This is a genomic window from Candidatus Saccharibacteria bacterium oral taxon 488, from assembly GCA_010202645.1.
GTDB lineage: Bacteria > Patescibacteriota > Saccharimonadia > Saccharimonadales > Saccharimonadaceae > Nanosynbacter.
The window spans coordinates 57672-114710 of sequence record CP047920.1 but is presented as its reverse complement, the minus strand read 5'-3'; the positions used below and the strand labels follow the sequence as shown (position 1 = coordinate 114710).

62 protein-coding genes (2 of these 62 running past the window's edge) are annotated in these 57039 nt (G+C 50.8%); 9 read left to right on the top strand and 53 right to left on the bottom strand.

All coding sequences use genetic code 11. The features are described 5' to 3' along the window. On the top strand, window positions 1-450 hold the 3' portion of the coding sequence (locus GWK77_00590) for a tyrosine-type recombinase/integrase (protein QHU92687.1). 471 nt of this gene lie to the left of the window's left edge; the window shows 450 of its 921 coding nt (coding positions 472-921); its start codon lies beyond the left edge, outside the window; the stop codon is at window positions 448-450. Between the two features lie 13 nt (window positions 451-463). Here GWK77_00590 and GWK77_00585 read toward each other — a convergent pair whose 3' ends face one another. The 16 genes from GWK77_00585 to GWK77_00510 form a co-directional block, all read right to left on the bottom strand. Beyond that, complete coding sequence (locus tag GWK77_00585; protein QHU92686.1) at window positions 464-1618, bottom strand: hypothetical protein; 1155 nt, start codon at window positions 1616-1618, stop codon at window positions 464-466. Beyond that, a complete protein-coding gene (locus tag GWK77_00580) occupies window positions 1611-2345 on the bottom strand; it encodes a prepilin-type N-terminal cleavage/methylation domain-containing protein (protein QHU92685.1) in 735 nt (244 codons plus the stop codon). The genes GWK77_00585 and GWK77_00580 overlap by 8 nt, the downstream gene beginning before the upstream one ends. After that, window positions 2329-2889, bottom strand: a complete 561-nt coding sequence (locus tag GWK77_00575) for a hypothetical protein (GenBank protein ID QHU92684.1) — start codon at window positions 2887-2889, stop codon at window positions 2329-2331. The genes GWK77_00580 and GWK77_00575 overlap by 17 nt, the downstream gene beginning before the upstream one ends. Next, window positions 2873-3610 carry a hypothetical protein gene (locus GWK77_00570; GenBank protein ID QHU92683.1) on the bottom strand — a complete coding sequence of 246 codons (738 nt, stop codon included), beginning with the start codon at window positions 3608-3610 and terminating at the stop codon, window positions 2873-2875. The genes GWK77_00575 and GWK77_00570 overlap by 17 nt, the downstream gene beginning before the upstream one ends. Window positions 3611-3637: 27 nt before the next feature. Next, a complete protein-coding gene (locus GWK77_00565) occupies window positions 3638-4504 on the bottom strand; it encodes a hypothetical protein (GenBank protein ID QHU92682.1) in 867 nt (288 codons plus the stop codon). A 78-nt stretch (window positions 4505-4582) separates the two neighbouring features. Continuing rightward, the gene (locus tag GWK77_00560) at window positions 4583-5056 is read right to left on the bottom strand and encodes a prepilin-type N-terminal cleavage/methylation domain-containing protein (protein ID QHU92681.1); all 474 of its coding nucleotides are present in this window, start codon (window positions 5054-5056) and stop codon (window positions 4583-4585) included. Between the two features lie 65 nt (window positions 5057-5121). Beyond that, window positions 5122-6333 (bottom strand): type II secretion system F family protein, encoded by a 1212-nt coding sequence (locus tag GWK77_00555; GenBank protein QHU92680.1) that lies wholly within the window; start codon window positions 6331-6333, stop codon window positions 5122-5124. 3 nt (window positions 6334-6336) lie between these two features. Beyond that, window positions 6337-7407 (bottom strand): PilT/PilU family type 4a pilus ATPase, encoded by a 1071-nt coding sequence (locus GWK77_00550; protein QHU92679.1) that lies wholly within the window; start codon window positions 7405-7407, stop codon window positions 6337-6339. A gap of 18 nt (window positions 7408-7425) precedes the next feature. Further along, window positions 7426-9189, bottom strand: a complete 1764-nt coding sequence (locus GWK77_00545) for a type II/IV secretion system protein (GenBank protein QHU92678.1) — start codon at window positions 9187-9189, stop codon at window positions 7426-7428. Window positions 9190-9201: 12 nt separating this feature from the next. Beyond that, window positions 9202-9432: a hypothetical protein gene (locus tag GWK77_00540; GenBank protein QHU92677.1), complete on the bottom strand. Its 231-nt coding sequence runs from the start codon at window positions 9430-9432 to the stop codon at window positions 9202-9204. Next, entirely contained in the window at window positions 9429-10106 is a 678-nt protein-coding gene (locus GWK77_00535) for a hypothetical protein (protein QHU92676.1), read from the bottom strand. The genes GWK77_00540 and GWK77_00535 overlap by 4 nt, the downstream gene beginning before the upstream one ends. Further along, complete coding sequence (locus tag GWK77_00530; protein QHU92675.1) at window positions 10106-10837, bottom strand: hypothetical protein; 732 nt, start codon at window positions 10835-10837, stop codon at window positions 10106-10108. Before GWK77_00530 ends, GWK77_00535 begins: the two co-directional genes overlap by 1 nt. Then, window positions 10834-11880, bottom strand: a complete 1047-nt coding sequence (gene pilM / locus GWK77_00525; GenBank protein ID QHU92674.1) for a type IV pilus assembly protein PilM — start codon at window positions 11878-11880, stop codon at window positions 10834-10836. Before pilM ends, GWK77_00530 begins: the two co-directional genes overlap by 4 nt. Before the next feature lie 40 nt (window positions 11881-11920). Further along, window positions 11921-13930 (bottom strand): hypothetical protein, encoded by a 2010-nt coding sequence (locus GWK77_00520; GenBank protein ID QHU92673.1) that lies wholly within the window; start codon window positions 13928-13930, stop codon window positions 11921-11923. Beyond that, complete coding sequence (locus GWK77_00515; protein ID QHU92672.1) at window positions 13931-15538, bottom strand: hypothetical protein; 1608 nt, start codon at window positions 15536-15538, stop codon at window positions 13931-13933. Between the two features lie 28 nt (window positions 15539-15566). Then, window positions 15567-16061: a hypothetical protein gene (locus GWK77_00510; GenBank protein ID QHU92671.1), complete on the bottom strand. Its 495-nt coding sequence runs from the start codon at window positions 16059-16061 to the stop codon at window positions 15567-15569. Between the two features lie 64 nt (window positions 16062-16125). Between GWK77_00510 and ychF the strand changes: the two genes are divergently transcribed. Beyond that, window positions 16126-17205, top strand: a complete 1080-nt coding sequence (gene ychF, locus GWK77_00505) for a redox-regulated ATPase YchF (GenBank protein QHU92670.1) — start codon at window positions 16126-16128, stop codon at window positions 17203-17205. 17 nt (window positions 17206-17222) lie between these two features. On the opposite strand, the gene GWK77_00500 is transcribed toward ychF, so the two are convergent. The 5 genes from GWK77_00500 to rpsF all read right to left on the bottom strand — a co-directional run bounded on the left by GWK77_00500 (window position 17223) and on the right by rpsF (window position 20316). Further along, window positions 17223-17993 (bottom strand): TlyA family rRNA (cytidine-2'-O)-methyltransferase, encoded by a 771-nt coding sequence (locus GWK77_00500; GenBank protein ID QHU92669.1) that lies wholly within the window; start codon window positions 17991-17993, stop codon window positions 17223-17225. Window positions 17994-18437: 444 nt separating this feature from the next. Continuing rightward, a complete protein-coding gene (gene efp, locus GWK77_00495) occupies window positions 18438-18998 on the bottom strand; it encodes an elongation factor P (protein QHU92668.1) in 561 nt (186 codons plus the stop codon). A 277-nt stretch (window positions 18999-19275) separates the two neighbouring features. Next, complete coding sequence (rpsR, locus tag GWK77_00490) at window positions 19276-19479, bottom strand: 30S ribosomal protein S18 (GenBank protein QHU92667.1); 204 nt, start codon at window positions 19477-19479, stop codon at window positions 19276-19278. Between the two features lie 11 nt (window positions 19480-19490). Further along, window positions 19491-19919: a single-stranded DNA-binding protein gene (ssb, locus tag GWK77_00485; GenBank protein QHU92666.1), complete on the bottom strand. Its 429-nt coding sequence runs from the start codon at window positions 19917-19919 to the stop codon at window positions 19491-19493. A gap of 37 nt (window positions 19920-19956) precedes the next feature. Continuing rightward, entirely contained in the window at window positions 19957-20316 is a 360-nt protein-coding gene (gene rpsF, locus GWK77_00480; GenBank protein ID QHU92665.1) for a 30S ribosomal protein S6, read from the bottom strand. 136 nt (window positions 20317-20452) lie between these two features. On the opposite strand from rpsF, the gene GWK77_00475 reads away from it, so the two are divergent. Continuing rightward, window positions 20453-21262: a hypothetical protein gene (locus GWK77_00475; GenBank protein ID QHU92664.1), complete on the top strand. Its 810-nt coding sequence runs from the start codon at window positions 20453-20455 to the stop codon at window positions 21260-21262. Window position 21263: 1 nt separating this feature from the next. Here the strand turns inward: GWK77_00475 and GWK77_00470 are convergent, their stop codons facing one another. The 8 genes from GWK77_00470 to GWK77_00435 form a co-directional block, all read right to left on the bottom strand. Then, window positions 21264-22169, bottom strand: a complete 906-nt coding sequence (locus GWK77_00470) for a hypothetical protein (GenBank protein ID QHU92663.1) — start codon at window positions 22167-22169, stop codon at window positions 21264-21266. 76 nt (window positions 22170-22245) lie between these two features. After that, window positions 22246-24465, bottom strand: a complete 2220-nt coding sequence (locus tag GWK77_00465) for a hypothetical protein (GenBank protein ID QHU92662.1) — start codon at window positions 24463-24465, stop codon at window positions 22246-22248. A 70-nt stretch (window positions 24466-24535) separates the two neighbouring features. After that, window positions 24536-26704 carry an RNase J family beta-CASP ribonuclease gene (locus tag GWK77_00460; protein ID QHU92661.1) on the bottom strand — a complete coding sequence of 723 codons (2169 nt, stop codon included), beginning with the start codon at window positions 26702-26704 and terminating at the stop codon, window positions 24536-24538. A 142-nt stretch (window positions 26705-26846) separates the two neighbouring features. After that, window positions 26847-27425, bottom strand: a complete 579-nt coding sequence (locus tag GWK77_00455) for a uracil-DNA glycosylase (protein ID QHU92660.1) — start codon at window positions 27423-27425, stop codon at window positions 26847-26849. A 63-nt stretch (window positions 27426-27488) separates the two neighbouring features. Continuing rightward, entirely contained in the window at window positions 27489-28367 is an 879-nt protein-coding gene (locus GWK77_00450) for a hypothetical protein (protein QHU92659.1), read from the bottom strand. Between the two features lie 58 nt (window positions 28368-28425). After that, window positions 28426-30543, bottom strand: a complete 2118-nt coding sequence (gene pnp / locus GWK77_00445; protein QHU92658.1) for a polyribonucleotide nucleotidyltransferase — start codon at window positions 30541-30543, stop codon at window positions 28426-28428. A 127-nt stretch (window positions 30544-30670) separates the two neighbouring features. Then, on the bottom strand, window positions 30671-31453 hold the full coding sequence (locus GWK77_00440; GenBank protein ID QHU92657.1) for a hypothetical protein: 783 nt from the start codon (window positions 31451-31453) through the stop codon (window positions 30671-30673). Between the two features lie 9 nt (window positions 31454-31462). After that, window positions 31463-32080 (bottom strand): hypothetical protein, encoded by a 618-nt coding sequence (locus GWK77_00435; GenBank protein QHU92656.1) that lies wholly within the window; start codon window positions 32078-32080, stop codon window positions 31463-31465. Between the two features lie 121 nt (window positions 32081-32201). On the opposite strand from GWK77_00435, the gene GWK77_00430 reads away from it, so the two are divergent. Beyond that, window positions 32202-32795, top strand: coding sequence for a sortase (locus tag GWK77_00430; GenBank protein QHU92655.1), 594 nt, complete (start codon window positions 32202-32204; stop codon window positions 32793-32795). A 59-nt stretch (window positions 32796-32854) separates the two neighbouring features. Here the strand turns inward: GWK77_00430 and rpsO are convergent, their stop codons facing one another. The 4 genes from rpsO to GWK77_00410 are packed head-to-tail and all read right to left on the bottom strand — an operon-like array spanning window position 32855 to window position 36118. After that, window positions 32855-33121 carry a 30S ribosomal protein S15 gene (gene rpsO, locus GWK77_00425; GenBank protein QHU92654.1) on the bottom strand — a complete coding sequence of 89 codons (267 nt, stop codon included), beginning with the start codon at window positions 33119-33121 and terminating at the stop codon, window positions 32855-32857. Window positions 33122-33173: 52 nt separating this feature from the next. After that, on the bottom strand, window positions 33174-33668 hold the full coding sequence (locus GWK77_00420; GenBank protein QHU92653.1) for a prepilin-type N-terminal cleavage/methylation domain-containing protein: 495 nt from the start codon (window positions 33666-33668) through the stop codon (window positions 33174-33176). A gap of 17 nt (window positions 33669-33685) precedes the next feature. Continuing rightward, complete coding sequence (truB, locus tag GWK77_00415) at window positions 33686-34342, bottom strand: tRNA pseudouridine(55) synthase TruB (GenBank protein ID QHU92652.1); 657 nt, start codon at window positions 34340-34342, stop codon at window positions 33686-33688. A gap of 3 nt (window positions 34343-34345) precedes the next feature. Continuing rightward, window positions 34346-36118: a hypothetical protein gene (locus tag GWK77_00410; GenBank protein QHU92651.1), complete on the bottom strand. Its 1773-nt coding sequence runs from the start codon at window positions 36116-36118 to the stop codon at window positions 34346-34348. Window positions 36119-36292: 174 nt separating this feature from the next. Here GWK77_00410 and rpsT point away from each other — a divergent pair, with 174 nt between their 5' ends. Further along, window positions 36293-36661, top strand: coding sequence for a 30S ribosomal protein S20 (rpsT, locus tag GWK77_00405; GenBank protein ID QHU92650.1), 369 nt, complete (start codon window positions 36293-36295; stop codon window positions 36659-36661). Window positions 36662-36728: 67 nt separating this feature from the next. Here the strand turns inward: rpsT and GWK77_00400 are convergent, their stop codons facing one another. The 6 genes from GWK77_00400 to GWK77_00375 form a co-directional block, all read right to left on the bottom strand. Continuing rightward, window positions 36729-37589 carry a hypothetical protein gene (locus GWK77_00400; GenBank protein ID QHU92649.1) on the bottom strand — a complete coding sequence of 287 codons (861 nt, stop codon included), beginning with the start codon at window positions 37587-37589 and terminating at the stop codon, window positions 36729-36731. 97 nt (window positions 37590-37686) lie between these two features. Continuing rightward, entirely contained in the window at window positions 37687-38598 is a 912-nt protein-coding gene (locus GWK77_00395; GenBank protein QHU92648.1) for a hypothetical protein, read from the bottom strand. A 51-nt stretch (window positions 38599-38649) separates the two neighbouring features. Continuing rightward, the gene (locus GWK77_00390) at window positions 38650-39528 is read right to left on the bottom strand and encodes a hypothetical protein (GenBank protein QHU92647.1); all 879 of its coding nucleotides are present in this window, start codon (window positions 39526-39528) and stop codon (window positions 38650-38652) included. A 26-nt stretch (window positions 39529-39554) separates the two neighbouring features. Further along, window positions 39555-40532, bottom strand: a complete 978-nt coding sequence (mutM, locus tag GWK77_00385) for a bifunctional DNA-formamidopyrimidine glycosylase/DNA-(apurinic or apyrimidinic site) lyase (GenBank protein ID QHU92646.1) — start codon at window positions 40530-40532, stop codon at window positions 39555-39557. Between the two features lie 6 nt (window positions 40533-40538). Next, entirely contained in the window at window positions 40539-41186 is a 648-nt protein-coding gene (locus tag GWK77_00380; GenBank protein QHU92645.1) for a hypothetical protein, read from the bottom strand. Window positions 41187-41232: 46 nt separating this feature from the next. Beyond that, window positions 41233-43767 (bottom strand): hypothetical protein, encoded by a 2535-nt coding sequence (locus tag GWK77_00375; protein QHU92644.1) that lies wholly within the window; start codon window positions 43765-43767, stop codon window positions 41233-41235. 90 nt (window positions 43768-43857) lie between these two features. On the opposite strand from GWK77_00375, the gene GWK77_00370 reads away from it, so the two are divergent. After that, the gene (locus GWK77_00370; GenBank protein QHU92643.1) at window positions 43858-44136 is read left to right on the top strand and encodes a hypothetical protein; all 279 of its coding nucleotides are present in this window, start codon (window positions 43858-43860) and stop codon (window positions 44134-44136) included. 111 nt (window positions 44137-44247) lie between these two features. Beyond that, a complete protein-coding gene (locus GWK77_00365) occupies window positions 44248-44841 on the top strand; it encodes an AAA family ATPase (protein QHU92642.1) in 594 nt (197 codons plus the stop codon). 323 nt (window positions 44842-45164) lie between these two features. On the opposite strand, the gene rpoD is transcribed toward GWK77_00365, so the two are convergent. After that, window positions 45165-46130: an RNA polymerase sigma factor RpoD gene (gene rpoD / locus GWK77_00360; protein QHU92641.1), complete on the bottom strand. Its 966-nt coding sequence runs from the start codon at window positions 46128-46130 to the stop codon at window positions 45165-45167. Next, window positions 46127-47860, bottom strand: coding sequence for a DNA primase (gene dnaG / locus GWK77_00355; protein QHU92640.1), 1734 nt, complete (start codon window positions 47858-47860; stop codon window positions 46127-46129). Before dnaG ends, rpoD begins: the two co-directional genes overlap by 4 nt. A gap of 54 nt (window positions 47861-47914) precedes the next feature. Between dnaG and GWK77_00350 the strand changes: the two genes are divergently transcribed. Further along, entirely contained in the window at window positions 47915-48535 is a 621-nt protein-coding gene (locus GWK77_00350) for a hypothetical protein (GenBank protein QHU92639.1), read from the top strand. A 72-nt stretch (window positions 48536-48607) separates the two neighbouring features. Here GWK77_00350 and GWK77_00345 read toward each other — a convergent pair whose 3' ends face one another. From GWK77_00345 to GWK77_00335, 3 genes are read right to left on the bottom strand one after another with little or no spacing between them, the layout of a single operon-like run. Further along, window positions 48608-48943 carry an MmcQ/YjbR family DNA-binding protein gene (locus tag GWK77_00345; protein QHU92638.1) on the bottom strand — a complete coding sequence of 112 codons (336 nt, stop codon included), beginning with the start codon at window positions 48941-48943 and terminating at the stop codon, window positions 48608-48610. Between the two features lie 15 nt (window positions 48944-48958). Continuing rightward, window positions 48959-49702: a hypothetical protein gene (locus GWK77_00340; GenBank protein QHU92637.1), complete on the bottom strand. Its 744-nt coding sequence runs from the start codon at window positions 49700-49702 to the stop codon at window positions 48959-48961. 57 nt (window positions 49703-49759) lie between these two features. Further along, window positions 49760-50311, bottom strand: coding sequence for an oligoribonuclease (locus GWK77_00335; protein ID QHU92636.1), 552 nt, complete (start codon window positions 50309-50311; stop codon window positions 49760-49762). A gap of 43 nt (window positions 50312-50354) precedes the next feature. On the opposite strand from GWK77_00335, the gene pyrH reads away from it, so the two are divergent. Continuing rightward, window positions 50355-51059 (top strand): UMP kinase, encoded by a 705-nt coding sequence (gene pyrH / locus GWK77_00330; GenBank protein QHU92635.1) that lies wholly within the window; start codon window positions 50355-50357, stop codon window positions 51057-51059. A gap of 92 nt (window positions 51060-51151) precedes the next feature. On the opposite strand, the gene GWK77_00325 is transcribed toward pyrH, so the two are convergent. From GWK77_00325 to GWK77_00285, 9 genes are all read right to left on the bottom strand, one after another. Then, window positions 51152-51586 carry a hypothetical protein gene (locus GWK77_00325; GenBank protein ID QHU92634.1) on the bottom strand — a complete coding sequence of 145 codons (435 nt, stop codon included), beginning with the start codon at window positions 51584-51586 and terminating at the stop codon, window positions 51152-51154. Window positions 51587-51632: 46 nt separating this feature from the next. Continuing rightward, window positions 51633-52025 carry a hypothetical protein gene (locus GWK77_00320; GenBank protein QHU92633.1) on the bottom strand — a complete coding sequence of 131 codons (393 nt, stop codon included), beginning with the start codon at window positions 52023-52025 and terminating at the stop codon, window positions 51633-51635. 149 nt (window positions 52026-52174) lie between these two features. Next, entirely contained in the window at window positions 52175-52582 is a 408-nt protein-coding gene (locus GWK77_00315) for a hypothetical protein (GenBank protein QHU92632.1), read from the bottom strand. A gap of 151 nt (window positions 52583-52733) precedes the next feature. After that, window positions 52734-54365 (bottom strand): arginine--tRNA ligase, encoded by a 1632-nt coding sequence (gene argS / locus GWK77_00310; protein ID QHU92631.1) that lies wholly within the window; start codon window positions 54363-54365, stop codon window positions 52734-52736. Between the two features lie 30 nt (window positions 54366-54395). Next, complete coding sequence (locus GWK77_00305; GenBank protein QHU92630.1) at window positions 54396-54551, bottom strand: hypothetical protein; 156 nt, start codon at window positions 54549-54551, stop codon at window positions 54396-54398. 53 nt (window positions 54552-54604) lie between these two features. After that, on the bottom strand, window positions 54605-56182 hold the full coding sequence (locus GWK77_00300; protein ID QHU92629.1) for a CTP synthase: 1578 nt from the start codon (window positions 56180-56182) through the stop codon (window positions 54605-54607). A 49-nt stretch (window positions 56183-56231) separates the two neighbouring features. Then, window positions 56232-56405, bottom strand: coding sequence for a hypothetical protein (locus GWK77_00295; protein QHU92628.1), 174 nt, complete (start codon window positions 56403-56405; stop codon window positions 56232-56234). A gap of 58 nt (window positions 56406-56463) precedes the next feature. Next, the gene (locus tag GWK77_00290; protein ID QHU92627.1) at window positions 56464-56862 is read right to left on the bottom strand and encodes a hypothetical protein; all 399 of its coding nucleotides are present in this window, start codon (window positions 56860-56862) and stop codon (window positions 56464-56466) included. A 19-nt stretch (window positions 56863-56881) separates the two neighbouring features. Then, window positions 56882-57039: the 3' portion of a ribonucleotide-diphosphate reductase subunit beta gene (locus tag GWK77_00285; protein QHU92626.1), read on the bottom strand. It continues 820 nt past the right edge of the window; the window shows 158 of its 978 coding nt (coding positions 821-978); its start codon lies beyond the right edge, outside the window; it ends in the stop codon at window positions 56882-56884.

The window sequence follows — 57039 nt, the reverse complement described above, 5'->3', positions numbered from 1 at the left end:
TTGAACCGTGACCACATAAATCTCGCTCGACGCGAGTTTATGGTGCGCGGCAAGGGCCAGAAAGACCGGCCGGTATTCGTTTCAATGTCCGCTGCCAAGCACGTCAAAAACTACCTTGATGCGCGAAGTGACAGCTTGCCGGCTCTATTCATCAGCTATAGCAGGCGCCTAGCAAAGCCTTCAGTTTCTGGCAATTATCGTCGGCTGAGTGCTCGCTCGATCCAGCGGATGGTATCACACTATGCCCGACTTGCTGGCATCACCAAGCACGTTAGCCCGCACACTATGCGTCATAGCTTTGCCACCGACCTTCTGATGAATGGAGCGGACCTACGGGCGGTACAATCGATGCTTGGTCATAGCAATATCGCCACGACCCAGATTTACACACACGTCACCGACCAGCACCTCAAAGACGTCCACGAACGCTTTCACAGTGATACGAGATAGACCCCTAAGACAACTACGGCCGGCAGTTACCTGACGTTACGCTGCCTTCGGTCACCGAAAAGTCTTTACAGAGGCTGTTTTCAAGATCAATAGCATTTTCAGGATACGGGAAATCGTCACCTATCTGGAGGCGCGCTTCAACCCGCCGAAATACATTACTAGCACGACCAGTCGCATCGACCGCCGGCTGAACGCCATCAAACTTGACCGGTTCTGCACCATTATATAGGGCAATTCGTACGTGCGACATACGATATAGCGGCGTCAAACGCAAGAATGAATTAACGCTGGCGGCAGCCGTAACAGGTGATATATCAATTGTGGCTCGGCACGAATAGCCACTATTAGCAAAATCCGGAGAACAGCTCACCGGTGTCGGAGCATTGTTAAATTGCCCACCGCCGCCCGCTCGCGGTAGATTAATTGCCGATACACCTCCGTTCGTCGGCCCGGGAACACTCAGCGTCCGTGGATAAAGGAACATCGTCGCAACACGAGAGCTATCAAGACTAGCAAGGTCGAATGTATCGCCTGGAAAAATCATCTGAGTGCGTAATAGCGCGGGTGCAGGACGAGACGGCGACTCATCCCAGTCACTGTACGCCGGCAGCGAAGTTGACGCCGAAGCAGCATTCTTTACTCGCCCAGCAGCAACGTTACCGTTCGCATCCTCTTTAGTAAACCACTCGAGGACAATTTTATTAAATTCAGATTTGGCTTTTAGTGGTACGAGACGAGATGACCCTTCGGGTATGCTTACCAGGAAATCTTCCGTATCCATCGTAATATTGACACAGGTGTAGGCCTGGTTGAACTCTTTACCATCCCCTGAGCGACGTGACTGAATCAGTGTCTCGTTAGCGGTCACATTACCGGCAACACCCGCACGTGCGACCACTTTGCAGTCATTAGGCAGTCGTAACTGCTCGCAAGCCTTACCGCCGTTATCTCCTTTTTGACAGGCACGCACGACTCGCTTGGCGTCTTCAACACCGGACAGGGCCGCATCGTACGCACTTTGTGACAGCTCATTATTCAGGGCCTGTCGCTGATCAACCATTATGAGCCGCATGAAGCCGAGCATCAAAACCGTTAGTAACAGTGTCGCAAAGATCACTGCAAATAACGACACCGCGCCTAATTGATTATTTCTCGCTATTTTATCCATTTGTCCTCACAATCATCTCAAAGCTATTTATTGCGCAAAAGTCGAGATTCTCACTGTTATCCGCCGGTGGCTTACAGGTACCGTTAGCTGTATTGACCGCCTCAAGCTGACTGGTTCCAAGGACAAATTCCAAACGATACAGACTGTCTGCCCCGCTATCACCTGCCGCTCGCGCTGCTTTCATTTGATGAATTGCCAGCACCACATCATTTGACCCGGCTGGCTTGAGAAGATGTGTCACTTTATCCGTCGCGACCGTTGACATATACGCCCCCGTTGTTTCATTTTTTTGGCACAGCATACCATCTGGGTCAATCACTCGAGCAAAATTAATCGGACGACCAGAATGCGGCCCACCAACCTCGGTAATAATACCCGCACCGGCCTTCACTTCTCCAGAGACAACTTTTGGTACATTCCAGACATATGAATAGTCACCGAGGCAGAGTCGGCCACTCCGATCAGCGCCACCCGCCTGCACCATGACAACGGCCGAACTAGCATTACCACTTATCTTGCCGGCATTAGCCTGCAAAAAGTCGCGCCGCAAGCTATCGCTAATCTCGCGGCCGGACTGATTGATACTTTTGAGCGTGAGGCCTCGATTATATAGCTTACCGGCCTGGATCGCTATCGTAGCAATCGCCAGCAGTAACACCGACACAAATGCCATCGCCAGCATCAGTTCAATCAAGGTAAACCCGTATCGTCTATACCGCTGTGTCATACATCCTCACAATCGTCCCCGTGGTCATTGGCCGGTCAGTCCCCACACTCATCCAGCAGGCCTGAATGTACGCATCATAGGCGCGGCCACCTTCAACACGCACCAGCTGAATTGAAATGCCTAAAGAAATTGGATTTCGGGCAGTTGAAATCTTGGCATATGTCGGCGATAATTCATACTTATTAGTAATCAACTGAAAGGTATTTTTGCTGGGCGCTAGTGCAAATCCCCCACTCGGCATTGCCTCTGGACATCGATTAACATTCAGTAGCGAATTGGCGTGGTCGATAGTCCGACCTTTCATCGCGTCCCAGAGGGTAGCAAATGAGCTGCCAGCCTGAGATGACTTGTCGTGAATGTAGCGCAGCATTTCTGCTTGACTATCAATCTGTTGCCGCACAAGCGTCAACTCTAATGATCGCTGCGCCATAGCAATACCGCTGTTCATGAGTGCCATGATACCGATCGCCAGCATGCTAAACATCGCTACCGCCATCACCACTTCAATGATCGTGTCGCCCCGCGCGCTATGCCGTCGCTTCATTATCGCACCCCTTTGTCGCATGACCAACCGTCACGGCCTCGCTCGAGCCAGCCTTTGCTCCCAAAAAGACTGACAGCCTCTGACCAACTGACCAGCCAGTATCATAGACACAAAACTCTCGCTGCCGCAGCTGTAAATCGGCCGTATACATACTGCCATTCGGCTGCATATTGCGAATAAAATTATTAATATTAGCTGGTGAATACGGCGCGTCATTCGTGCGTACGATAACCTGCCCGCTATCTGGATCGCGGTATATTAATAAAGCCAGTTCTCTACCAATGGTATTGGTTGCCGTGAGTGAGCGTACCTGCGCACCCCAGCCAACCGTATAGGTATTTGCCTCACTCTCACTATAGCTATACGTCCACACTCCCGAGCGTTTCAGAGCGTACAGCGGATAGGCAGTAAATGAACGTGCCTCGGAATTCGTCGACTTGACATAACGACCAACGACAACGCAATTCGACTGACCCCGAGCTCCGTCGTTTGTTGCACCCTTAACAGGACATGTGTCGCGATCGCCCCGATCATTCTCGATACTAATCACTCGGCTATACTGATCACGAATAAAGCCGGCGAACGATTGAACAGCGTCATGATATTGTTGTTGGCGCAGTGCAGCACTCACGCCAGCTAACAAGCCAACGGTCAACAGGCCAGTGATCGCCAAGAACAACACCACTTCAACGATTGTAAACCCGGATTGCCACCGCTTCATATGCTCATTATTATAGCATAAGCACTATCAAATCACGATAAGCCAATCCACGATCCTGGCACCAAAAAACCACGAAATAAGAAAGCCAACGATTAGTAGCGGTCCGAATGGGATTCGTGCTCCACGCTGCACTGTGCCTCGAAGCATCCCCGGCAGTACCAGTAGCGTGCCGAGTAAATTTGCCAGAAACAGCGCGAGAAATGCTAGTCGCCAATCCATTAAAAAGAGGGCGAGGCCGAGTGTCAGCTTGACATCACCGAACCCTATCCAGCAACCACTCGACACGACGTAGAGCAATGCGTACACGCCACTGAGGATAACAACCGCCGCTATCAACCCCAGCACTCCGCCCGGCAGCTGGCCAGTCGCTACGTGAATCCCAGCAAATAGCGCCCCCAACATCACGAACGGCCAATTCGCCACGTCCGGAAGCAAAAACCACCGCTTGTCATACACGAACAGGAACGCTAGATATGATAGCCCCATCAGCATAATCGCGACCTTCGTTATCACTAGTGGCGCCGTAAGCGTCATCATGCTATGCCACGTCACCACTGTAAACAGCCCGGCCATCGCCACTTCGAGCCCCAGTTCCATCCAGCCAATCGGTGCCTGGCAATACCGACAGCGACCTCTAGCAGCCAGCCAGCTCACCACTGGCAGCAAATCATACCAGCGTAGCTCGTGCCCACAGGAAAGACACTGCGATCGATCTTTCTTGAGAGGTTTGAGCAGCAGCTTCAGGCGGCGTAGCTCCAGCGTATCAACCGGTTCGCCGGCCTGCTTGTCTTCAACGAGCTGCCGAGCACGGACTCGCCACACCTGAGCACCGATAAAGCTCCCCATCACTGCGCCAAGAATTGCCACACCCACCAGTATTGTCACTACCATCATACTGTTAATGGTAACAAGAAATCATGAAAAAAGCAGCCCCCTAATAGTAGGAGGCTGCTAATAATTCGTTGTCTCTGGCTAGTTTTGATTGTCTTTACAAAACGCACCGCTTCCTTCTAGCTGCACCTTGACGGCGAACGAGCGCGGCGAACCACTTTTAGCAACAATATTTTCGCCATCACATTGAGCGCTCGTGGCATAGACCATCTTCTCGGTCGTTGCCGAACCCTGCTGAGCGACACCAGTTACCACGCTGTAATTGTTGCCTGTCTGCGGATCCTTGAATTCACCGTTGCCACGCTTCATATACGAATCGAGGAAACTATTAATCGACCCCGTATCGGTTTTCGGGATGCTTCCCTTGTTATTTGTTGCATAACTATTCACCTGCGAGACGAACCGAGTCACATCACTGCGTCGTTGTGTGTCGCGCTGGCTGCGCTGCAAGGCCGGCCACGCCAAGAATACCATCAAAAATATCAGTCCGGCGATCGCCAGCACCAACACGACTTCAATAATTGTAAACCCTCGATTTGCTTTTTGCTGAGCCATGAAGTTGCCCACCTTTCTGTGACTTAACTTTCTTTCGTTATTGTACCGTACTGCTTATGGATTGTCTAGAGGCTAATATCTCCGACCAGATTATAAATTGGAAAGATTATTGCACCCACCATCACGCCGGCCACGACCGCCAAGACCACCATCAGCACTGGTTCAATGGTCGTCGTGATCGCCTTGATCTCCTCATCCAGCTCTTCTTCGTAAATCTGCGCGCACTTGCCCATCATCTCATCAATCTTACCCGACTGTTCGCCAATCTTGATCATCTGCGGCACCATCGGCAAGATATAATCCTCATTTTTTAAGGACACTGACAGCGCCTTGCCGCCCTTCACCTTTTCGCTAGCATGCTCAATACCTTGACGGATAACTGAATTATTGACCGCCCGAGCAGTGATGCGCAGCATATCCAGCATCGCTACCCCGCTATTAAGAAGCGTTTGACCGGTACGAGTAAAGCGAGCCATGTACAGCTTGCGGAACATGGCGTCAAACACTGGTATGTTCAGCTTGAACGTATCTTTAGCGCGAATACCAGCCTCGGTTTTGAGATACTGCTGAAAGAAATATAAACCGATGCCAAGTAAAATCACCAACGCCCACCAAAACTGCGCCAAAAAACCAGCGACGCTGACCATGGCCTTCGTTGTGAACGGTAGCTCTTTGTGTAAGCTGCCATACAGTCCTTCGACCTGCGGCACTACCATCACGAGCATGAACACCACTACCGCGATGATCACCAGCAGCACAATCGCCGGATAGACCATGGCGCCACGCACTTTGCTAAGCATCGCTGCATCTTTTTCTTGCTGCGACGCGATACGCTTAAGTGCTTCGTCCAACGTTCCTGACGCCTCACCGGCTGCCACCAACGCTACATATACATTGTCAAATACTTCTGGATGTTTCTCGAACGCGCTTGATAGTTGCCGGCCGCCCTCAATATCAGAAATTATCTCCTGAATGATACTCTGCATCTGCTTGTTTTGCGTTTGCTCCAGCACGGTATGCATGCTCTGCGCCAGCGGCAACCCCGCACCAATCAACGTCGCTAGCTGCCGCGTAAAGACGATCTTGTCCTTGGACGATATTTTATTTGATAATCGCTGAAAGAAGCCCTCACGCTCATCCTGCAGCTCAATTTTCAGCGGCACGAAGCCCTGAGCGCTCAACAACTTCGCCGCGGCGACCTCGCTCTCAGCCTGCACAACCGACTTGGTAATCTTTTGCGTGGCTGAATCCCTGGCCTCATAGTAATATTTTTTCATGTGCTATCCCCTGATAAGCCGCTCAAACTCCGCTAGATCAACCGCAAACTCACGGGCACTATCATACGTAATCGTACCGTTTTGTACCAAATTCACCAGTGTCCGATCCATGGTCTGCATGCCCTGATCAGCACCCGTCTGAATGACGGCATCTAGCTGATGACTCTTGCCCTCGCGAATAATGTTACGCACCGCTGGATTAGCAATCATGATCTCGGCCGCCACCACCCGACCGCCACCGATAGACGGCACCAGCCTCTGCGAACAAATTGCCATCAGAATATTGCTGAGCTGCGCACGAATTTGCGGCTGTTGATGCGGCGGAAAGACGTCAATCATACGGTCAATCGACTGCGCCGCTGAGTTGGTGTGCAGTGTCGCAAATACCAAGTGCCCGGTCTCTGCAATGGTAATCGCCGCCGATATCGTCTCGAGGTCGCGCATCTCGCCGATCAGCACTACGTCGGGATCTTGGCGGAGGCTCGAACGCAGCGCCGCCGAGAATGAATAGGTGTCATAATGCACCTCGCGCTGCACCACCACTGACTTTTTCGACTTGTGCGTAAACTCAATTGGGTCTTCAATAGTAATGATGTGCTGCGACTTTTCGGCGTTAATTTTGTCGACCAGCGCCGCCAACGTCGTCGATTTACCAGAGCCAGTCGGCCCCGTCACCAACACCAAACCGCGTGGGAAATCGGCAAATGTATTGACAATCGGTGGCATGCCCAGCTCCTGCGCAGTCTTGATCTCGTTTGGAATTAAGCGCAGCGCTGCCGCCAGGTTACCCCTCTCATGAAAGGCATTCACCCGGAATCGTCCTAGTGTACCGAACGCAAACGAAAAGTCAAACTCCTTGTCCTTGAGCAAAATTTGCCGCTGATCCTCATCAAGAATCTGAAATACCAGCCGCTCCACGGTCGCCTCATCAAGCGGCTGCGTGCCCGTTGCTGCGACCAGCGTTCCGTCAATACGCAGCATCGGTGGCAGGCCCACTTGAATGTGAAGGTCTGAGGCTCGCTTTTTGACCACCTCTTCTAGTAAAATCTCGATGCGTAATTCTTGATTGTTCATAATCGTCCCCCTTTTCTTTTATGCTGTATCGGCTGCTACCCGATTTACTTCCTCTAATGTCGTCACGCCACTGAGCGCCTTGAGATAACCATCTTGACGCATCGTTATCATGCCCTGCTGAATGGCAAGCCGCTGAATCTCGGCGCTCGTCGCCCGCTTGACGATCAAGTTTTGAACTTCCTCAGTGACGTCCATCACCTCGTACAAACCACATCGCCCTGAGTAACCTTGCGGCGTCTGCGGCATATCGCGGCCCCTGACTAAAGTATAAGCGGCTTGACCAGATAATGGCAAGGCCTTGTAGCCCAAATCCTGCGAAACAGTCGATATGTCAGCCTGGGTTTTTGGCAGGAGGTGACCGACCGTTGACTGAATAGTCTCCGTTTCAAGCGGTGACGATTGATATGAATCATACTTTGGCGCCACTCGCCTGACCAGCCGCTGGCCAATAATGGTGTTCACGGTACTAGCAATCAAGAACGGTTCAATCCCCATATCCAACAGCCGCGGCAGCACACCCGCTGCCGAATTGGTGTGCAGCGTCGAGAAGACTAAGTGTCCGGTCAATGCCGCTTGCACCGCCAAGTTCGCTGTCTCGGTATCGCGGATTTCACCGACCATCACCACGTCGGGATCCTGCCGGAGAATTGACCGTAAGCCCGATGCAAACGTCAGTCCAACATCAGCATGCACCTGGATCTGATTAACGCCGTCAATCTTGTACTCCACCGGATCCTCCAGTGTCACAATATTGATCGAGTCGTCCTTGATTTCCTTAATCAGCGCATATAGACTGGTTGACTTACCTGAACCGGTCGGCCCAGACGTCAAAATCATTCCGCTCGGCCGCTTGATGCCTTTTTGGATGGCTCTCAGGGCACGCCCGGCATACCCCATATCAGTCAGATCAAACGAGTTACCTGTCTTATCAAGCAGACGAATCACCACCTGCTCTCCCCACACCACCGGCGAAATCGCAATACGCAGGTCAACGTCCTTGCCGGCCACATTGACCGCGAACTGACCATCCTGCGGAATTCGATGCTCATCAATCTTGAGATTTGATAGAATTTTAATGCGGCTAACCAGCGCTGGTTCAATACTTTTTGGTAGCTGCATAATTTCCCGCAACACACCGTCAACACGACAGCGAATTTTCAACGCCTTTTCTAATGGCTCAATGTGTACGTCCGAGGCATGGCTCTTTACTGCATACTCTAGGATCGTGCTAAGTGCCCGCGAAATCGGCGAATCTTGAACGATTGTCACAATGTTCTGCGATGATTCATCCAGTGCCTCGCGCTGCGAGTCTTCCGCTGCTTCATTGACCGATGATAAGTCTGTTCTGTACTGGCCAAGGACATGACGGATGCTTTCTTCGGAGGCCATGAATACCTTCAGCGGCCGTTGGATACGATTTGCTAGGTAGTCAACCGCCTGGACATTATTAGCATCAATCATCGCCACCGCCAAGCGCCCCTGTACCTCGGCCAGTGGTACCGCCATAAATCGCTCCGCAACATCCTCCGGCAGTAGGTTCAAGATGTGCTGCTCAATCACGCTGCTTGCGAGATTAACATACGGCACACCGGATAATTGCGCCACCGCATGCACCAATAATTCATTCTCCAAAAGGTGCTCCTCGGTCAACAGTGACAGTAACGGCTTACCCGACTCGCTGGCACGCTTTTGCGCCTCCTTAACAACCGACCGCTCAATCAAGCCCTCGCTCGTCAGCAAGCCAATCAATTTTCCCTGCATATCATCCGTCAGTAGCGCCATATCACCTCCGCGCTAACTACCAGTCGCTTTGCCAACAATTGCTTCCACCGTTGGGTTAATAGCTTCACGATTAAATACTGTCTTATCTGGCTGCTCAATATCTGGACTAATCTTTGATATCGTCTGTACTTCTACACCCGATGATGGTACGCGCAAGAACGGAATACTACTGGCAACGAAATATGCCACCACAACGCCGAGGCTGGCTATCAATACGATCATCGCTATATCGCTCTTCTTCATGGCTTGATCACCTTCTTTCCTAATCCAACTTTTTGCGCCGGCTCAAAATAGGCCTTGCCAGAGATATCCATAGTCATCTTGCCATCCTCGCTGGCCTGCATCTCAATCTCGGTAATATTGATAACCCGAATTGATTTTTCAAAGCGCGTTAACAGCTCCTTGAGGCTTGATGACGTACCGCTCACTGTCATGGTGAAACTCACCGCCGAGCGACCATCACCAGCGTCCTTTTGCTCCGCACCCGACTCATTCGCCGTATAGTGCACCGAGATGCTTTCTAGTGACAGACCGGCGATACCATTGACGAACTTCTTCTGAATGGACGCGCCGAGCGCATCGGCGTTCGCACTAGCCGGCAGCGCATCAAGAATCGTCTGCAATGGACTACTACTATCCGTTAACTTCACTGAGTTAAGTGCTTCATTCGCCTCTAGTGAGCGCACATTATCTTTGAGCGACTCGGCCGCCTTTTTATTATTCTCCAGTGTATTGATGGTGTCTTGCTTCGCGAGTACCACTGCGCCATGAAACAAAATCTGCCGCACAAGAAAGAACGATACCACAATTGCCACGCCACTCACAAATGCCGCCGCCGCCACGAACAGGAACATGGTTTTCTTTGATGAGTCAATCTGCTGGCGCTTACGGATGGCAACGTCTTTATTTTCAGGCATTAGTTTTTCTCCTTATTTGAAGCGTCTTTTGGCTTCTTGGCAAATAGGCTCTCTGGTACCCCCAGCCGCGAATCAGTCACATCAACTTTACCGTTTGGCGTCGCAATCACCACTGAGCCGCTCGTTTTCGAGAACAATTCTGCCGGATAGGTAAACGTGAACGAGAAGCGCAACACCTTCTTACCGTTGGCATCTTCACCAAAGCTGGCCTCACCCGCCTGCAGATTCTCAGCCAACGGCTGTTTAACCTCTTGCCCATTTTGTGTTGTCTGTACAGTCGTATTAGTAATCGTCTTCTTAAATATCTCCAGCGCGATATAGCCATTCTCGGCCGATCCCTCAATAGTAATTGTCCGTGACTCTGGTTTGAGCTTTAGCGTCGCGATTTTAATACTATTTGGCGCCACCGGATTGACCGCCGTCATCACGTCAAATAGTCGCGAGTCAGCCTGACGCTCACTTGATAATTTGTTGATTGTTGCCAGCTGATGCTGAATAGTTACTAACTTATCGAGATCTTCAATCGACGTCAGCTCGCGCGCTTTGTTCTTGATTGTTCCATCATGCAGCGCCTCCAAGGCTATCTGACCACCAAAGATTAAGCCAAGCGCAACCGCCACCCCGACCGCGATCATGCCGACGGTTATCGACATCGCGGTGACAGCGTTACGCATCATTTTTGCCCGAAGTAACTCGCGCTTGACATCAGGAATCAAGTTAATCTCAATCACGATCCATTCCTCCGCTGCGCTAAACCAACGACCGTCGCAAACTCCGAGGCAATTGGTGCTAATTTTTGCTGATCGGCCTGCCCAAGACTGACATGCTGCCACGGATCAGCCGTAGTCGCTGGTATACCAGTCTTGTTAGCAATGTAATTATCCATCATCGGTATCGCTGCGCCAAAGCCCGACAGCAGAATTCCTGACACGGAAATACTCGGGTAGCGCGTCTGGAAGAACTTGATTGATTTGGTCAGCTCAGCCGCAAAATTATCCAGCACGCCGTCAATCGCCCTGAGAACTTGCCCCTCAAGCCGGTCAGGTGCCAAGCCAAACTTGATAATAAACTGGCGAGCCTGATCATCCTGCACGTTGAGATTTTGCACTGCCGCCCGCACCAACGCTTGCAGTCCGCTCGGCACCGTGCGCACTAGCCGCGGCATATCGCCATAAATGACTGCCAAGTCAGTCGAATGTTCGCCCATATCCAAAACTAGCTTTGCGGTTGCTCCATCAGTCGGCGCTAATGCCCGAAGCATCGCGATCGGATCCGGTTCCTCAGCGACCACATTAAAGCCAAGACCTTCAATAAACTCAAGCCGTTCCTCGACATAACTAATCGCTGCACTCGTCAATAGTACCTCATACTGGCCCTGCTCGCGCAAGCTGTCGCCGAGTAGCGCCCAGTCAACCTTGGCATCCTCAATCGCCATAGGAATGTACTGATCGACCTGGTATTTCATGGTCGCCTTTAGCTCTTGGTCTGACACTTTTGGTACATCAATAATCGCCGTAAAGGTCTTGCTCGACGGTAAGCCAATCGCTACATTTTGCGTCTTGATACCGCTCTGTCCGACAGCAGTCATGATCACTTCACCAAGCTTACGCTGCGCCTCTGGTGAATCACTACCTGTAACCTTCGGGTCGACAGGCGCATAACCATAGTGCAGCAGATTCCATCCGTTGCTCGTTCGCGCCAGCTGAACGACACGCACCGCATTCGTCCCGATGTCTAATCCGAAAAAGTCGCCCAGCCCTTTTGCTATTTTCATACTATTCTATTATACATAAGCATTTTAAAATGTAAAACCCTTAAAAACGCGGCGGCAATTCCTTTAGATGCATCGTTTTGATAGCCCCTGATTCTTTCGACCGCTCATTTCCCCACAAATATGCATCGGCACGCAAATTCAATATTTCCGCCGGCTCGCCTGGATTATTGCCAGAGGTATCGCCACCCTTCGTGAATGTACGACGCAAAAAGAGGTGCTTCGCGATAATCGGACCGTTAATCCGCAACTGTTTTTCACATGTCTTCGCATCCAGCCCCGACAGCCACTGACGACTATCACGAACTATGGTATCACAGGTGTTAATTGTACCATTCTTGGCCACCAGCCAAGCATCAAGCTGCGTCACATTCGGCTCAATGATAATATGCCGAGCGCTGATAATCAACTGCGGTAGATCCCGAGCCGCCGAATAGTTACCACCCTCCTGCTTTACGTCACCCTTGATAGTCACCACGCCGCTCGATTTGATAACAATTTGCCGGCCACGCTTAATTTCTCCACCGGTAATCGTCAGGTTGCCAGCCTGATACACGCCACTAGTCACGTCGCTCATAGACACCGCCCCAGACAAATTTCCTGTGTTCGTAAAATAGGCATCAGGTGTGCGTACGGTCGGCATCTTGTCGCGAAAATTACCAAACGGGGTGTTAGTGTTTTGAAATGTCAGATCATTATATTGCCGTGCCTCAATCGCCCCCGTTCGCCCTGTCGGCGTAGATGATAGTCCTGCTCCCGAAGAAGAAATAATTTGTCCAGGCGCACTAATGGCATATTCCGCCCACGACCCGTATAGTCGCGGCTCCCCCGGCACCGGCTGCCACCCCTTTGGCGCATACACACCGAGCAGCCACCGAGCAGCCGCATTAGCATTGGCGAGGCTAGTTGGAGCAATCGCATCTTGCACCTCTAGAGCAATTACATTATCACCAGCTCGTAAATAATCCGCGATGATTCTCCTCATCTCGACACCAGACGACGCTTTCGGATTGGCAAAGACTGGCTTGCCATTAATATACACCGCCGCATAATCATCAACCGCCAAACGCAAGTACAGTCCCGATCGTCCGTCGTTCAACAAATCCAGCTGACGAATCTCTTCAAGCTGCTGGCTCGTCAGCCGGAATTTCTGCCGAAATAGCGTTACGCCAGACGACTTCACGTAATTTTCACCATTGGTATCAGTTTGCGGCGCATTGTGACGCCGGGTCAGTGTCTCTTTCAACTTTGTCTCGTCCTTACAACGCGCACCCCAGAGCGGCTTCGACTGGCCGCCTTGATCATATAACGGCTGCCGAAACGCTCCATCGGTTGCCCACGTAGATGTTCCTGACTCTTTGATGACACCACCGCATTCGGCAAACTCAGCCGCCCCAGCCGCGCCCGATCGTTGGGCAGGTACACCAAATGGTACTTTCGTCGTGGCATTAGCATCCGTCGCCCAGCCACCATACGCTCGTGGATTAACATATGCTCCGCCCGCTAGACCACCGCTATTGGCCGCTACCACGTCGTCAAACCAACTCGGTGCTGGCGTTGCCGAAGATGTGCTATTTTCACCGTCCGGTGCCGTCCATGTTGACACCGATCCGCTACACTTATCCTGACCAACCGTTCGATTACCGGACATCGGTGATGGCATCATCATAAACCCACCATAATTAAATGTCCCGCCAATACCATCGACCACTGTCGTAGCATTTGCGTTCACACGACAGTCAGATCCACCATCCCCGGCCATTGGCCAACTACTAATCCGTTCTGGCATCCCGCCGAGCTGCTCTCTCTCGCCAACCGGATATTTCTCCCACGGCATGTGATACGACGTGGCTGGGTCATAACTACTGCCGCCCGGTGGCGTTGTCGTACTTGCTGCTAGCACCACCCTCTCGACGTGAGTTACGTCAGGCGCTACTTGCGCCGTCACGCTGATATAATGACGCCAGATATACACTCCAAGGCTTCCGAATACCACTAACCCAACGGCACCAACCCCGATCCACCACCTTTGGGTTTTTAACTGCAGCGCCATCTATCGCCTCACCCTCGTCAGCGATGTCCTGACTTCCGCATTATTATTACCCGCACTACCGTCTATCCCGACACCAACTCGCACATCCGCCCCCCAGAACTGAACTTTTGGCCGTCCAGCGACTCTTGCACAATCTACCGCATAGCGAAACGTACTGGTATTCACATGTTGGTTATATGTACTCACAATAGTCATATAGCACAACTGGTCACCAGTCGTCATTGTCACTCCGCTCAAGTTATCCTTGCCAAGCGGAATTTCCAGCCCACCTCGCTGGATAATTGTTCCCGCGCCATTACGTGCCAAATTATTTGATGTACAATCTGCCACCTGCAAACCCGGTCGACTATTTTTAATCGTGTTCTTGGCGATATAACAATCCCAATCGCCCACTAAATTACCCGGCGAACGTCTATCATACGGCACAACAACTCCCTCACCGCCCGGCACGGTATAATTTCCACCACCCCTTAACACAAACCGCACTACAGCATAATTTGCCCGATTTGACCGTGTCGATCCTGTATGATTAATTCGCGCGGTCACGCCACTCACCTCAATCGTTCCTTCATTAATATAATCTGGCGCCTGCACCTCCGGCCGCAACTCATAATCATACGGCACCGATGCACAGGCATTTGATGAAACCCCCCAGCCGTCAGTATTCCACGCACCCGGCAGCCATAAAATCTTTTGACATACTGTTTTACCGACATCATCCTGCGTCACGATCCCCTCAGCCCCAAAGACATTATTATATGGCTTAACATCGCTCGGCTCATAAAACGTATTCCACGGGCTAGCACTACGCGTATACGGCGACGCCCACGCATGATGCGTTGTCGTGCCATTAACATCCTGATTAATTCCTATGCGCTTTAGGGTATAGGGAGGAATCGTGTACGAAGAATTATTCCGTAGATAATGAAAAAATCGTACGCGCTGTCCTGGCGCAGCGGTCGCGTTTTGCACTAAACTGCCACCATTGATTGACACTCGCGATTGCCCTTCGACGGTCCATTGATTTGGCGCCTGCTCACGCTTAATCCACACCTCGACGTCTTGTGTCGCACAAGCACCGCTACCGCCTGGACTACTATAGAAACAGCGCCGCACCTGCAAAATGATACGACCGGAACTTCCTGGCGCAACTACACCAGATATGTCAATTCCATTTACTCGAATGCTGCTACCGCCATCAACCCAGTGGTACGCGCCCGATGGATGCGTCCCACGATCAAGCGTGCCGCCAGATAGTAATGTCCGACCATTCTGACTAACCGTTACATTTGTCGCCCACACCCGTGCTCGCGACTGACCGTTGCCATTCACTGACCCCCTCAAGTCAAGTGATAATGACGTCGCATTCCAGCTAACGGTGTTAATAACATCATTCGTATACGACGTCCCAGGCGACGACATCCACATCGCACCGCACCGCGTTCCGCCGCCCTTACAGATATATTGCACCGCAAACCGTTCACCATCATTGCGCGCATTAATACACATCAAACGTCGTCGACCGCTCAAACCGCTACAGTCCACCGCCTCTGCTCTATCCACACCAATAATCGCCAACGTCGATGTGACAACCACAAGTGCCAGCATATAGCCAATAACAAGCCGTAGTCCGACCCTAACCCTGACCCGGTGTACCATCCTTATTCCCCGCACCCGCATCAGCCTTACCGATCTCGACCAGTGCTTTTACCGTATCCTGATTAATGCCCAGTCGATAAAACGGCTCGACCGCCTGACGCATCTTCATCGAGTTGACCAACCCTTGATGAATCTGATCAATCCGCTGGCGATCATTCCGTAGCGATGCATCGTGAAGCACAATATAGTGACACACCGCATCGTCACCCGGACCACCACGCTCTGAGATCTTCTTCACCAGCCCCTCAAGCGCTGTCGGACCATACCCATTTGGCGCAGCGATAATTGACCGATATTCTTTTATCATATCCTCGCCACATATCATCTTAGCGGTTGGCGCGATGTCTTGACTCGGCTCTTTTAGCCCAACATGCAATCGTCCCATCACCATCATGATAACGGCGACTATCGCCCCGATACTTAACACGATACCCGCTATCATAAATATTCGCGAGACAATAACCTTATTCATACTGCTTATTCTAATACATATTATATACTGAGGCAAGTTTGTGGAATTTGTTATAATACACGATATGAGTCTATCAATCGGAATCGTCGGCCTGCCAAATGTCGGCAAGTCGACCATATTTAATGCGCTTACTAACAACAATATTCTAGCGGCTAATTACCCATTTGCCACCATTGAACCAAATACTGGCATCGTACCGGTTCCCGACGAGCGGCTCAATGTACTCGCAGAACTGTATGATACGCAAAAAATTATCCCAGCGACCGTAACGTTCGTCGACATCGCTGGATTGGTAGCCGGCGCCTCAAAAGGAGAAGGGCTTGGCAATAAATTCCTGCACAATATTCGTGAATGCGACGCCATTATCCACATCGTTCGCGCCTTTGAAAACTCAGATATATTACGACACGACAATACCCCAATTAACCCTCAGGCCGACATTGACATCATCAATACCGAACTTATCCTTGCCGACATCCAAACCATAGAACATCGTCTGCCTCGTCTCCAGAAAGAAGCCAAAGCCAAGCCGGAGGCACGACGGGCAGCTACATACCTTGAGACACTCCTAACGTCACTTAATTCAGGCACGCCAATAGCGTCTATAGAAAATATCAAATATGAGATAATTAATGATCTTCATTTACTCACCGCCAAGCCAATTATTTATACATTTAATGTTGACGAGTCGGGGCTCGGCGACCATGCCCTACAAGAAAAGCTTGCCAAACTCGTCGCGCCAGCCCGAGTATTATTCATTTGTGCCAAGCTTGAAGAAGAGCTCAGAGAATTGTCAAATAATGACGCCTTGGAACTACTTGATAGCTACGGGGCTTCCGAAACTGGATTGTCGCAGCTTATCCATGCCGCGTACGACGTACTTGGTCTACAAAGCTATCTCACGGCAGGTCAGAAAGAAGTTAGAGCATGGACAATACATAAAGGCTGGACGGCGCCACAGGCTGCTGGCGTCATCCACTCAGACTTTGAGCGCGGATTCATCGCCGCGCAAGTCATTAGCTACCACGACCTTGTTGCCGCAGGTTCAGAAGCTAAGGCCCGTGAAGCGGGTAAAATACGTACTGAAGGTAAAAATTACATCATGCAGCCTAACGATGTTGTCGAATTTCGGTTCAATGTCTAACATTATTGTATATTATACTACGTTGATTTAAGTACAACGATGCCCTTTTTACTACAGCTATTACCTCTGTTATTTTTCAGTTGTAACTTATAAAAGCGCTCAACATTACCCCTACTGCCAGCGACAGTGCTATCCTTTTTACCAAGAACTACAAAGTACTGTTTTGCCCATTGCTCAAAATCAATCAGGATCTTTCGTCGTATAGCAGCATTTTTTACAACACCCTTTTGTACCAAATGACGCCCCGCCTCGAACTGCGGCTTTACCATTGCTACAAGCACTGTCGCACTACCCATCAGCCGCTTTGCAACGTGTGGTAGAATGTCACGCAGACTAATAAATGACACATCTCCCACGATAATGTCTGGTGGACAATCAAGCTCAAAGTCACGAATGTCTGTCTTTTCATATAATATTATGCGCCGATCGTCACGCAGTCGATAGTGCAACTGATTCGTGCCCACATCAACAGCATACACGCATCGGGCGCCATGACGCAGCGCAAAATCAGTAAATCCACCGGTACTCGACCCTATATCCAGCACCGTTTTTCCCTGAAAGTCCAACCGAAAACTATCCGCCACACTCGCCAGCTTGAGGCCTGCACGCGAAACGTACCGCTCACGAGTCAGCAACGTAATGTCTGCTGTCTCATTAACGAAACATCCGGGACGCGTCGCCACCTTACCATTGACCATAACTTGCCCTAAGCCTATCCAGCTCTCTGCCTCGGAACGCGATTCGACCAACCTGCGTTCTAGCATCATTTTATCTAATCGCTGCTTCATGTCACTTCTCATTGTAGCCTGAATACATATTTTTCTCAATAACTAACGACCTACTGCGATAGCGAAACTGCTGTTATAGATACATCAATAACTACTCTTGCTTTTACCCATAGGCCGATCTTCGCTATCGTTAATTATACGTTAACTAAAATACAACGTTGTATACTACGCATCAGTGTAATTTATACATCAATAGTTATATTTACCTCTGTATTAGCCAAAAAGACTCTCACCATTATCGCAAATAGGCCCATAATTTTCATGAAAACAATTATCATATGTATCACCAAAAACACCCTACCAGCTATACATACATTACGTTGTATTTTTAGCACCAATACCTAAAATCTTGTTCCATTCTTTATCGTTATTTGATGTATTCATAACAACAAAAAGCGTCGCCCAAGCACTCTGGGCGACGCTTCTAACAGGAGGGCCCGTTTGTTATTTTTTGCGCTCTCGATATTCACCCGTCGCCGTGTCGACACTGACAATATCGCCCTGCTTAATGAACGCTGGCACCTTAACGACAAGGCCCGTCTCAAGCGTTGCATCCTTAAGTACGCTTGAGGTTGTGTCGCCCTTCACAACATCTTCAGTATATGTAACTTCGAGATAGAGATTTTTTGGTAATTCAACATTAATCACTCGCCCGTCAAACACCTGGAGATTCAACTCACAACCCTCTTTCAAATAATTTTTTGCCTCATCTACCACATCATTAGACAGTTCAAATTGCTCAAAACTTTCTGGATCCATGAAGCAGAACATATCTCCGTCATGATATAAATATTGAACAGTCTTACTAGTCACCTCAGCTGACTCAATTTTGTCTTGGCCCTTAAAGGTCTTCGGGATGACACTTCCGTCCAGTAAGTTTTTCAATTTAACGTTCACAATAGAACCTCCACGCCCCATAACCTTCTGTCCATATTCAATGACGCGGTATGGCTTACCGTCAATCTGACAAACCGTACCCTTTTTAAGATCTGTCGGCTGATACATATTGTCTTTCCTTTCCTATAACTATTAAGCTACCGTACCTAATTCTAACATTCTTTCAGACGGCAGAGTATTTCTCGCTGACTGAACATATTTTTTACTCAAACATCCCACAGTGGGCTTAGTAGTATCATAATATATCTTGTATCAAAACTAAAAACATGCTGTACAAGCAGCCCACAAACAACAGTGGCCCGCGCCTTACCCTGCACAGACCACTCGACTTTCTCTCTTATCTATAAATACGTTCGGGGTTAGAGAGTTCCCTCAATGTATACTTTTATTGCCCTTGCGATACAAACGGCAGCAATGCTAAGTGCCGAGCACGCTTGATTGCCACTGCCAGGCTACGCTGCTGCTTGACACTGAGACCCGTCTTCGCTATCGGCTCAATTTGACCATACGCATTAACATAGCGCATTAATGTTTTGACGTCCTTGTAGTCAAAAACCGTTGGGGTATCTTTCTTTAATCGTTTTGCCATTTTGTTCTCCTTTAGAACGGTATCTCGCTAAGATCGATCGGCTTATCATCAATATCCGCTACGGTCTCAGCCTGCTTGGTATTAGTATTACGTGGTGCAGTTGTATTCGCGCTATCGCCGCCCGGAGCATCAAGAAATGTTACGTCGGTCGCCGTCACTTCAATACGCGAGCGGCGCTTGCCGGTTTCTTTATCATCCCAGCTGTCCTGTCGCAACCGACCCTGCACCAGTACGCGGCGGCCCTTTGACAGGTACTGCATCACCAGTTCGCCCAATTTTTCCCACGCGGTAACGTCGAAGAAATCAGCTTGATCATCCTGTCCGGCACGATCAACCGCGATACTAAAGCTAACAACTGTCCGACCTGATGGCGTTGTCCGCTGCTCTGGATCGCGCGTTAACCGTCCCAGTAAAATAACTTGGTTGATACTTCGTGCCATGATGACCCTCCTTTTTTATTATGTATCGCGTCGAATATTAGGCTTCTTTATCAGCCGCCTCGGTGGCGACCTTGGCTTCGCGCTCTTTCTGCTCAGCAAGCGCCTGGCGTGTCTTCTCGTCGGTCTTAACCAACAAATAACGAAGTACTTCGTCGGTGATATTCAGAACACTTGATATCTTGAGCGGTGCACTGCTTGGCAACTTCACCTCAAAGTAAACATACACCGCAAAGTCTTCACGGCGAATCGCATAGGCTAGTTTTTTCTTGCCCCAATTGTCTTCTTTGGTAATTTCGCCACCATTGGTAGTGACGAGCGACCGGACCTTGTCTAGGGCCGCATCCAGATTTGCTTCCAAATCTGGATGAATAAGAACGGTCAGTTCGTATTCGTTCATGTTTCCTCCTTCGGAATCCTTCACGGATGGTTATGCTATCGCACATAACCTTAGGTTATTATTCTCTCGTATTATACGGTAATCTGATGCAAAAGTCCAGTGATACGCCCCGCTGGGCCGTGCTACAATAGGGTTCATGCGTATCGCCATTCAAGGACAAGCTGGATCATTTCACGAACAAGCAGCGAAACAATGGTATGGATCTGACATCACCATTGTTCCGTGCGTGACCTTTGGCGACGTCTTTCAAGCCTATGTCCGCAATAAAGCCGACGCCGTTGTCGTGGCAGTAGAAAATACCATTTACGGGACCATCAACGAAACCTACCGTCACATTGAATCCTGTAGCGCTCCCATCGTCGGTGAAGTGACGCTTACCATTCAACAAACCCTCATCACCAATCCAGGCACAAAACTTGAAGATATCACTGCTGTCTATTCACATCCTGTCGCTCTGTCGCAATGCCATCAATTTCTCCAAGAACGCCTGCCACAAGCCACACAAATTGAATATTTTGATACCGCTGGCGCTGTCGAATTCATCAAACAACAGGGTTCACCACACCTAGCGGCCATTGCTAGCGAAACCGCTGCCCAACTATACAATATGCCAATTCTCAAACACCACATCCAAGATGCTCAGGACAACATCACGCGTTTCCTGGTCCTTGACCAGATAACCACGGCGACCGACGCTGATCGAGCAACGCTTGTGGTGACCACCGCCCATCAGCCAGGCAGCCTCCTTGAAATACTCCGCACATTCGCCGATCAGTCCATTAACCTCACCAGCCTACAATCCCAGCCCATCGTCGGCCAACCGTGGAACTACAAATTCTTTATGACCGTCGACGCTGCCGGCCCGTCATTACATCGCGCCATTAATAAAATTACCTCAACTGGCCACAAAATAACATTACTCGGTGAATATCTGGCGGCACGTTAGTTTACTGAGAGGGCAAGATATCGGATATATCACCATCGGTCGCGAGCCGATCAAATAGGCTTTTTGCCGCATCATATACCTTAGCACTCTCCACGGCCCGACCATTGATCTCTCCCTTAGCCGGTACCGCCGCTACGCTTTCATAATCTGGTCTCGATGGCGAGACAGACTTTGGTGAAACAATTGTAATTTCCTTAGTCTCCGACCAACCATCAGCAGTCTGTCTGTGCGACCATTCCACTTTCGTCGGTAACACGCCTTCTAGAGCCGGTAGTAGTGCTTCTGGAGATTCGATATGCTGATGTGCCACAGGTTCTGGAGACAAAAAATCCAACCGCCACGTTATCCGATCCGTCTGTCTACTCTTTGCGCCGACCTCAATCATATCAGTGGCAACTTCTACTGTGATCTCACTTCCACCAAACCTTTTGTCGCCTCGAACAACATCAACCGATACCACATTTCCCTCATTGTCTGTAATCGTCATTGACTGCTGTTTAGGCCTATTGTGATCATCATAATAATCTTGGCGAACGAGTCGAGCGGCATTACTATCAACCGACTTCCCTGCAGCAGTAAGCACTCGTCCAGCAACATCGCGCGCAGACTGGACTATATTGGGATCCTTTAAAAAGCCCTCTGCTTCTTGACGGCCTTCGGTCTCCGGTAGGGTGAAGGTGATTTCTTCCGCTCTCGAATTATCATTGGACTCTTTGAATATTCCACCATCGGTATTTTCTACCGATGGTGCGGGCGGAACATCGTGTGACCGACCAAGACTATACCCAAGTATGCCCGATACGGCTAACGTGACCGCGGCAACTCCCAGCACAAGAGGCTTCTTTAACTTGTCGCCTTTACTATCAGGAGATAATTCTCCATTATTTCTACAACTTACGTGCGCCATGTAGCCATCCTTCCACATACAAATCAATTTCTCACTCAGAATATTATAACCTATACAAATAATTATGTCAAGCTAGCTATTGCCCTAGCTCATCGACACTTGAAACCAAAACATCACGAGCTTTCGAGCCGTTCGCCGGGCCAACAATGCCACGCTCTTCCATCTCTTCAATCAGTCGCGCTGCCTTGCCGTAGCCAATCCGTAGCCGCCGCTGTAAATAGCTGGTAGAGGCCTTGCCGCCCTCAATCACCACTCGCACCGCGTCCATAAATGCTTCGTCTTCACCACCACCGCTAAAGTCAACTGCCAGGCCGCCCTTGCCATTTAGTTGTACTGGCTGCGCCACCACCTCATCATTGTACTGCGGTGCTGATTGCATCCGCAGGTGATCAGTAATTTTATTGACCTCGTCATCGGTCACCCACGCACCTTGAATGCGCTTTGGCTTGCTCATGCTCGGCGTATACAGCAGCATGTCACCCTGGCCAAGTAGTTTCTCGGCGCCAATTTGATCAAGAATGGTCCGCGAGTCAACCTGCGACGCCACGGTAAAGCCGATACGCGCCGGCACGTTCGCCTTGATCAAACCAGTGATCACGTCAACACTTGGCCGCTGCGTTGCCAGGACCAGGTGGATACCCACCGCCCGCGCTTTCTGCGCCAAGCGAACGATCAGCGCCTCGACGTCGCGTGCCGCCACCATCATCAAATCGGCTAGCTCGTCAATTACAATAACGATGTACGGCATCGCTCCGTCTTCGTGCTGTTGAATGTTGCCATCAGCGTCCGCTACCGGGATTTTTTTAGCTCGCGTGGCGAGGCGCTGATTATACCCTTTAATATCGCGAATCTTCTCGGCCGCCAACAGCTTATAGCGCCGCTCCATCTCATTGACCGCCCATTTCAAGGCCGAAATAGTCTTTTCTGGCTCAGTAATCACCGGAGTCAGCAAATGTGGGATGTCTTCGTACGGTGCCATTTCCACCTGCTTCGGGTCAACCAAAATCAACTTCATATCGCTTGGACTGTTGCGGTATAGCAAACTGGTCAATAGAGTATTAATCATCACCGACTTACCAGAACCGGTCTGACCGGCGATCAACATGTGTGGCATTTTATTCAGCTCACCAATCACTGCTTCACCAGAGATGTCCTTACCAATCGCAAAGCTCAGCGGCTCGCGGGCATTCTTCCACTGCTTAGAATCCAACACGCCATACAGCCGCACATCAGCCGCTCGGCGATTTGGCACCTCAATACCAACGGCTTTTTGCCCAGGAATTGGCGCTTCAATCCGCAAGCTCTGCGCCGCCAAATTCAAAGCAATATTCGTCTCCAGCGCCGTGATGCGTGTCAACTTCACACCGCTCGGCGGCCGCAAGGTATACTGCGTCACCTTTGGCCCGATATTTGCGTCTTCCATCTCCACATCAATATTGAACTCTGCCAGGGTATCGTGAATAATCTGCGCGTTTTGCCGAATATCACCAGCGTCAGCTGGACTTTGCTTTTTCTCTAGCAGATCGAGGCTCGGTGCCTGCCAGTTCGGATCGTGTGCCGCCACCAGCGCTGCTTGCTCCTCGGCTGCCTTATCTCGCGCCACGCTACCGCGCAGACTGCTCAGCGGTGACGCCCTTCTATCTTTTGGTGTGACGGGATCAACGGTTGGGACGCCGGCATTGAGCTTGATGTCGCTCGATGATTTGGCGCTGGCCGCATCCTCGCGAGCCGCCTTCTTCATGACTGCCGCATTGTTATCATCCTCGGAATGATCACGCTTGAACGCCTCGGCTACTTTCTTGATCACTGTAAACGGCGACGTCTGGGTAATAAATAACGCGGTAATAATGATGAGCACCACATATATCAAAGCAGCGATGCCCGGGTCGACCATGGCACTCATCGCTCGATTAGCCGTATCGCCGATGAACCCACCAGCCTCCGGCCGAGCTGGTGTTTTTACTAGCCCAAACAGCCCTGACAGCCACACTACTTCGAGGATGGCTGCTAATTTCATCGCCAGCGGTAACCGATTATTCTCCGCGCGGAAAATCTCCACAGCAATATATATCAGCAAGATTGGCAGTCCATACATCGCGTAACCAAGCATGCTCAGGGTCGCTTTGTGTAGCCACCCCAACACCGGACCACCAACACCAAACCACGCCACCACCAGAAGAAGCGACAACACAACGAGCAGTACCGCGCCGACTTGCGCCCAAAAGCCGCTCGGCACATCATGCTTTGGAGCTGTGGAAACTGATTTCTTGCGGGTAGATTTTCGTTTTTTTGGCATAACTATTTTTATTATATCACTTTACCGACATTCACATTGTAGCATATTTTACAACAAATAGCAAGCGTGGCTAGTACGCGCGCACTCGGCCGACCTCTCGAGCCTTGGTGTCATTCGCCTCGGTGTCCGGTACTTGGCGGCGCGGGAAGCGACGGCGCGGCATGGTTGGCAGAGTCATTTTCGGTTCCGTCGCCGAGTTAGTCACAACCTTTTTACTGCGCGCCGGTGCTTTTGTGGTAGAAGTACTCGAGGTAGCAGCTGATTTTACTGTCTTCAAGCCACCCACTTCATTAATTACCGGGATAACAATTGGTGTGCGGCGTGTCTGGTCATACAAAATATGTGTGACTTCGTCCTTAATCTCTTTTTTCACCACGTCAAGATCATACTTACCAGCAAAACTGCGCGCTGCCTTCTGCTTCAAGTACTGGCGAATCATATTCATCAATTCCTCGGAATCGCGTAGATAGATGAAACCGCGGGAAATAATGTCTGGGCTGGTTAGTAACCGTCCCGTGCCACGCTGTACCGTTAACACCACCACAAACATACCTTCCTGAGACATATGGATGCGGTCTTTTAACACCACCTCAGAAACGATAGCGCCCGTATCGTCATACATCACACCGCCAACTTGAATTCGACCGGCTTTCTTAGCCTGCCGTTCAATATCAATTTCAATAATGTCACCAGCGTCACACACAAAGATATTCTTCCTAGGAATACCGCACTCTTTTTCTGCCAGCCGAGCATTGTAAACCAACATGTGAAATTCGCCGTGAATTGGCATATAGTACGTTGGGTTCAGGGCGTTAATCAACTTAACGTGATCGTCGTAGTAACCATGACCCGACAAATGCAGCGGTCCAATCCCCGTCAAGTGTGTCTTGCCGTTCTGAATCACATCAGAACCTTCGCGCATCAAGCCATCAACTGTTCGCACCACGTTTTTCTCGTTGCCCGGAATTGGGTTAGAGCTAAACACCACCACGTCAGAGCCTTTAATCTTCATGTATTTATGCGCGCCAGTCGCCATGCGGCTCAACACGGCATTAAATTCACCCTGCGAACCAGTACAGACCACGGTGATTTGGTTATCCGGCAGCTTGATGATATCCTCCATCTTCATGACAGTGTCTTTCGGGATCTTGATAGTTCCCGAGCGCAGCGCCACTTCCAAGTTCTGAATCATTGAAAAGCCGGCAAATGCCACCTTGCGGCCGTGCTTGTGTGCTTCTTCCAAAATCAATTGCAAGCGGTGCACCTGTGATGAAAAACAGCTTAAAATCACCCGGCTGTTACTAAATTTATCCATCACCTGACCGATGGAATATTGAATATCAAACTCCGTGTGCGTGTGCGTCCCCTCTGATTCACAGTTGGTCGATTCATTCATAAACATCAACACGCCCTCTTTGGCGGCAATCTCTGTCATACGCTCAAGATCAAACTTCTGGCCGTCAACTGGACTTTCCTCAAACCGCCAGTCGCCAGAATCAATCACCACACCGAGCGGCGTCCGGATCACCACCGCGGTTGAATCCGGAATTGAGTGATTCACCCGTACCAATTCAACCGAAAAGTACTTCGACACCTGAACAATTTCGTGGCTCAATGGATCCATCACCCGAAAGTCCGGCTGAAAATCAGTATCGGCGTCAGCCATCGACTTGTCCAGCATGCCGATGGTAAATTTCGACGCATAGACCGGTGCTGGAATCCGGTGGATAAAGTGCCGGAAGGAACCGATGTGATCAAGGTGCCCGTGAGTAAACACATGCGCCTTAATCTTATGTTTGTTCTCCTCTAGCCAGGTGATATCTGGCGTGATGTAGTTGATACCTGGATAATCGCTGCCCGGAAACAGGAAACCCATGTCCACAATGATAATCTCATCGTCATACTCAATGGCGTTCATGTTTTTACCGATGCCCATTTCGCCGACACCACCGATTGGGATAATCCGTAGTTTTGGCTTGCCACCACGAGTCCGTTTTGGTTGCATTTTGGCACTAAATTGCTCGCCGCCATAGCCGTTGTAGACCGACTTATTGACTGGGATATCGATCACGTGCTGCGACGCCCTGAGGTTAACATTCTCGCTCGTCCGCCGCTGCGCCCGAAACACTTCACCTTTGCGAGTGGTGGTACTATTCATCACCGCCGTATTACTTTTTTTTGTAGCTGGTCGTTTTGACTGATCATCGCCTTTCGGCGTCGCGAGTCGTCTTTGGCCCATACGTATTGTTCTCCTTTTATAAAAATATACCTTTGCAAAATTAGAATGACAGGCGATAGACACGGGGGCAACGTACGACAAATCTATCCCCTAACAATTGCGTCCATTATAGCACGGGGCGCCAACTCTTGTCAAAAATAGCTCAGGCGCTCGCCTGGGCGGCCAATTGCGCCGCCCGCACAAAATCATCAATTAACGTCTGCCGCAATGCCCCGTTATACAGCGCTGCTGCCGGATGATACAGCGGAATTACCAAGAACTTCAAACCGTTGAATTGTGCCCAGCGCGGATTGCCATGATCACGCGAGATCGCCAAGTCAGGAATAAATGCCATGCCGCTATGCCGACCCAATGTGATGACTACCTTTGGCTGAATAATTTGCAGTTGACGCATCAAATACGGCCAAAAAGCGCGCTTCTCCTCCGGTAGTGGGTCACGATTGTTTGGCGGCCGATATTTAACAATATTGGTGATATAGACATCTTGGCGACGTAACTGGGCTGCGGCTAACATCTCGTCAAGAAATGTACCAGCTGCCCCAACGAATGGTTTGCCCTGAAGGTCTTCGTTTTTTCCTGGTGCTTCACCGATAAATACAATGTCCGCGTCAGCTCGACCGTCGCCCATCACCAGCTGCGTTGCCTGCAGCGCCAAGTCATGACAAATATCACCAGCGACAATCTCTGCCGCCAAAACCTCCAGTCGCGCTGCCTCATCCATATTTCTATTATACAAAACACCTCGTCACTATGCGAGGTGTTTTGCTTGATGCCGAGGCGAAAATTACTTTTCAGCTTTTTCTTTCACCAGGTTGACGAAGTCTTTCTCGTGCTTCTGCAAATTTGATTCTTGGATTTTCTTGGCAAAATTGGATAGCGGGTTTGACCTGCCTGACGACAGGCGCGGTGCCTGAACACTGTAATCTTTATTGGCGCGTGCTACAAAGAAATCACCTAACGCCTTGTAATACTCCTTCATCTGCTTACCAAAGTCCTGCACTTCTTTTTGCTCTGATTTAGTAATGTTATCGAGTAACTGATAGCAGCCGCTCATTTTTTCATCGTAGAGCTTCCTAACTTCATCTGCTGGCTTACCGATATAGCTAAAATAGCTCGGTGAACACTTCTTGGAGAAATCTTTCATATCTCCTATCAGATTGGCGATGGCAAGCATATTTGGGCGCACCTTTTCATAGGCAGTCTTGTACTCGCCAAAGGATTTTTTGGTCTCCTCGTCGCGCATAATCTTCGATGAATCAAGCTTCTTCATCATCAAATCAGCACGTCCCACCGCCTCTTCAATCAGCTTCTTTGCGTTATCAGCATTCGACGACTTGAGTGCCGAGTTGAGGCTGTTGCCGTCAAACTCCTTCAGTGTCTTAGCAGCTTCTTGGTAGTCGGCTTTTGATGGCCCACCAAGGAATATAACAGCCAGCACGATGCCAACCACGATAACTATCAAACCTATTGAACCGCCAATGATACCCCATAGCGCACCCTTGCTCAACCCTTTCTTGGGCTGCATCGGTACACCTTGCTGCAGTGGCTGCTGTGGCTGCGGCACCGGTGGTACTGGCTGCGAGGGCGCCGGAGCAGTCTGCTCGGTCGCCACGGGCGATGTTGCTGTCGGTTGTGGTACGTTCTTATTATTCTTGTCGTCCATAATCCCCCTCAATTACTCTTACATTCTCATTGTATCGTATTTTGCTAAAAAGCAAAAGTTACAACCCGATCATCGTCAAGTTAATCTTACCGCGCTCATCAATGCCGGTGATTTTTACGCGAACGGTTTGTCCTTCCTTGACTACATCCGTCACCTTAGCCACGCGGTGATCTGCTAGCTTCGAGATATGCACCATGCCGTCAACTCCTGGCAGAATATTCACGAAGGCCCCGAAATCTTTGATACTGACGACCTTGCCTTCGTAGATTTTGCCAACTTCTGGCTCTTCGACCAGGCTTTTAATCCAAACAAGCGCCTTCTCAATTGACTCGCCGTTCGGGCTGGCGATAGTAATCAAGCCGTCTTCCTTGATATCAACCTCGGCACCAGTCTCGCTGGTAATCTTGTTAATCACCTCGCCGCCCTTACCGATCACGGCGCCGATTTTATCTGGATCAATTTTTAGCTTTTCAATCCGCGGCGCATACGGGCTGAGTGTCTCCCGCGGCGCTGGCAAAATACTCAGCATATGGTCAAGGATAAACGCCCGGCCCGCCTTACTCTGCTCAATCGCTTGGCGCAGCACTGCCACCGGCAAGCCATGCACCTTCATATCCATCTGGAGCGCCGTGATGCCCTTGGCCGTACCAGTCACCTTGAAATCCATATCGCCAGCAAAGTCCTCGGCATCAGCGATGTCGCTTAATACATACGGCGTATCACCGTCCATCATCAGACCCATGGCAATGCCGCTAACTGGCGCCGAGAGAGGCACGCCGGCATCCATCAGCGCCAAACAGCTCGAGCAAGTCGCCGCCATTGACGTCGAACCGTTCTGACTCATAATTTCGGTAACACTGCGAATAGCGTACGGGAAATCTTCCTCGCTCGGCAGCACCGGCGTTAAGGCTCGCTCTGCCAAGTAGCCGTGGCCAATTTCGCGCCGGCCCGGGCTGCCCATCCGCTTAACCTCGCCAACCGTATAGCCAGGCGCATTGTAATGATGCATATAGCGCCGTTCGCCGTCGTTAACCTCCATGGTATCAACCAGCTGCGCGTAACTCAGCGGCGCCAAAGTCACAATGTTCATACCCTGAGTCACGCCGCGAGTAAACAGGCTTGAGCCGTGCGCCCGTGGTAGCAAACCAACTTCTGAACTTAATGGGCGAATTTCAGTTAGTTTGCGGCCGTCTGGACGCATATTATCCTCGACGATACCGCGGCGCACATCGTTGTGCAATGCCAAGGTAAATGCTTCATCGTATTCATCGCGCACTTCGTCGTACTCCTCAGCACTCAAACCTAGCTTTTCGACCATCGCTTCGTGAAATGCCCAGCGAATCTCGTTAACCACTTCGTTGCGCTCTGGATACGGCCGGCGGACTTTCTCGCCTAATTTGCCGTCAACCCACTCATCAGCCGTCTGCTGGATAGCTTCGTCAGGCAAAACCAGATGGTATTCTTGCGGAGTTGGCGCCACTTTAGCCGCTAGCTCGCGCTGCAACTGAATCGCTGGCTGCATCATCTGGTGCGCCCACGCCATGGCATCGACAACCACCTCTTCTGATACTTCCCGAGCACCAGCCTCCACCATAGTGATACCACTTTCAATCCCAGCCACCACCAGGTCAAGATCAGACTGCGCCCGCTCTTCCGGAGTCAAAAAGGCTTTGAATTCGCCATTTACCCGCCCGACGCGGAGCCCCGCCACCGGTCCGTCAAATGGTGTACCAGTCAGCATCAGCGCGCTCGACGCCGCAATCATAGCGATGACATCCGGGCGAAAATCCGGATCCATGCTTAGTACCGTCGCCACCACTTGCACTTCTTGGCGATAACCCTTCGGGAACAGCGGTCGAATCGGACGATCAATCAACCGGCCGATCAGCACCGCCTCGTCGCTCGGGCGACCTTCGCGCTTGATAAAGCGGCTGCCAGAAATCTTTCCCGCGGCATAAAATTTTTCTTCATAATCAATCGACAGCGGGAAATAATCCAGCTGCACTGGCCGGCTGCCTACCTGGGCACTGCCCAGTACCACTGTATCGCCGTAGCGCACCAGCACGCTGCCCGTCGTCCGAAAGCCGACCCGGTTCACCTCCAGTGTCAGCGGACGGCCGCACAGCTCGGTGGTAACGCTAAAAATCTCCTTGCCACTCGGGTTAATAATTGCCATAGATCCTCTCTTTCTCGCAAAGACAGTAACAGGTGTATGCGTACTGGTTTACTATCAACACACCACACATCCATCACCGTCTGCGGGTTATATTCGCGCTTTCTATTATATCACAGGGCCGCACGCTTTAGAGAAAGCCAGCCTGGTGAAACTCGCTCTGAATACTACCAAAAACGTCACTGACACCAGAGAGCGTTTCATCGGTCGGTGAAAGCCATCGTAACCCATGCCCCCCTCGATGACTAATAGCAAAGCCCTCCACACCCGGTGCCATGGTATACCTCTCATAGTTCTGCTCGCTACCATGCGAAACGTGTGGCGGCCGTTCCAACTCTGGCACGAAAGACAAAGCAATTACGTCTGGGGCATATCGCTTGATATATTTCAAGAAATCCTCATCCGTTAGCATAGCCACCCGCGCTACAGTCCACGTTGCATTCATTTCAGCTACCGTAAGGCTTGGCTGGCCAGTCTGGAGCAAAAGACGAATCCCCGCTTCGACTTGTGAATCATCGTCAGGAGCCGACGCCATCACAGACTCCATGTGAAAACTACTCTTACCATTTTTCACCACTGCTTCTCCGGTCATAAATCCATAGCCCTTCCCGCCAGTACGCGATGCGGAGGTTGGCGGTGGTAGCGCTAATGGCTCACGACCAGTAAATACAGGAGTCGTAGGTATTTCTCTGATACATCGCAGGAACATATCGTACGCCGCATCATATATCTCATACGCCCAATCAAGATCAAGCTTCGGAGCATTCGTCTCTACCGATACTCTCCGCTGACTTTCATCGCCACGATTCATAAGCAGCCCACCAGCTGTGGCCGCCACTGCTCCAACCGCACCACACAGTAGACCACGCCGACTTATTGGACTCTTTTTTTCCGATTGTTCATGACTCGTCATATGAAGCTCCTACAGGCATAAATAAGCATGTGCACTTGGACACCCAGCCCCAGCAGCATCTTGCTGAGTAACCGTATGTAGCGCCAGCTTATAGAGCATAAACATTGCCTCCTTAAGATCGGTAAGGTGCTCTTCACCAGCTGCTGACTCCAGGGTAACAAGTTTGTGGCTATCAATATTGGTATCCTTAAATAACATCCCAAACAGCTGCTGAACCGATGTGAGGAGTCCTCCTCCTGTTTCTTTAAGCAGTTTCCGCGGCGGTTTATTTAGGACCGTTGGCCCCAATAAGTCATCCTCAAACATTTTATCCGGAAAGAAGTACTGCCAAAAATTATTAACAAATTTACTCGGCAGTTTTTCAGACGTATCAGAGCCGTCTTGCGACGAATTTGCTTGCGACGGATCCATACCGTTTTTCCAAAAATTATCCGCATCTGTAAATCTTGAATTATGATCATCAGCACTCAGCTCTTCCAACTTCTCAAGATGCAGCGGGCCATCACTTAATCGTCCCCCATCCGGACCAATCTGCTTCTTAACAGCAGCCACAACTTCACTAACCCTTGCCACTTGTTTAGCCACATCTGGCGGTAATTTATCAGCCCGCGGCGCGTATTCATTCATACTCTGTAATTTAGCATAAAAACTATAAAAAGTCAAACAGCACCCCCCAAACAGATTAGCTCACCACGATGGGATAACGACCCATACTACTAGGCTGATACGCCCATGCTACAATTAACAAGTGAAGCAGATAACCCACGCCAAAAGCTGCCGCCGATGGCTCAGTATGAGTCTGGCTATTATCATGCTCGCTGGCGGCGGCTACACACTCATCACGGCGTTTAGTCCATTCTTTCGCGCTCAGCTCATTAACCCAATGCGTAACGAAACTACCCAGCTTCTCGCCGCTACGCCAGAAACCAACATCACCGAGGATCGTCTCTATATTCCCAAAATTGACATTAACGTGCCGTACGCTACTGGCGGTGCCGAGACTATGGAACGAGGTGCATGGTGGCGTCAGCCAGAGAATGGCAACCCAGTTGACGGCGGCAACTTTGTTTTGTCTGCCCATCGATTTATCATGGGTCTAACACCACAGCAAACCATCCAAAAATCGCCATTCTACAACATTGATAAGCTACGCATTGGCGATGAAATAATCATTGACTACCGCGGCAAGCGCTACACCTACGTCATATCCCGGCTATTTGATGTCAAGCCGGATGCCGTTCACATCGAAAACCGAACCAACAAACCACAGCTTACCCTCTATTCATGCACCCTCGGCGGCGCGGCTGACGGCCGAATGGTTTTCGTGGCTACACCGCGCTAAATCAAAATACCCACCTCGTGATATATCAAGGTGGATATCCGTACAGCTACCCAGCGCGACTATTTACGCAGACCCAGGGCAGCCACAACCGCTTTATAACTCTCAAAATCAGTTCGCTCCAGGTATCTGAGCAGGCGCTTGCGCTTGCCAACCATCTGGATTAAGCCACGGCGCGCCATGAAGTCGTGCTTATTCGCCTTCAGGTGCTTTGTGACCTCTTTGATACGAGCCGTCAAGATCGACACCTGCGCCTGCGGGCTGCCAACGTCGTCCTTGTTGACCTGAGTCAAAGCAATTGCTTTCGCTTTATCGTCTTTGCTAATCATAGCTTCGTCATTATACCAATGCTACACTAAAAACGCAAATCAGCCGCATTTGCTAAAATGTCTGCACGTAATTATACGCCGGATTACCGGTGGTCGGCACGGCGGCGCCCGGAATGTTACAGGTCGCCTTGACCGCATTAACCTGAGCCGACTCCTGCGGCTTGGCGGAATTAAGGGCCGCAAATACCGCGATACCTGTTATCTTGCCGGAGGTATCTTTGCACGGATACCAGACAAAAATATCGTTTGGATTTGACGCGTTCTTGCTGCTGACACCCTCGCGATACCCCGGCTGGATATACTGCGGCACAAGTGAGTCAACGCTATTAGCGTTATTGAACGTCCCCTGTCCTGACGGCAGCGTTCGTTTCTGTGTGTCATATATCTGCAACGCGTCCCCAGCGATCTTGACAATGGAACGGATCTTGGTGTCAGTGGCGTCCTGGCGCACGCCCGAATACGCCACAATACCGATGGTCGCCAAAATCGCGATCACGACCATCACAATTAATAGTTCAACGATTGTAAAACCTGTCTGCCTACCCATGCTTTGATAATAGCACTTCAAGACGAAATCCCAAAATCCGCTAATGGTTTTGCCTGAGTGACGTCATATTCAGCGATAGCCTGGCGGCGCAGCCGGCGGCAGTAGGCCCCTGTTTCTAGCTTCTGACCAATATCAACCGCTAAACTCCGAATATACGTACCACTCGAAACATGCGCTCGAATCACCAGGCGAGGATACTCATAGGTGACAAGCTCCAGGGCGTAGATCGACACGGTGCGCTCCGGCATATCGACCGGCTGGCCTTGACGTGCCAGCTGATAGGCCCGACGGCCATTGATCTTGATGGCGCTAAATATCGGTGGGCGCTGTTTGATTTCACCCACAAATGTACCGAGTGCCGCTTCAACCTCACTGCGAGACGGCTGCCGCACCGACACGTGAGTCAGTTCACCCTCGGGGTCACCGGTTGTCGATATCTGGCCAAGCATGATTTCTGCTTCATACCACTTATCAAGCTTTGTAAAGGTATCAGCCTCGCGGCACTTCTTGCCCGTCACGATAATCATCAGTCCCGTAGCGAACGGATCGAGCGTACCAGTATGGCCAACTTTCACTTTCTTGCCCGCCGCCTGGCTGAGCACCCGCCGCAACCGCGCTACTACCCCGAAACTTGTCATGCCAGCCGGCTTATCAATGAGCAGCACCTCATCCATGGGCTATTTTTGTCCCGGGATCTGGAATTGGGACGGATTAAAGGTGCGCGGCGGCGCCGGAGCGGATGGCACTGAGGGTGAGGTGTTCAACGCTGGCAGTCCCCCATCTACAGCACCGACCGGAGCTGGTGGCAGCGGCGGTAGGCCTGAACCCGAAAAATCAGAGAAATCAGGCAGCGGCGGCAGGCCATGCATCACATTAGACTCAATATCAGCGAGCGTAGCCGGAGCAGACGACACTGTCGGTAGCGGCGAAGATGAAACTACCGGAGCGGGCGAAGCTGCGGGTTCAAGCGGCGGTGCAGCAGCCAGCGCCTCGGTAATTGCCGCGCGGGCGTCGCGCTCAGAATCTGGCAGCGATGGCGGCGCGGTAGATTGAGTCTGCTTGTCAGCCAGCGCCTGCGTCTCCTCTTTTAGTGCGGCAATGACCGCTTCGTCCTTATTGGTGGTCGCAAACGGGTCAACGCTCGGCGGTTCATCAGACTTCCCCATGGCAGCATTCAACGGCGATTCGCCGAGGGCCGGCCGCGACGCACCGACATAGGTACCGTGATGCAAGATGGTCTTGTTTTGATCAGTGTCAAGATCGCGGTGCTTATCCTCAGCCGCCCGCTCCGTCGTCGCGTTCAGCGTTCCACCTAGTAGTGGCGTGGCCGTTTCTGGCTCAGCCGACACCGACGCACTGATTGGTTGCGATGTCGATGGCGTACTACTCCGTCCGCTCGTCACTGACGCTGCTCGAAGGCGATCAAGCTGCGCCGTGGCCACACGAGCCGCTGCATCCTGCTCTTCTGCCCGAGTCTGTTTGGCTACCTCATCAAGGCTACCCCGCCGCTCGTGGCTGATTGATAACGCACCATCATCTCTTCTGGGATCAGCTGTCCTTGAGCGCCTCCCCCGCTCAACCTTGAAATTAGAACCATCCCCGCCATCGTCATCATCCGTCTTATCATCAGCTGTGTCATCAGCCGCCTGCTGTGATTGCTCTGACTTTGAACGCTCCTCGGCCTTAATAGCCTGCCCCTCGGCCAACTTGGTAGCGATCAATTGCTGATTCGCACCGACCGCCATCAGTTCTGCTGCCAATGTCATGACTCGTGACGAGGTTAAGTTATTACTAAACCGTTCCGTCGCTGCCACAACACCGGTTAGTAACGCCGTTGCGATCTGCTCATCCATAGTCACTTTCGGTGTTCGCAGCTCATCAATCAAATCAACCAACATCTCACTGACACCTGACGCCCTATCATCATGCCAATCGACCGTCCCGAGATTACTCCTCACCATGCCGGCAGTCACCGTCGATACCACCGCATCATGCAAAATCTTGCCATGAGCCGTCAGCGCCTTGTCGAGATGATCCTGGCTCTCAACATTGAGCGCAAGCACCAACTCAATATTATAATCACCCTGCGAGAACTCTAAATCCGCCTCGGTAATTGTCGCCCGGTACGGCGTGATAAAAATCTTCACCGCATCATCGACCACCTTGTAGCGCAGATGATCGGCTTTTTCCTTATCAAGCGCGATGATAAAATCACGCAGGCTGTCCGCCGTGGCCTCAAACGTCTCATCTGGCTCGAGGAAGGAAATTGCCGGCGGAATTTTACCACTAAAAACAGCCGTGGCGTGCTTGCCGAGTTTATTCAGGAAAATCGTTAGTCCCAGTGCCGCCGACAGCTCATCCACCGACGGATCAGTGCTCACCGTCACCAAAATGTTAGTCACATCCTTGATGCTCTGAATGATCTGCTGCTTTTGTGACTGGCTCGCCATTATCTTGTATCCTATTTATTTTTGTTTATACCTTTGGGTTAGATTATACATAAGCATTTCAGAAAAGTCAATAGACTGGGCAGTAAAATATGGGCCAGTCTTTACTTTTATCGGGTTTTTCTGTATAATCCATCCTTGATTAGCGAAACAAATTTATAGAGGTAAAGGAAATCTATGCCAATCATCAAATCCGCCATCAAACGGGCAAAACAAACCCTAAAACGCCGCGAGCGCAATATCGGTATCAAGCGCGACATCAAGTCAGCCGTCAAGGCCTTTATGGCCGAGCCAAGCGCCGCGACGCTGGCTGCTGCTCATAGTGAGCTTGACACCGCTGTCAAAAAGAACTTGCTCAAGAAAAATACTGCCGCTCGGCGCAAGAGCGCTCTCTCAGCTATCGCCAAGGAAGCTGGTGTGAAGCTTGAAGCAACTAAAAAGGCAGCCGCCAAAGCTCCAGCAAAGACGGCGGCAAAAACCACTGCGAAGTCAACTGCTACCAAAAAACCAGCTGCAAAAAAGCCAGCAGCCAAAGAGGCTAACTAGCCATTCACGGTTGCATCAACAATTACTCCCGTCGACTGGCGGGAGTAATTTGCTAATCTTACGAAAATCAAACCCAAGAAATCCCTACGACCCGCTTTTCGTCAGAGCTAAGCTCCATTCCCATTTTATTAAATAAATCATTCATATCCACCCGTTTCAGAAGAGTCCCCTGCGGTAGGTCTGCATATACTTCAAGTGTTGTCACTAACCGTGTTATGAGCTGAGGGCAGTAGCTGGCATCGGTAAGAAATACTACACGGCCTCGTGTACCTTTGTTTACGCTTTTTTCAATAATCGTCCTTAACGCGTCATAGAGACACCCGTCAGCACTCTTCAACATCCGCTCCCGCAGCTCATCAGCGGTCATTTTTCCCGAACTAAGTTTTCTCTGTTTAAGCGTCTCATGACGCGGAAAGTCTGGATCATAGAAATAACTAAAACCGTTAGCAGCTGCTTCAAATTTTGAATCGTAGAAAACCTCCTTAGGAATCTTAACCCCTGCCATGCTTTCGTATAAGTACTGAACCCTACTATCAGCATGTGGCACCCTAGACCCAGTCAGTGGCCTAAACCTTCCTGCGTTCCATTCATAATAATTATCCTTTATCTCTTTCGCCACGTCATACAGCCCCTCGGGACTCATCTCGTGTAGAGCAATATCTATATCTGCCGCAACCGATTGCCGACGATCTTCCATATCGACATTCTCACACAGCTGAACGAGATGAGGACAGTCCTTACCAACATGTCTTACCATATCAGCAATTACTAATACAGGCTCTCTATCAATAAATCCTTCGTCAATGTCTGTTTTTTCCCGTTGTTTTTTTCGATTAAATTCGTCCACAAACTCCTCCCACCGTTTGCCCTCACTTGAATCCCCGCCACTAAACTCCTGCGTACCGGGCGGCGTATCTCTATGCATCATGGTCAATTCCTTTCTTATCTTTCTGGTGAACTAACAGTAGCTTAAATTTTACTATATAATAATTATTTTGTCAAGCATATAAATAGCTTATGCTGGCTTAGTGATCTCTTCTAATCACACTAACCAGCGCCGTCTCAACCAATAGCCACGGCGACGCGCGGGTTGTCTTCATATGTTCATCAGCCTGCGCCAAGGCAGAATTAATTACCACAAGTTGCGCTTGCGTCATCCGCGCTGCATACGGTGTTACCTTTCGCAGTGCATACGGATGGGCCGCAAAATCACGAGCCACCACCCCCGTGTCACCGCCAGATAGCACCAGCGCGTTCAGCTGCACCAATTGCGAAACCAACAGCCCCAGCGTCTGGTACGCCCCATCATCACCGCTCTCCGCCTCGAGATAGGCAATGATCGCGCGCACTTTTCCCCGGTCGCCATCCAGCATTGCCGCAAACAACTCAAACGCACTTTCAGCCGGAGCCAGCGGCACCAGTGCATCGATTAGCTCATCATTCAGTTCGCCAGCCAACGCCAACTGCTGCAACACCAGATCAAGCCGTAGCTGATCAAACCCCAACCGATCGATCAGTGCCGTCGCCTGCACCGCCGTCAACACTATACCATGCACCTTGGCCCGCTCAATACACCACGCACTTAGTTGCGGCTTTTGGCGTTCAGTGAAACAAGCATATTCCCTTACCTCGGCATGGCTTTGCAGCCACTTATACGTTTTTGTGCGCTTATCAAGTTTTGTCTCTAGAAGGACAACCGTGGTCGCCACGCCGCTAAGTAGCTCCGGCAAATCACGCCACAATGCTACATTCTGACTCGCATCAGTAATGACCACCGCCTGCTCAGCAGCAAATAGGCTCTGCCCCATCACCACTTCACAGACCTCGGCGGCCGTCAGTTCTTCACCGTCACGCCGCACCACCGCCATATCACCAACCAGCGCCGCAAGCGCCGCCCGTTTCTCAAATTCGTTGTCACCGTAGAGGAGATAGATCACGACTTAATTATACCAAATACCCCCTTAGGTCACAGCTTTCGGTATACTGACTTATTCTTCCGCGTTACTCGGCTTTTGCATAATCTTTTTATATACAGCTATCAACGTAGTTATTTGCTCATTAGATAAGCCAATTCTTTTCAAGTCCACCATATAATTTGAGTAGAATGACCCCTCTCTATTATTCTGCCCGCCCATCTCTTCTATCGTTGCAAGGCTGGTCACACTGCCTGCCACAGACAGTATCTGATCGTCAGGGAGACCACCACCAGTCTCCATAAATATACCGTCAAGAAACTCGAGAAATTTAGCATCCTGATCCCTTGTCTTGTTGGCAGCAGCTTGAGCATTCATTTCCTTCTCTACCTGTCCTGACGAAACACCCTCACCACCAAGTGCTTCATTGAGAAACTTAAACCAAGGCGAGCGGGACGTCTCCTTAAGGTCAAGCAGACGCTCTGTGATCACGACTATTTTCCTCATCGGTTCAATCGTATCACCTGTTATTGTACGAGAAGCCATTTCAACTAACGACACACCTATAGCAGACCTCTCCATAAAGACACGCTCGAGAATTTGATACATTATCACTTGTCGAGCAATTGTCCTCTTCAGCTCTAGATCATCATTGCGATAGCCTTCATAAGCTGATAAATCCAACATGCTAAAATCATTACTTTCTAAGCGTCGTAGACCACTATTAAGAACGCCCCTCCCTCGCTCAAGCAACTCTTCTCCGCTCAATCCTGGCCGATAAATTGTGTCCACTTCATGCTTGTCTAGCATGCTATTGACCCTCAGATTAGCCTCTCTAAGCCCGGGGGACTGCTCTTCTTCCCCTAGTGCTATCAGGTAGTTTACCCACTCTTGATCCAAGTTGCTACTTGGCCGATAAAATTCACCATGTAATGGGGGCTCTCTTCTTGTCATAATATTGTATTCTACACTATAAGCTACTATTTGTCAAATATCGGTGGCTTCTGACACACCGGACAAATATGCGTGCCGCGGCCGCCAACTTTTAGCTTGATAATTTCTTGGTCGGGATGGCGATGGCAGGCTTGACCTTCGCGGCGAAACACATGAGCAAATGTCAGGTAATTCCCTTTTCGACCCTCGGCATCGACGTAATTTCTGTCGGTTGAACCGCCTTGATCGATGCTGAGCTGCAAAATTTGCCGCAGCTCGGTAAATAATGTATTCAGCTGCTGATCGCTGATGTTTTTTACCTGCGTCTGTGGATGAATCTGCGCCGCCCACAGTGCCTCGTCAGCATAAATATTACCAACCCCAGCGATCACCGCCTGGTCAAGAAACGCTGGCTTAATCATCGAATTCTGGCGGCGGCGAATCCGCTGGATGAAATCCTCAGCCCGCGTCTGAGGATCAAGTGGCTCCGGCCCAACTTTTTGCATGAACGGCAAGTTCTTCACCTCATCAGTCGGCAACAACTTCACCCAGCCAAATTTGCGCTGATCGTTAAAGAACAGCCGCGACCCGTCCACAAAATCAATCTGCACCCGCGTCGACCGATCTGGCAGCTCACCAATCAAACTGTCGTTCGGATGCCCGCCAGCGAAGTCGTCGATCTCGCGAGCGGTATCCGCATAAAAATTGCGGGCAAGGTTACGTGGGCCCCGAGATTTATTTGAAGACACCCGAGCACTATAGCGAGAGCTTTGGCGAAACACCAACTGCCCCGTCATCTTCAGGTGTATCACCAACGAATACTGCGTATCCAGATCAATCATCAGTACCTTTGCTCGCCGCCGCACCGCCGTCACGCGCGCGCCACATAAAAATTGTTCAACATCAGCCGGCGCATTCGGGAAACTTTTTGGTGAATCAAACACTGCCGCTCGCGCCACCACTCGGCCGGGCAGTAACTCTGCCAACCCGCGGCGAACTGTCTCGACTTCGGGAAGTTCTGGCATACGCTCCTAAAACTTGAACAGCGTGTCCCGCTGGTACAGCCCGATAGAGGTGGCCATTTTGCTACCGTCAGGGATTTGCTTGATAAACATATCGACGATTTCCTCGACATTAGCAACGGCTGATCCCTTGGAGCCGCCACAATCTGACGTCCATAGTGCCTTGATCGCTGTTCCATTCATCAACAATTCAAATTTATACACCTTGCCGGTCGCACAAATACCGCGCAGGTCATTTTGCTCATCGCTCAGCTGCCGGCCCTCCATCATCTTGCGCTTGTCCAGTGCGTACACCAACTCTTCATAGGCCTTGGCGTTATTATTCAGCTGCTTGGTGTTCAGCTGCTTCTCAATATACCCCTCATACGTCGTCATCACCCGCGACGACGGCGCAATAGTTATTTGATACGAACGGAATTTTTCATTAGCGACAATCGGGCCACGCACTGTCAGCCTGACCGATCGACCTTCGTCGGTTTGTAGTAAGTCGCTTTTTTTCTGCTCAGTTGTTTCTGGCTGCTGTTTTTGCTCATTGCCACCAAATATCGACCGGCTGATGCTGATAATCGCGACGATGGTCACGATGGTGATAATAATAACGAGCAAAATTGGCACAAACCGGGAAAAAGAATTAAACGAATTATACGTACGCCTCATGGGTTGATTATACCATATTCTGTCAGTTTTGCACTCACCGCCCCGGCTACACCTCGTCCCAGTGCAACCCCACGCCGACGTCCACTTTTAGCGCAATCGGTAGTTCCGGACAAATACCTTCCATTTCTCTGCGCATGATTTCACCGACTCGCTCAGCGTCTTCCGGCGAACACTCCACCAAAATCGAGTCGTGAACCTGCAAGGCTGGCTCAGCCAGCCCAGTCAATTTGTCCTCCAGTCGAATCATCGCCAGCTTCATCAAATCCGCTTCCGTACCCTGGATTGGCATGTTCATCGCTGCCCGCTCGGCTGCCGAACGCACCATAAAATTGCTCGACTTGACGTCTGGTGTGGGCCGCCGCCGGCCAAAATAGGTCTCGACAAAACCTTGTTCGCGCGCTTGAACTAAAATTGTATCCAGATACTGGCGGATTGGTTGGCGCACCGCAAAATAGTGTTCAATAAACCGCTTCGCCTCAGTAAACGTCATACCGGTAGCCGTCGCCAGCCCGTGCGGACTCATGCCGTACAGCACGCCAAAGTTGATCACCTTGGCCGCACGCCGCTGTGCTTTCGTCACCTCGGCCATCGGCACGCCGTAGGTCTCGGCCGCCGTCTTGGTATGAATATCAACATCGCTATTAAAATCGTCAATCAGCTGCTCATCGCCCGCCAGCACCGCCGCCAGTCGCAGTTCAAATTGCGAATAATCCGCGCCAACGAAGACCTTACCCTGGCTCGGCACAAACGCCTGGCGAATTTTCCGACCCAGTTCTGTTCGCACTGGGATGTTCTGCAGGTTAGGATTGGTGCTGCTCAGCCGCCCGGTGCTGGTGACATCTTGGTTGAAGGTGGTGTGAACCCGCCCGTCCTCGGCCACCAACTTCGGCAGCGCTTCAATATAGGTGCTGATCAATTTAGTCAGCTCCCGATACCGCTCAATCAGTTCAATAATTGGGTGTCGCCCACGCAGTTTATCCAACTCTTTCTGCCCCGTCGAATAGCCAGTTTTACCCTTTTTGATGCCGGTCGTTGGCAGCTGCAACTTGGTAAATAACACCTCAGACAGCTGCGCCGGACTAGCAGCGTTGAACTCGCGCCCAGCCATCGCATACATTTGTTGTTCAAGCTGGCTGACTTCCGCCGCCAGCTCCTCACCCATGTGTTCAAGGAGTGCCGTGTCTAACTTCATGCCGCGCTTTTCCATCTGAAATAGCGGCCAAATCACCGGAAAATCAAAGTCGCGAAGCACCCGGGCAATCTGCTGATGCGTCGCCATATAATCCTGCTGCTGGCGGTAAATCTGGCGTAGTCGCGCCAGCTGCCGCTCTGGGGAATTATCCTCAGAAAAATCGCCCGCCAACGCCATTAAACTGCGATCGCGCCTGAGCGGATCGATCAAAAACGCTGCTTGCCCAACATCCCAAACCTTATGAAAACGCACCGCCACATCGTGAACGTCTAGTGCGTGATACAACCCCTTGACGTCCGCCGCGATCACCGCGCCCTGCGCCAACAATTGCCAAACCGACCAGCCAATTTCACTAATCTTTGCGCGCCACGCCAAGCCATATTTGGAATTGATATACACCGTATCTGGCTCCAGTGGGTCAATATAAATAATATTTTCCGCCTCAAACAGCGGCTCAGCCGGCAGATTTTCAACACGCGGCAATTCCAAATCCACTGTCTCTGCTGCCTCGTCCACCGCTTGCATCGTTCGCGGCAACCGCCCAATCAGCGAATGAAACTCCAATTTCCGCAAAATTTCCGCCACCCGAGCAAAATCGCAGTCGTTAACATCAGCCACCTCCCAGTCCAGTTCCACCGGCGCGTCCGTCCAAATTTCTGCCACCTGCTTGGTCAAATATGCCGACTCGCGACCATTTTCCAACTTCGTTCGCAAAGCACCTTTTTGCTCATCCACATGCGCATACACCCCGTCCAGCGTGCCATATGCTTGTAATAATTTCACCGCCGTCTTTTCACCAACGCCCGGCACGCCCGGCAAATTATCACTCGAATCACCCTTCAGTGCCTTCAAATCCAAAAACTGGTCCGTCCGAATACCATATTTTTGTTCAAAATACTCCGCCGTAAATTCCTCGATGTTCCTCAGGCCGTTTTTCATGGCGTAGACTTTAGTGAGAGGCGACACCAATTGCAGCGCATCCAAATCCGACGTTAGCAGACAGGTTTGCACGCCGCGCGCTTCCGCCTGCCTGGCAAACGCGCCCATGATATCGTCCGCCTCATAATCATCGAGCTCATACAACGGCCAGCCGAACGCGTCCAGCAGTTCCATCAAAATCGGAATTTGCTGATAAAAATCATCAGGCGCTGGCTTGCGACCCGCCTTGTACTCTGGATATAGTTCCCGCCGCTTGCGGATATTAGTACCGCGCTTGTCCCACGCTACCGCCACATAATCCGGCTCTAATTTTTTAATCAGCTCAATCGCCAAACTCACAAACCCGTACACTCCGCCCGTCGGCGTACCGTCCGCCGTGCTCAGCCCCGGCATGGCATAATACCCTCGGTAAAACACTGATTTTCCGTCGATGACCGCCAAACGTTTCATATATTTAATTATATCAAAGTCTAGCCCTAGCCTCATAAGGCTTACCGTATATACTTGCAAAAAGTTAAATTATATGCTAGAATAATTACCATGGAAGATAGTAAAGATACATTACCACAAAGACAAACAATAGAAACCGGAGATCGCACGAAAGGTTCGTCTCAAGATCTTGGCAAGGTTGCCCTGGAGGCTGCCCAACCAGACGGTCAATATACAAAGAAACGCAAGGACAGCCTTGATGGTGTCGATATCGAAGATTTGATGCAGCCCACCCATGTAGATCAAAATGCTGCTAGGCTGGCAGCCGCAGAGCAAGCCGTGTACACGAACGACCTTCATGATCTTGAAGATCCTCAGGGATCTAAATAGTCAACTAATTAATAATCCGGCAGGCGACGAGCAGCTCATAAAAGATCAGTGTAGCCGACCAATAGCTACACCCGTTTGCCAGCCGACTAAGAAGTTGTTACAATAATCCCCATGAGTATAAGCGAGTATAGCTGCAAAATCATCGCCCTGGTCGGTCTGGCCGGCAGCGGCAAAAGTTCGGCGGTCGAATATTTCACCAAAAAGGGCATTCCAAAAATTTACTTTGGTGGCATCATCTACAAAGCCATGGAAGAGGCCGGCATTGAACCAACGTGGGATAATCAACAAAAATTCCGCGAGGAAATTCGCCGACGCGAAGGCAAAGATTTCGTCGTCAAGCGCGTCGTCAAATCCGCACATGACTTGATTGACGCTGGTCAAAAACTCATCGTCCTGGACGGTTTGTACACCTGGAGTGAATATAAAATCCTCAAGCACGAATTCCCTGGTCAGATGTCCGTCATCGCCGTTGTCACACCAAAACACCTGCGCTATCAACGCATGGCCAAACGCCCCGAGCGGCCGATGCAGCCACGCGAAGTTGACCAACGTGATTGGTCGGAAATTGAAAATTTGGAAAAAGGCGGGCCAATCGCCATTGCCGACTATTTCGTGACAAACGACCGCGGACTGGACGAGCTATACGCGCAGCTGGAGGCCGTCACTCACCACGAGCATTTTTGCAAGGCACCTGAACAGTGCTAAGCCCTGTGAAAGTATATCATTGTATCGCTCATACTTGCATAAAAGTATGCTATATGCTATAATTTGGTTCATGAGCAAAGCAGAACTACCTACACCCGAGCAAACATTGAACGCCGAACCACTCCCGGAGAAAAAGGTGCGAAGTATAGGCGACACCGCCGTGCAGGTAAGCAGCGGCGAAGCTGACCAATCAGGTCAAACACCACCCACGGAATCCCGTTCTTTCACGAAGCCAGTAGGGGAAGAGGTCACACCCACCTGGTACACATTAATCCGCGGCAAAGTGGTACCTAAGCAGGGGCGCTCAAGGGTAGTAGAAGGAGTTAGCTCAAATACTCATATAACTTTTTAGCGTCTTTGTGCTTCCTCAGCTTCGCCAAAGCCTTCGCCTCGATCTGGCGGATACGTTCGCGCGTCACAGCAAATTGCTGGCCGACCTCCTCGAGCGTATGGCTTTTGCCGCCATTGTCCAGCCCGAACCGCATGCGCACAATTTTTTGCTCGCGATCAGACAGGCTCGACAGCACCTCGGCGACCTTTTCCTTCAGCAATTGATTGGTCGCTGATTCTTCTGGCGAAATTGTATCTTCATCCTCGATGAAATCACCCAGCACCGAATCTTCCTCGTCACCATCACGCCCGATGCCAGCATCCAAACTCGACGTCTCTTGCCGAATTTTATTGATGTACTCAATCTTTTCCGGCTCCATGTCCATTTCCTTGGACAGCTCTTCCATTGTTGGCTCGCGGTTTAGCTCCTGAGTAAGCCGTCGCTGCGTCCGCACCAGCTTGTTAATCGTCTCGATCATGTGCACGGGGATGCGAATCGTCCGCGCCTGATCAGCGATCGCCCGGGTAATCGCCTGGCGAATCCACCACGTCGCGTAGGTCGAAAACTTAAAGCCCTTGTCCGGATCAAACTTCTCCACGGCGCGCAGCAAGCCAGTATTACCTTCCTGGATCAAGTCCAGAAAATCCAACCCACGGCCCGAATACCGCTTGGCGATTGACACCACCAAACGCATGTTCGCCTCGGCCATCTTGTCCTTGGCCTTCTTGTCGCCCTCAATGATCCGCCGCGCCAGCTCCATTTCCTCGTCCGAGCTTAACAGCGGGATTTTACCAATCTCACGCAGATACAACCGCACCGAATCGTCCGAAATGTCATCCAGATACTGGCCAGCGCTCAACGCCTCGAGATCTTCTATCTCCTCGTCATCATGTACCGCCGTCAGATCTGGCTCGAGTGGATCGTCATTGGTCGGGGTGTATTGCTGGTCGTTGTTCACGCATTCTCCTTAATCAGTGCGTTCAGCTGCTGCCGCAAGATGCGCGCCCGCGCCTCATCGCTGAGCTCCTCAGCCTCACGCAAATCTTCTAATAGTTGTTGTTTTTTTGTGTTACGGTGTTTACGTATCAATTGCTTTACCAAACGCGCCATTTCACTGTCCAGAGCTTCTGGTTCCCAGTCCATGTAGCGGCGTTCGCTTTTTAACTGTACTATTTTCACATACTGCTCAAATTTTTGCAAGGGGCGTGGCAATTTTTCTCGATCAAGTAGCGGCTCAGCTTGCAGCGCCGTCACCACTGCTCGAGCTGGCTCGTCCAAGCTTGCCGCCTCAAGCGCCCCAACCCAGCGCCGCGTTGATGGTTGACTAAGCGCCAGACCGACGATGATGTCCGCTAATTCGTCACGAGGTTTACTCGGAGTCGCCTTTTCAATCTTTGGTTTTTTGAGCTGAGCAGGCGGCGCCAGTCTCTCAGCACCAAGCTTTGCCCGCAAGGCCGCGAGACTAGCACCAGTTTCTTTAGAAATCACCGATAAATAATGCTCCTGCTCCACCGGATCTTTTAGGCTGCGCACGATTCTTAGCGCAGTTGTCGAAAATCGCCGCTTGCCCTCAGCCGTCGCCAAATCTTCCATTTCGGCGTGCCGAGCGATCACCCAATCGACGGCTGGCTGCGCCCGCTCAACCGCCGCTTGCCATAACGCTACGTCTTTTTGGATCAATTCGTCTGGATCTTTTACGTCATCCGGCAGGCTCACCACCTCTAATTCCACACTAATTTCCTGCGCCAAATTGATCGCCCGCTCCGTTGCGCTCACGCCCGCCCGGTCGCCATCAAACGCCAAACGAATCCGCCCCGCCAACCGGCTCAGCGCCTTCAGATGTTGCAGTGTCATCGCTGTCCCCGCCGTCGCCACTACGTTTTTGACGCCGGCTTGGTGGCTACTAACCACATCCAAATTCCCCTCGACAATCACCGCCGCATCACTCTTACGAATCGCCTCTTTCGCCTGATACAGCCCAAAAATATGGCGCGATTTATCAAACAGCAGCGTCTGCGGCGTATTCAGATACTTTGGTGCGCGCGGATCATCACGAATAATCCGCCCCGTAAAGCCGACCACCTCGCCGCTGCTATCGCTCAAAGCCATCATCATCCGCCCCCGAAACAAGTCGCCGCCGAACCGATTAACCAGCCCCGCGTCAGCCAGTTCCCGGCGCGAAAATCCCCGCTTCTCCAGCGCCTTCGTCAGCACATCGCCCTGATCCGGCGCATAACCGATTATAAAATCACCGATCGTCTGCCGATTCAGCCGCCGTTTTTTCACCGCATATTCTAGCGCTGCCGGATTTTTCACCAAATTTTGCTGATAAAAATTTGCCGCCAATTTCAGCGCTTCCCGCGCCCGCACTCGCCGCTTGGCCGTCCGTCCATCACCGCGGGAAAACAAACTCAAATCCACGCCCGCCTTGCGCGCCAAATGCTCCAACGCCTGGCAAAAATCCATCCCCTCCACCAGCATCACGAACGTAAAAATGTCACCGCCCTTGCCCGAAGAAAAATCATGCCAAATCTGTTTTTCCGGACTCACCATAAAACTTGGCGTCCGCTCATCAGTAAACGGGCTAAGCCCCTTCAGATTACGACCCGCCCGCTTCAGCTGAACATATTCACCGATCACATCCTCAATATTCAGCCGCGCCCGCACTTCTTCCTTGGCATCATTCATGATTTTTATTATATCACTCTTTACCTCTGTTGTTGTTTATGCTTTAATGGGTGTATGCAGCTACACAATGACTATGACGTGCCAACCGGTATCGATTATCTCAATCAAATTTCCGCACCGCCAGCACCGCAGGGCTTTGATAAAAAGTCAAAGATTATCTTGCTCATTCTCGGCATCATTGGGCTGCTCGGCCTGGTCTTTATCATCAACGCTGCCCAGAACGCCTCCCGCGGCCCCTCATTGACCAATCTCGTCGCCCGCTTACAAAAACTCCAAACCGTCTCCGAGAAATTTACTTCTCGCCTCAAATCCAGCCAACTCCAAGACGCCAATAGCTCGCTCACAGCCGTACTCACCACTGCCAATAAGTCCATCGAAACACCGGCCGCCGCCCAGAACATCGACGTCAAAAAAGACCTCAAAAACATCACCGCGCTCGACCCACCAACAAAACTCGAGGAAAAATTTGAGGAGGCCTATCTCAACGCTGACCTCGACAACACCTATGCCTACACCATGAATACCGAGCTGGCCGACACACTCTTGATGATGAATCGCATCAAGGAGGGCTCGCGCAGCAAAAGCACAATTGACTTTCTTGAGAAAACCATTTCCGACCTCACCAACGTGCGCAAACAGCTCATGGCGATCACCGGTGATTCGGACAAGTCATGAATTTACTCACCCTGCCACCAGCTAGGGGTGGATCGACACCACTTTTCTCAGCGATTAACCCCGCCGTCCTGCTTACTCAGCCACTAGCCGATAGCTCAACCGCGCCAAATCAAAAACTTCTTCGTCGCTCAGCTGCCCCGAGCAGATAATCGTATTCCAGTGTTTCTTATTTAGATGATAGCCTGGTAGCACCGTCTCGTACTTCTCGCGGAGATTCTCAGCCAGCAATGGATCGCACTTCAGACTGACCCTGAGTGGCTTTGAGCCTTCCGCCACTAATGCTACCATTTTCCCTGCGCCGTTATTGTCCCGACCAAATTTATACACCGCAACATCCTCGCCAAACGGATAATCCAGCCACACGCCAGGTAAACTGAGGATAAACTCTTCAAATTGTTTATGGGTCATAACCTAATTATACAATCACAATGTCTTAAGAGCAATTTTCTCAGCAATTCCCCGCGTCGCGCCAAATCGACTTGCGGCATTCACCGCCACAGCTGCCATACCGCGAAGCGCCGCTCGTGTTCGCGCCCTGAGGACATCTCGCCCAGTCAAGCCCTTTTGCTGATCCCGCTCTGACTGCCAAGCCAACCGGATTGCCCGGCCCGCCAGCGCCAAGCCTCGCTGCTTGTCACCCACTAGACTTTCAATCATACCCCAGCGGGATGCCATATTTATCTCGTACTGGTCAGCGTTCTCCTCTTCAGAGAGCTGATTTACTTTTGCCATGTCCAGTTCAGCTTGCCGCGTCATGAGTCGCGCCTTATCTGCCAACGCTTCAGCCCGACCCTCCGCTAACAGATACGCCTTTAAAGCAAACACACCAACATACGATGCCGTGGCCGACCGCTCGCGTAGCGTCTCAACTCCAGAATTCTCATTGACCGCTGTATCGTGAATATCATATGCCTGATCAATATAGTTGAGCGCCGCGTCAGTTTGACCCAAGCGATCGCTCGCGGCGGCCATATTGCGATATACCTCTCCGAGCAGTGATTCATTACCGGGGCCGCGCAGCTCCTCCATCATCAATGCTTTTTCGCCAAGGTATACAGCCTCATCAAAATGACCGCGCGAAATCTCATTCGTTAGCCCGGTCATATATTGCTGTAACTCAGAACTTACTGCACGCATTTTGGTCAACTCCTTTTGTCGAAATAGCATCAGAAAAGTATAATTTTGTCAAAAATTTAGTGGTTGTAAATGTGCTAACGGACCAACCTAGCTCTTCACCTTCTTCAGATAATATTGCAATTCCATAATACTGCCGCGGATGTCCTCCAGCGCCCGATGGTCCTCTGGTTTGGCAAATTTCTTGCCGTATTTACCCTCAAACACCACCTTCCAAGCACTAACGTCCAACATCCGATAGTGTAGCCTTTTTGACAACGTAGGCCACCACCCGTCAATAAACCGCCGATCCTGGTGAATTGAATTGCCGCCTAGTAAAATCCGCGGCTCGTCCGCAAAATATTCATCGCAAAACGTAAGTAGCTCACGCTCCACCTCGGCCAGCGGCTTGCCCGACACATTTTGTTCCTCCAAACCGCGGCGCGCCTCCAGATGTTCATTCCAAAAGCTGGCATTTCGATCCAGTAATTTCCTCAGTTTCTCTGGGTCGTGTTGTACAACTCCCTCATACGTCGCAATCTCCGTAAAATCCCAATCCGTGACGATCGCTGCCACCTCCAAAATCTCATCGCGCACCGGATCTAGCCCGGTCATCTCCAAATCCATCCATAAAATCTTCTTTGGCTTAAAGCTGGCTCTCATGTTTCTATTTTACCACTTCCTTGCAGCGTGCTACACTAAAACCATGACTAAACGTATCCTTCTCAAATTATCCGGCGAGCAGCTCCAGGGCGAGTTCGCCAGCGGCTTCGACCCTAAGCGGGCTCGTTGGATCGCCGAACAAATCAAACCAGCCTTGAATAGCGGTGCCGAAATCGTCATCATGGTTGGCGGCGGCAATTACGTCCGCGGCAACCAAATCATCGGCCACGGCATTCAACCTGTCTCGGCCCATAATATCGGCATGCTCTCTACCCTGATGAACGCCATCGCCCTGGCTGATGTCTTCAACGACGCTGGCTTGCCAACCCGCGCCCTGTCCACTGTAGAAATTAATCAATTCATCGACCAATACACCTTCCGCCGTGCTCTTAGTCATATCAAAAAGGGCCGTATCGTCATCGTTGCCTGCGGCACTGGCCGGCCCTTCCTGACTACCGATACCGCCGCTCTCAACCTCGCCCTAGAGATGCAGTGCGACATTGTGATCAAAACAACGAAAGTCGACGGCGTATATGATAAGGATCCGGTGAGATTTCCAGACGCTGTTAAACTTGATCAGCTATCATACCAGGACGCCCTCACTAACCCCGATATCGCCGTCATGGACAAAGCCGCCATCGGTCTGGCTATGGATGAACACATCCCGGTTATTATCTGCGACTTACTCACCGACGGCAATATTGCCCGAGCTGCCAACGGCGAATCAGTCGGCACGCTGATTTCCTAGCCCTGAGTACGGTACGCATCTTGTTCCAGCATAAATCGTTTTACATAAAAAATCCGCCGTATCTGTCCGGCGGATCTGTTTTTAAGGCCCAATTAGTCTTTTTTCTTGTCTAATTTATCCAGCTTCAAAAAGTGAATAATTGCATACACCACAAACGCCACCGCTAACAAAGTGATCAGCGAGCTAACGAATGCACCGTACAGAAACTCACCCTTACGACTGGCAATTTCAACAGAGAATGATGCCGCTTGCAGACCTTCCTGCGAGCCGACAATCAGCTGCACCAGCGGGTCGATGAACGCCGTCACCAATTTCTTCACCGTATCACCAGCCGCAGTACCGATCGCCAGACCGACAGCCAGGCCAACCACGCCTTGCTCACGGATAAAGGTCATAAAACCGCCGCCATGGCCCTTGACCGCCGCTGCCTTTTCTTTCAGCGCTGCCACGCTTGGTTTTTTCACAATCGATTTCTTAGTAGTCGTCTGTTTGGTAGTCGCCTTCTTGGCTACTTTCTTCTCTGCCATAAAAACTCCTTTACGTTAAGTAACATCTTGATTGTAGCATAAAACTTTACAAATTATCTAAAAGTTTTCTGGCTGCAGCAAGCTTACCGTTGCGCAGGCTATTTGGTGGATTCTCCCCGTATAGTTTAATAGCCCGCCAGGCAAGCTCCTTGTTTCCTGTCTGTTTGGCAATTTTTCGTATGATATCTGGCAAAAATAACTTATTTTTCGATTTATCGTCTGGAACCAAGCTCTCGTCCACCATAGTCGCTAAATCAATTGCTTCGTCATATTTTCCTGCCAATATTAGCCGACGACACAACCCATCAACTTCCTTCAGGCCATTTCGCGAATCAACATCAAGATATACCCCTGATAATTCTGATAGCCCTTTGCTCGCTGCTTCGATCTTGCCCGACCCCGCTCGTCGGACGGCATTGTACTGCTGAATCAGCAACATACGCCTCGGTACTGAGGGTAATGTTAAGAATTGTAATATCCGATTTCGGGGCTTATGTTCATGAGATTGTACCGCATCAATAGCATCGAACGACAGCCATGGCCTTGAGCTCATAAACTTTTGCCTATCAATCGACGGTGGTAGTCGTTTCAAGAGTTCCTCTGAAAAAAATGCACCGCCCGCAACTCACCCATCGCTAGCTGGTCAAGCGGGTTGGGCGCACCGCTGCCAAGCACGCCGGTCATATCACAACATAGCTCCTCCGTCGCCACATCGAGCAAAAAAGCTCGCTCACTGCCCCGATCAAATAGTGTCACCATGGCATGCTGATTCGCGTAGCTGATGCAATGCTCAATGCCGAGCTGCTCCAGACACTCTGACGCAATAATGGCATGGCCAAAACAGTTTGTAGCCTCACGACTGGCAACTTTGACTGCATTGAGTAGCGGTGAATCAGCCGAAGTCGGAGCAAAATCCACCGTTTGTCGCACCACCTGTGCTATATTAACTGCCGCCTTCGTTGCAGCATCATACGTCTGCGGAGACTGTTCATACACCGCACGAATCAACTTCAGCTGCGCTGCGAGTCTAATAAAAGTTCACGTCGTAGTCCTGGCTCAGCCTTAACTAATTGCCGTTTAGGCGTCATCAAATTAGCAGAAAGATACTCTTCCATCTCTGATGTATCATACAATATTTACTAATATTTTACAATTTATCAGGGGCGACGATACCAAGAATGGTGAGTCCCGCCTTCAAGATATCAGCATACACCGCCACCAGACCGACGCGGTGCGCTTCTTTATCGCTGCCGACAACTCGATTTTTCTCGTAATAGCGGTTGAACTCCTGCGCCAGTTCAAACAGGTAGGTGCAAATATGATGCGGCTCCAAACTTTCGGTAGCACGGTTAACTGCCTCAGCGTATTCGCTCAATTTCCTAACTAGCAGCCAATCTTCGTCGAACAATTCCGTCGGGAAAGCAACTGCTTGCTCAGATTTTGCCAAAATACCCCGCGCCCGAGCGTGCGCGTATTGTAAGTAGCTACCAGTGTTACCCGTCAAACTGACCGCGTCATTAATGTCAAACACTACGTCGCTACCGATTTTCACTTTCAAAAATTGATAGCGCAGTGCGCCCGCCACCACTTCGTCGGTCGGCTCGCCGCCAGCTTGCTTGATGGCTTTTTTGAATTCGTTGAACAACCAATCGATAGTAATCACCTCGCCGGTGCGCGAACTCATCTTGCCGGTGGTTAATTTGACTAGGCCAGTCGCATAATTAAACAATTTACCTTTCAGCTCTGGAATCGCCAATTCGCTGGCGGCAATCACCCCGCGGAAATACGCCGCCTGCTCTTCGCCGTTGACCGTAATCGATAGGTCTAGGTTTGGATAATCTTGGCGCTTCAGCTGAATTAGCCCCATGTCGTGCGCGCCGTATAACCCATTGCCGTGCGAACCGATGAACACATTATCAAACGCACCGTATTGGCTACCTTTGAAGATGTACGCACCATCTGATTTAGTAAAGACTTCTGGGGTTTTTTCTTTGATCAAGGCCTTGCCCGGCACTTCAGTCTCGCTCTCGACGTAGCGCCGCTCAATTGGAATATTGCCGAGCCGCGCCACATTGGCGTCAATTTCATCAAAACTCCAGGCCTTACAAATCTCATACACCTGCTTATACAGCGGATCGTCCAGCACAAACGATTGCTTGGCTAACTCATCAATTTCCGCCCGTGCCTCTGGTGACTCTTTGGCTGCCCGCGCTCCCTCAACGTACATACGGCTCATAAATTCGTTGCGCTTATCAGCCGGAATAGCGTCTAGCTTGCTGACATCGCCGTCAATTTCGCGAAGAATCGCCCACATGCTCTTGCCGACATGCGTGCCGACATCGCCATGGTAACTCACTCGGTGTACTGACGCACCATCTACCGCCAGCAAATTCGCCATGGTGTCCGCCAAAATCGCATTCAACGCGTGGCCAATATGCATGGCCTTAAATGGATTTGGACAATTGGTCTCAATGACCACTGTCTTTCCTGAACGATTGGTCGCCGGCCGCACTTTCAGTGACTCAAGCACCGCTTGGTCACTTAACGTCACATTGATAAAGCCCGGCCCAGCCACACTGACATCACTAAATTCCTCACGACCACGCAGCTCCTCAGCAATCGCCTCGGCAATCTCGCGCGGATTCTTACCCAAGGGTTTCGCCAGCTGCAGCGCCGCATTAGTCGCAAAGTCGCCAAACTTCGGGTCAGGGCGCGTCAATTGCACCGATACATCTTGATCAAAAAGTTGCTTCACCGCCTGAGAAATAATCTGTTCCATACCTTCCAGTATAGCAGACAACAAGCAGTTTTACTCCTGACCCATTTCTTCCAGCTGCAGCAGCGTCACCGAACTCGGACTCGAGCCCTTGACGTGACGCAAAACATACCCAAGCGCCGAGGCATCGTCATGACTCAGCGTCGTCTTATCAAGCGGATCCTGCATTTCAATTGTTTCTTCAGCCATTTTTATTCCTTTTTATTTTAGGTACTATCTGGCTGTATGTTAGCATAAGTTTTTTACTTTGTCAAGGCAGCTCGAATCAGCCCGTCAAATAGCGGATGCGGTCGGAATGGGCGCGACTTAAATTCAGGGTGAGCTTGCGTAGCCACGAAATACCGATGATGCGGCGCTTCAATAAATTCCACCAGCTGACCGTTCGGCGACGTGCCAGAAATCACGAGGCCGCCCCGCTCGATCGCTTGAACAAAATCTTGATTCACTTCGTAGCGGTGGCGGTGCCGCTCAATTACCTCTGTTTTACCATACATTTTAGCCGCAAGCGAACCAGATTTCAGCACCGCCGGATAATCGCCGAGGCGCATCGTACCGCCGGTCGACTGCTTGCCCTGCTGGCCATCCATGATGTACACCACATTCGCGCCAGTCTCAGCGCCAAACTCTTCACTGTTAGCATTCGCTACGCCGCCCAAACGCGCCGCCGCAATAACCGCCGCCTGCAGGCCAAGACAAATTCCTAAATACGGCTTGTTGTTTTTTATACAATATTCAGCCGCCTTGATTTTCCCCTCCACGCCGCGCGTACCAAAACCACCCGGCACCACGATGGCGTCAACGCTGGCAAAATCAGCCTCACCAGCCGTCTCGGCGTTAATCCACTTGATAGAAATCTCGCTTTTGTTCGCCCAAGCGGCAGACTTTAGCGCCTCGGTCACTGACAAGTAGGTATCAGAATTATCAATGTATTTAGCCACCAAGCCGACGGTCACCCGCTTGGCATATTCAGTAGTATCGCGCTGAGCTAGACGTTTCCATCGCTGTAAATTTGGCTCAGTGGCGTTGTCGGTAAACTCGCCAAGCAGCTTGCCCAAATCACGGTGCACCGTCAATGGCACTTCATATACCGTATCGACATTTGGCATCATAATAATTCCCTCACGGCGCACACCAGACGAAATAGCAATTTTTTCGCCGATACTGCGCGGCGGCTTGTCGTGACCCTCAGTCCGCACCGCCACCACGTCCGGCATAATGCCAAAACCACGAAGATCCGCCAGTGCATTCTGAGCTGGCTTGGTCTTATACTCGTGCGATGCCTCCAAAAATGGCACATACACCACGTGCACGAACAGGCAATTTTCCCGCCCCACATCCAACGCAAAACCGCGGATCGCCTCGATAAAACTCAGACCTTCGTAATCGCCGACGGTGCCGCCAATTTCCACGATGTGAACGTCACCTTCGGCCGCCTCGCGGATAGCCGCCTTGATGGAATTAGTCAAATGAGGCACCATCTGTACCGTCTGGCCGCCAAATTTGCCGGCTCGTTCATCAGCGATAAGATCACGCAGCAGCCGACCCGACAGCGTGGTGTTTTTCCGCGTCAGTTCCAAATCCAAAAACCGCTCGTAATGCCCCAAATCTAAATCAGTCTCAGCGCCATCTTTGGTCACAAAGCACTCACCGTGCTCTTTTGGATTCAGCAGTCCGGCATCAACATTCAGATACGGATCGCACTTCTGAGCCGACACGACGATGCCTTTAGCTTGTAATACTGCACCGATACTCGCCGCCGTGATGCCCTTACCGACACCAGATAACACACCACCAGTAACAAAGATGTATTTTTTTATCATCACTTCTCCGACCTATCAACAAAGGTGTCAAACTGACACCTTTGTTGTTTTATTCACAACCGTCACATATCGTCAGACTCGCCGGGTCAATGGGTGCAGCGATGCCACCACTCATTTTCGCCTGCTCATCGGCTACCGCCTGAGCCGCCTGCATTGCCGCATCAATAGCACTCAGCTTTTCCTCTAAAGACATGTCGTCAGTAATAATTTTACCTGCATTCATTCCTATGTTCCCCTATATTTAGTATAACCTTATGGTTATTGTACGCTAGTGCTAGCGCTTATGCAATAAAATGCAGCCAATTTTCCGTTGTGGTTTTTTCATCAAGTTGGCCAATCGGCATGGCATAAAACCGCGGCGTATCGACTTGCGGCATAAAGCCCCCCAGCTTCTTGGCATATGCCTTCTGAGCAGCCGCCAACTCCGCTTCATCAACGATTTCCCGGACAGTTGTCGTCAAGAATACTGCATTTTTCTGCTCATCCCAAACGACAAATTCCGCTTTGCCCGTACGAAAGGCGTTGTGCGCGTGACGCGACATTGGGTCTGACACCCAAACGAGCATATCATCCAGCCGCGCAAAATGCAGCGCCGTCACCAGTGGCGTACGATCACGATTGACCGTTGCCAGCGCACCCACCTCTACCGTGTCTAAAATCTCTGTTGCTAATTTGTTCATCGTGACACCCCCATCAATCCTATTTCGTCGTATTCACCTCGTAACTGGTATTAGTGCTCTCAAAGAAATTCACCAATTCCAGCGTGTCATTTGCCGTAGCCATCCATTTGGCTGGGTTGGCTACGTTGTACTCCGGCTCAAATCCAAGCTCGACCAAGCGACGGTCAGTCATGTGCA

What these genes read in the sequence shown, in the direction of transcription:
- GWK77_00585 (QHU92686.1), bottom strand. Translation starts at nt 1,618, where the DNA reads ATGGATAAAATAGCGAGAAATAATCAATTAGGCGCGGTGTCGTTATTT.
- GWK77_00580 (QHU92685.1), bottom strand. Translation starts at nt 2,345, where the DNA reads ATGACACAGCGGTATAGACGATACGGGTTTACCTTGATTGAACTGATG.
- GWK77_00575 (QHU92684.1), bottom strand. Translation starts at nt 2,889, where the DNA reads ATGAAGCGACGGCATAGCGCGCGGGGCGACACGATCATTGAAGTGGTG.
- GWK77_00570 (QHU92683.1), bottom strand. Translation starts at nt 3,610, where the DNA reads ATGAAGCGGTGGCAATCCGGGTTTACAATCGTTGAAGTGGTGTTGTTC.
- GWK77_00565 (QHU92682.1), bottom strand. Translation starts at nt 4,504, where the DNA reads ATGATGGTAGTGACAATACTGGTGGGTGTGGCAATTCTTGGCGCAGTG.
- GWK77_00560 (QHU92681.1), bottom strand. Translation starts at nt 5,056, where the DNA reads ATGGCTCAGCAAAAAGCAAATCGAGGGTTTACAATTATTGAAGTCGTG.
- GWK77_00555 (QHU92680.1), bottom strand. Translation starts at nt 6,333, where the DNA reads ATGAAAAAATATTACTATGAGGCCAGGGATTCAGCCACGCAAAAGATT.
- GWK77_00550 (QHU92679.1), bottom strand. Translation starts at nt 7,407, where the DNA reads ATGAACAATCAAGAATTACGCATCGAGATTTTACTAGAAGAGGTGGTC.
- GWK77_00545 (QHU92678.1), bottom strand. Translation starts at nt 9,189, where the DNA reads ATGGCGCTACTGACGGATGATATGCAGGGAAAATTGATTGGCTTGCTG.
- GWK77_00540 (QHU92677.1), bottom strand. Translation starts at nt 9,432, where the DNA reads ATGAAGAAGAGCGATATAGCGATGATCGTATTGATAGCCAGCCTCGGC.
- GWK77_00535 (QHU92676.1), bottom strand. Translation starts at nt 10,106, where the DNA reads ATGCCTGAAAATAAAGACGTTGCCATCCGTAAGCGCCAGCAGATTGAC.
- pilM (QHU92674.1), bottom strand. Translation starts at nt 11,880, where the DNA reads ATGAAAATAGCAAAAGGGCTGGGCGACTTTTTCGGATTAGACATCGGG.
- GWK77_00520 (QHU92673.1), bottom strand. Translation starts at nt 13,930, where the DNA reads ATGGCGCTGCAGTTAAAAACCCAAAGGTGGTGGATCGGGGTTGGTGCC.
- GWK77_00515 (QHU92672.1), bottom strand. Translation starts at nt 15,538, where the DNA reads ATGCTGGCACTTGTGGTTGTCACATCGACGTTGGCGATTATTGGTGTG.
- GWK77_00510 (QHU92671.1), bottom strand. Translation starts at nt 16,061, where the DNA reads ATGAATAAGGTTATTGTCTCGCGAATATTTATGATAGCGGGTATCGTG.
- ychF (QHU92670.1), top strand. Translation starts at nt 16,126, where the DNA reads ATGAGTCTATCAATCGGAATCGTCGGCCTGCCAAATGTCGGCAAGTCG.
- GWK77_00500 (QHU92669.1), bottom strand. Translation starts at nt 17,993, where the DNA reads ATGAAGCAGCGATTAGATAAAATGATGCTAGAACGCAGGTTGGTCGAA.
- efp (QHU92668.1), bottom strand. Translation starts at nt 18,998, where the DNA reads ATGTATCAGCCGACAGATCTTAAAAAGGGTACGGTTTGTCAGATTGAC.
- rpsR (QHU92667.1), bottom strand. Translation starts at nt 19,479, where the DNA reads ATGGCAAAACGATTAAAGAAAGATACCCCAACGGTTTTTGACTACAAG.
- ssb (QHU92666.1), bottom strand. Translation starts at nt 19,919, where the DNA reads ATGGCACGAAGTATCAACCAAGTTATTTTACTGGGACGGTTAACGCGC.
- rpsF (QHU92665.1), bottom strand. Translation starts at nt 20,316, where the DNA reads ATGAACGAATACGAACTGACCGTTCTTATTCATCCAGATTTGGAAGCA.
- GWK77_00475 (QHU92664.1), top strand. Translation starts at nt 20,453, where the DNA reads ATGCGTATCGCCATTCAAGGACAAGCTGGATCATTTCACGAACAAGCA.
- GWK77_00470 (QHU92663.1), bottom strand. Translation starts at nt 22,169, where the DNA reads ATGGCGCACGTAAGTTGTAGAAATAATGGAGAATTATCTCCTGATAGT.
- GWK77_00465 (QHU92662.1), bottom strand. Translation starts at nt 24,465, where the DNA reads ATGCCAAAAAAACGAAAATCTACCCGCAAGAAATCAGTTTCCACAGCT.
- GWK77_00460 (QHU92661.1), bottom strand. Translation starts at nt 26,704, where the DNA reads ATGGGCCAAAGACGACTCGCGACGCCGAAAGGCGATGATCAGTCAAAA.
- GWK77_00455 (QHU92660.1), bottom strand. Translation starts at nt 27,425, where the DNA reads ATGGATGAGGCAGCGCGACTGGAGGTTTTGGCGGCAGAGATTGTCGCT.
- GWK77_00450 (QHU92659.1), bottom strand. Translation starts at nt 28,367, where the DNA reads ATGGACGACAAGAATAATAAGAACGTACCACAACCGACAGCAACATCG.
- pnp (QHU92658.1), bottom strand. Translation starts at nt 30,543, where the DNA reads ATGGCAATTATTAACCCGAGTGGCAAGGAGATTTTTAGCGTTACCACC.
- GWK77_00440 (QHU92657.1), bottom strand. Translation starts at nt 31,453, where the DNA reads ATGACGAGTCATGAACAATCGGAAAAAAAGAGTCCAATAAGTCGGCGT.
- GWK77_00435 (QHU92656.1), bottom strand. Translation starts at nt 32,080, where the DNA reads ATGAATGAATACGCGCCGCGGGCTGATAAATTACCGCCAGATGTGGCT.
- rpsO (QHU92654.1), bottom strand. Translation starts at nt 33,121, where the DNA reads ATGATTAGCAAAGACGATAAAGCGAAAGCAATTGCTTTGACTCAGGTC.
- GWK77_00420 (QHU92653.1), bottom strand. Translation starts at nt 33,668, where the DNA reads ATGGGTAGGCAGACAGGTTTTACAATCGTTGAACTATTAATTGTGATG.
- truB (QHU92652.1), bottom strand. Translation starts at nt 34,342, where the DNA reads ATGGATGAGGTGCTGCTCATTGATAAGCCGGCTGGCATGACAAGTTTC.
- GWK77_00410 (QHU92651.1), bottom strand. Translation starts at nt 36,118, where the DNA reads ATGGCGAGCCAGTCACAAAAGCAGCAGATCATTCAGAGCATCAAGGAT.
- rpsT (QHU92650.1), top strand. Translation starts at nt 36,293, where the DNA reads ATGCCAATCATCAAATCCGCCATCAAACGGGCAAAACAAACCCTAAAA.
- GWK77_00400 (QHU92649.1), bottom strand. Translation starts at nt 37,589, where the DNA reads ATGATGCATAGAGATACGCCGCCCGGTACGCAGGAGTTTAGTGGCGGG.
- GWK77_00390 (QHU92647.1), bottom strand. Translation starts at nt 39,528, where the DNA reads ATGACAAGAAGAGAGCCCCCATTACATGGTGAATTTTATCGGCCAAGT.
- mutM (QHU92646.1), bottom strand. Translation starts at nt 40,532, where the DNA reads ATGCCAGAACTTCCCGAAGTCGAGACAGTTCGCCGCGGGTTGGCAGAG.
- GWK77_00380 (QHU92645.1), bottom strand. Translation starts at nt 41,186, where the DNA reads ATGAGGCGTACGTATAATTCGTTTAATTCTTTTTCCCGGTTTGTGCCA.
- GWK77_00375 (QHU92644.1), bottom strand. Translation starts at nt 43,767, where the DNA reads ATGAAACGTTTGGCGGTCATCGACGGAAAATCAGTGTTTTACCGAGGG.
- GWK77_00370 (QHU92643.1), top strand. Translation starts at nt 43,858, where the DNA reads ATGGAAGATAGTAAAGATACATTACCACAAAGACAAACAATAGAAACC.
- GWK77_00365 (QHU92642.1), top strand. Translation starts at nt 44,248, where the DNA reads ATGAGTATAAGCGAGTATAGCTGCAAAATCATCGCCCTGGTCGGTCTG.
- dnaG (QHU92640.1), bottom strand. Translation starts at nt 47,860, where the DNA reads ATGAATGATGCCAAGGAAGAAGTGCGGGCGCGGCTGAATATTGAGGAT.
- GWK77_00350 (QHU92639.1), top strand. Translation starts at nt 47,915, where the DNA reads ATGCAGCTACACAATGACTATGACGTGCCAACCGGTATCGATTATCTC.
- GWK77_00345 (QHU92638.1), bottom strand. Translation starts at nt 48,943, where the DNA reads ATGACCCATAAACAATTTGAAGAGTTTATCCTCAGTTTACCTGGCGTG.
- GWK77_00340 (QHU92637.1), bottom strand. Translation starts at nt 49,702, where the DNA reads ATGCTATTTCGACAAAAGGAGTTGACCAAAATGCGTGCAGTAAGTTCT.
- GWK77_00335 (QHU92636.1), bottom strand. Translation starts at nt 50,311, where the DNA reads ATGAGAGCCAGCTTTAAGCCAAAGAAGATTTTATGGATGGATTTGGAG.
- pyrH (QHU92635.1), top strand. Translation starts at nt 50,355, where the DNA reads ATGACTAAACGTATCCTTCTCAAATTATCCGGCGAGCAGCTCCAGGGC.
- GWK77_00325 (QHU92634.1), bottom strand. Translation starts at nt 51,586, where the DNA reads ATGGCAGAGAAGAAAGTAGCCAAGAAGGCGACTACCAAACAGACGACT.
- GWK77_00320 (QHU92633.1), bottom strand. Translation starts at nt 52,025, where the DNA reads ATGTTGCTGATTCAGCAGTACAATGCCGTCCGACGAGCGGGGTCGGGC.
- argS (QHU92631.1), bottom strand. Translation starts at nt 54,365, where the DNA reads ATGGAACAGATTATTTCTCAGGCGGTGAAGCAACTTTTTGATCAAGAT.
- GWK77_00305 (QHU92630.1), bottom strand. Translation starts at nt 54,551, where the DNA reads ATGGCTGAAGAAACAATTGAAATGCAGGATCCGCTTGATAAGACGACG.
- GWK77_00300 (QHU92629.1), bottom strand. Translation starts at nt 56,182, where the DNA reads ATGATAAAAAAATACATCTTTGTTACTGGTGGTGTGTTATCTGGTGTC.
- GWK77_00295 (QHU92628.1), bottom strand. Translation starts at nt 56,405, where the DNA reads ATGAATGCAGGTAAAATTATTACTGACGACATGTCTTTAGAGGAAAAG.
- GWK77_00290 (QHU92627.1), bottom strand. Translation starts at nt 56,862, where the DNA reads ATGAACAAATTAGCAACAGAGATTTTAGACACGGTAGAGGTGGGTGCG.